Origin of the sequence: Corallococcus sp. AS-1-6 (genome assembly GCF_020037015.1) — a bacterium.
In the GTDB taxonomy this organism is placed as follows: domain Bacteria; phylum Myxococcota; class Myxococcia; order Myxococcales; family Myxococcaceae; genus Corallococcus.
In genome coordinates this window covers 1-54,668 of record NZ_JAIQDE010000045.1, presented here as the reverse complement: position 1 = coordinate 54,668, position 54,668 = coordinate 1, and the positions used below count along the sequence as shown (strand labels likewise).

The following is a 54,668-nucleotide window of genomic DNA, read 5'->3' as shown; positions in this document are numbered from 1 at the left end:
GGTGAGGCCGGGGTGACGCCCGCGCGCTTCGTGAACTGGGTGGTGCTGAAGAACCTCGCGACGGGCGAGAAGCTGGCGTTCATCAACACGCACTACATCTCCGGCGCCTGGAACGGCGAACACCCGGAGCGCCAGGAGCGCTGGCGCACGCACAACGCCGTGGTGCGCGAGGTCGTCGCGGAGCTGCTCGGCCGGGGGCTGCGCGTCGTCCTGGTGGGCGACTTCAACCGCGCGCTGTCCCAGGACATCCCCGGGATGAACCACCTGAGCACGGCGGGCGTCAGCGGCGTGCCGATTGATCAGATCTACGTCACCCGTGGCATCGGCACCGGCCCCGCCCGCGCTACCAGCAGGTGAACTGGAGGTTGTCGTAGCGGACCGACGCGGTGCGGAAGACCAGGGTGCGCAGGTCGCCCTGGGCGAAGCCGCTCTCACCGCAGGCGCAGGTCGCCCCGGTGCCCGTGCACGTCGTCCAGGCGGTGGTGTCCCCGCCGGAGTCCACGCGGTACTCGGCGTTGAAGACCGCCTTGTTCTTGTCCGTGAACCCCGTCTTGTAGGCGCCGCACTCGTTGTACTTCTGGCACTCCTCGTTGATGGCGAAGTCGAAGGAGTCCGCGAGCGCGGGGACCTGGTCCACGTCGTTCTTGAGCGCGATGCCCAGGCACAGGGAGTGGGCGGTGGTGGCCAGCCAGCGGTTGTAGTCGAGCTGGTTCGCCGCCGTGAGACCCCAGCAGGCCTGGTCGGTGCAGGAAATCTCGTCGTCGTGCGAATAGCCGTCGATGTTGTCCGGCTCCACCGCGTCGCAGCCCTTGTCCTTCGCCAACTGCATGCGCGTCGCCATCACCGTGCGCACCGCCGGCTTGCGGTGGTCCAGCCACCACTCACAGCCGCCGCCGCTCGTGCACCAGTCGCCCATGATGTGCACGGACTGCGCGCAGTCCTCCCCGGGGGTGCAGTACGTGTCCTGCGGGAACTGGTTCGCGTCGTCCCGCCAGTCCTCATAGGAGCCCGCGCTGAAGTAGCAGACCACCTTCTTGCCGGCGGCCTTGTACTCCTGGATCTTCGCGGGGGTCGTGTTGAAGAGGTCGACGACGTAGACCTGGGCGTTGAGGTTGGTGGGAATGGACGCATGCTCCAGGTCCCACATCCAGGTGGTGCCCTTGGGGAAGGCTGGCAGCGTGCAGGCCGGGCCCTCGCCTCCTGTGTCCCACGACACCTGGAGCCGGAGGCTGTCGAGCTGCGCCGCGTCCGTCCCCGCCCCCTTGATGAGGCGCGCCCGGATTTCGCCGGTGCTCGACACGAAGTTCGAAGCGACCTCGGTGGTGGGGAGCGTGAGCGTCAGGGCCGGCGTCCACACCCAGTCACCGCGCCCCTGCGAGTTGGCGATGCTGACCCAACTGGAGGTGGAGAACCGGTAGAGCTGCCACTGGTAGTAGGACGTGGCGACCCCGGGCCCCTGGTACTTCGTCAGCAGGCTGAGCTGGGTGACTTGAGCCGGGGTGGGCGCGGCCTGGGTGAGGCTGGAGAGGTTGAAGGACAGATAGCCCGTGTAGCTGGGGCTGAACTCGATGTACTGCGCATAGCAGTCCGCGTACGCGCCGACCGTGCAGTTCGAGCTGTTCGTCTTGAGCACGGTCATGCCGCCGCTCTTCCCCGACGCGTCCGTGTTCGCCAGCGTGCTCGCGGAAGCGAAGTCGATGACCTCCGAGGCAGGCAGGGCCTGCTGCTGGTCCACCGGCGCCAGCGCGGACTCCCCTTCCGATGACAGACATGCGGACAGCAGCAAGGACAGACAGGCACTCCATTTTGACATTGCGCCTCCTGGGTTTGCCCCCGGCTATCACAAATGGCCTGTCATTCACGCGGCCAGGACCGCGCGCCGGACCAGTTCACGGAAATACCGCGCCGCCGGGTCGGCATGGGTGCGGTCATGCCAGCACAGGGCCAGCTTGACGGTGTGCGCGGGAATCTGCGCGTTGACGACACGCACCCCCAGGCGCGCGCCCTGCGCGGCGACGAGTGACTCCGGCAACGTGGCGACAAGGTCGGTCGCGGCCACGATCGCCGCGGCGGTCAGGAAGGAGGGCACCGTCATGGCGACCTCCCGGCGGATGCCCGCGCGCGAGTACGCGGCGCCAACGAGATCCCGGAAGCCCTTGCCCGGCACCATCTCCACGCCCACGTGGCGGAGCGCGCCGAGCGCACGCGGGGACAGGCGCTTCGCGAGCGCGGGGTGGCCTTCGCGGGCCACGAGGACGGTGCGCTCGTCCAGCAGCGGTTCGACGTGCAGGCCCGCGCCCCGCCCGGCGAGTCCGATGTGCAGGTCGACCTGGGACGAGGTCAGGTCCCCGAGCGCCACGAGCGAGGCGATCCCGACCACGGAGAGGCGCGCGTTCGGCAGCTCCTCGGCCATCCGGGCGGCGATTCGCGGGCCCCACGTCACCTGCCCCGCATCGGCGACGGCGAGCGTGAAGGTGCGCGTGCAGCGGGCCGGCTCGAAGGGGGCCTCGTGAAGTCCGGACTCCAGCTCGCGCAGGCCTCGGGCGATGGCGGGGGCCAGCGCGAGCGCTCGGGGCGTGGGGACGATGCCACGGCCCTTGCGCGTGACCAGCGGGTCACCCAACACGGACCTGAGGCGCGCCAGGCTGTTGCTGATGGCGGAGGGCGTGACGTGGAGCCGCTCGGCCGCGCGCACCACGCTGCGCTCGGTGAGGACGGTGTGGAGCACCAGGAGGAGATTGAGGTCGAGCGCCGCGATCGAAATGCTCACGGCTGGTGAGCCTAGACCTCACGAACCATCACTACCAGCGAGGTGTCTCCTTCCCCATCATGGGTGCATGCACGGATTTCCACCCATGGTTCGGCGGGTCCACGTCCTGGACTCTTTCATCTCCTACCGCGAGGCCGGGACGGGCTCGCCCATCGTGTTCCTGCACGGCAACCCCACGTCCTCATACGTGTGGCGCAACGTCATTCCGCGGCTCGCCGACCGGGGACGCTGCCTCGCGCCCGACCTCATTGGCATGGGGGATTCGGGCAAGCCGGACCTCCCGTACCGGTTCGCGGACCACGCGAGGTACCTCGACGCGTGGTTCGACACGCTCGGACTGCGGGACGTCGTGCTCGTCGGCTACGACTGGGGCGGAGTGCTGGCCCTGGATTGGGCACGGCGGCATCCGGACCGCGTGCGCGGCGTGGCCGTGTTCGAGACGTTCCTCCGTCCCATGCACTGGAGCGACTGGCCTCCCCAGGGCGAGCAACTGTTCCGCGCCCTGCGCACCCCGGGGGTCGGTGAGGGGCTCGTGCTCGAACAGAACGCGTTCCTGGAGAGGTCCTTCGCGAACGGCGTCCACCGTGGCCTCACGGAGGAGGAGCGGGCCATCTACCAGGCCCCGTATCCAGACGCGGCGTCGCGACGCCCGGTGCTCCAGTGGCCCCGGGAGATCCCAATCGATGGCGAGCCCGCGGACGTCGCCGCGGCGATCGAACGCTACGACGCGTGGCTCGCGCAGCCGTCCGCGAAGCCGGCGCTCCTGCTGACGTTCGGCGACACCGGGCTCAACGCGCCGCGCATCATCGAGTGGGCGCGAGCCAACCTCCCGGCCCTCGAAATCGTGCCGTTGGGACGCGCGGGGCACCATGCGCCGGAAGACGCGCCGGAGGACATCGCCCGCGCCCTCCGGGGATGGCTGGATCGCCATTCGGGGTGAACCCACGGCCCAGGGGCCCTCCTCCGAGCGTCGGCGCCCGCCGCCTCAGCGCCGCCGCCTGCCTCCTCGCGGTCCTCCGTTCCTGGGCGGCTTGCCGTGGTGGCCCCGGTGGCCCCCAGGCCTGGGGGCGCCGCGTTCGCGCTCCTGCACCGGGGGCGGACGCTCGCGGGTGGCCTCGGCGATCTCGTCCGGCATCCAGGGCTGGTCGAGCCGGTCCTGGAGCTCGAGGAGCGACCGGGCCTGGAGCACTCCCCGCCGGCCCCGGGCCACGCTGAAGCGCTGGGGGCGATCCAACAGCGGCAGCTCCTCCTCCACCAACGTGCGGGCGAGCTTCTCCGGCAGGTGCAAGCGCACCACGCCCCGCGGAGCCCCGTCCGACAGCTCCTCCACGTCGTATTCGAGCGGCACCGCCTGGTCGCGGACCTCCACCGTGTCCGGGAGCGCCAGGAGGGCCCGCCGCGTCGCGGGCGGAACGAGTGCGTCCAGGTCCAGCCGCAGCGGGCGCGCCCGGAAGTCGTCGAGGCTGTCCACCCCCTCGAGCTGCGCCTCGTAGAGCGCGGTGAGCTCCGGTTCTCCCAGCGGCGCGGTGATGCCGCCCGAGCGCCGCCACAGCTCGCGGACCTCGGCGATGGCGACCCGGTGCCGGTCCACCGCGGGATGCGGCGCTTCGCCCCGCGCCAGCGCCTCCGCGAGCGCGTGCCGTGCCGCCCTGGCGAGCTCCGGTCCCCAGGCGCGCAGGACTTCCACTTCCTGCTCCAGCGCGAAGCCGAAGAACTCCAGCCGCGTGACGAGCACGACCGAGCGGAAGCGCGCGTCGTACGCGGGCGCCGCCGAGTGACGCCGGGCATGGCGGCGCAGCAGCGCCTGGGGCAGTTGCGTACCTTCGATGGCGGCCTGTGACTCACCGTTGCGGTCGGCGAAGTAGCGCAGCGAGCCCACCACCGCGCCCAGGTTGCCGCAGACGCTCGTCTTCGACACGCGCGCGAGCTCGCCCCAGGCCGTGCGCTCGTCGATGACCAGGTCGAAGGGCATGAGGCGCGCGAGCAGGTCGCAGAAGCGCTGGTAGACGCCGGAGTTCGCGAAGGGCATGCGCGAGGGCAGCGCCAGCCCCACGCTCCGGTACACGCTCGCCATCGCGAGCGCCGCGTCCTCCAGGGCCTTCACCAGCACCCCGCGCGCCTCGGCCCACGCCGCGAGCTTCTCCGGGTCGAAGACGTGGCGCGGCAGCCCCTGCACCTCCCCCACCGTGCCCGCCACGCGGAAGGCCTCGGCGTACAGGTTGTACGCGGTCAGGTGGTCGCTGCCGGGGACGAGCGCCTCCTCCAGGTTCCGCTCCTCGCGCGTCATCCGGTGCAGGGACTCCACCGCGCTGCACACCGCGAGGAACGGCAGGAGCGCGTCCTCCGCGTTGACGATGAGCTCCGCCCACGGGCGCTCCACGGGCAGGGCCTCCACCGCGCGGCCGTAGTCGGACAGCCGCCCGTCCGCGTCCACGATGCCGCGCGCCTCCAGCTTCGCGAGCGCCCGGCGGTAGGCGACGCGGTCCAACGGCACGGGCAGGTCCAGCTCATCCGCCCGCACGCCCAGCGCCGCCGCGGTGAGCGCCACCCGCTCCGGTTCGCCCGCGAGCTGGAACTCCGGCTCGGTGGGCCGCAGCGAGGCGAAGTGGATGGGCCGGTCGCTGAGGATGAAGACGCGCCCGCCCGCCACCCGCCCGTGCACGCGCCCCGCCATCTGCAAGAGCTCGTTGTTGCCCAGGTGCACGCGCGTGAGCACGTTGCGGCCGCCCTCCACCACGTTGGAGAAGCGCAGGTCGTCGATGACGACGGTGTCCAGTCCGGGCACGTTGAGCGCGCTCTGCCCCGCCGCCGTCATCGCGAGCACGAAGGGCCGGGGCGCCGTGCCGTCCAGGAAGGGGCGGATGGCGCGCAGCGGCTCGCCGCCGTGGTAGTGCGCCGCGTGCACCTCCGGCGCGTTCGCGCGCACGCGGGCCGCGACCTCCTCCACGCCCGCGCGCGTGGCCAGGAACACGCCCACGCCTCGCCCCCGCCGCTGCACGTCCCGCAGGAAGGCGTCGTCGAGGAAGGACAGCGGCTGCCGGCGCTCCACCTCCACCGTCGCCGCCTTGCCCGGGTCGAAGGTGGACACCTGGAGCACGTCCGCGCTGTCCAGGTAGCGCGCGTAGAAGGCCGGGTCCACCGTGGCGGACAGCCAGATGAAGCGGCAGCCCACGCGCTTGCCCAGCGCCAGGCACAGCTCCAGCTCCGCGGAGGTCTGGTGGATTTCATCCACGATGAGCGTGTCCTCGCGCCGGATGACGCCGCCCTGGAACCAGCGCCGCGCGATGCCGGTGGTGACGATGGCCACGTCCGCGAGCGGCGTCTCCGCGGTGGCCTCCCGCTCCCGGTTGACCACCGCCACCCGCAGGGGCCGCTGGCCCGTGAGCACCTCCGCGATGGGGCGGATGGCCAGCGTCTTGCCCGTGCCGGTGCCCGCGACGATGCCGAACCCCTGCCCGCTCCGCGCCAGCGCATGGAGCCGCTCGCCGTGGTGCTCCTCCAGGTGCGTGCGCAGCTCCAGCCCGAGCGCCAGCTCGATGGTCTCGCACGCGGCCCGCGTGGGCGCGATGACCACCACCCGCCCGCGCTGGGGCGCCGTGGAGGGGGAAGCGTCGGTGCGGGGCGGCAGGAAGCGGTCGGTGGGCGTGCGCACGAAGGCCAGTGATACGCACGAGGGACGGCCAGTGGAAGCAATTCAAACCGGCGAGCCCGGAAGGACGCGGGCCGGACTAGAATGCGTCCGGCTGTTCAACCCGGGAGGTCGTACATGCGCAAGGGAATCGCGAAGTTCGTGTTCATGCTGGGCGTCGTGGCCGGTGGCGCCGTCGGGGCGCTGATGCCCACCAACTCGGAGGCCATTGGCCTCTGCTCCAACCTCTGCATGAACGAAGACTGCTCGTGCTTCCGCCAGTGTGCCGGCGTGGGCGGTGGGCAGTGCGTGTGTTCGCCCGAGACCATCTGCCAGTAGGCGGCGGGTGAATCGCGGCCGGGCCCCCGTCGTGGGCCCGGCCGTTCCAGTCACGCCGGGGCCTGCTCAGAGCCGGCCTAGGATCTCCGCCCGCTTCCTCGCGAACTCCTCCTCCGAGACGAGGCCCGCGTCGGCCATCCGCTGGAGGTCCGCCAGGGCCTTCACGGGGTCACCCTGCGCCGGCGGTCCCTTCGTCATCGCGCCCATTCCCTGGAGGAGGAACCCGGTCAGGTCCTGCTCGACGACCGGCCCCAGGACGACGACGCGCTGTGGATCCTTCGGGTCGACCTTGACCTTGAGCCGCAGCCCCACGTCCATCACCTGCACGTTCCAGTCTTGTATCGTGCTGCTCAACGACACCGGGTACGGCGCCTGACCGGGCAGCCGCACCTCGAGCACGAACTCGAAGATCTGCCTGCGGTTGATGTACATCCGCGTGGGCGTGAACCTCCGCACCGTGGCCTCGCCCGGCAGCCCGTGTTGACGGACCTGGGACTGCTTCCATACCCGGCGGGCAAAGTACGCGACGAGCGCGCCAATCCCGAGCAGCGTCAGGGCCCAGCTCGCCGCCACCAACGCCATGATCATCGCATCCTTGCTCATCACCCCACCTCGAAGCGCCCCTCGCGACCTTTAAGCGGCCGGGGACCCGTATGAAAACAGCAGCGGCCGTGCACCGCCACGCCTTGTCGCGAGGGCTCCCCGGAAAACTCCTCGCGCTTCCTCCGGCGCGGCGCGTGGGTAGCATGCGCGCCCATGATCCTGTCCCAGAATGAATTCGTCCCGCGCGCGGTGGCCGTGCGCGCCCGGCTCGAAGGCGCCGTCCTCGAAGCGCTCTCCCATCACGGTGAGCCTTCGGTCCCGGACCTCGCCGGTGTCTTCCGCAAGAGCGCGCAGCGGTCGCCAGCGCAGGTCGCGAAGGCGCTGTGTCCCGGCCCCCTGTCGCCCATCGGCTTCGCGGCCCTGGTCATGCGTGAGCTGCTGGCGCCCGAGGACGCGGTGCTCGAAGGGACCGTCTCCGAGGCCCGGGTCATCACGGGCAACGCGAGGGCCGCCGGCTCGCTGCGGGTCACCGCGCCCCTCGTCGTCCTCGGGGACCTGGAGGTGGCGGGCGTGCTGGAGGACTGCGGGCCGGACTCGACGGTCGTGGTCGTGGGCCGTTGCTCGGCGTGGGGACTCCAGACGTCGGGGAACTTCCTGGTGCTCGGCGACCTCGTGGTCCGGGACGTCATCCAGGGCATCTACAACGACGACAGCCTCGTCGTGGCCGGCGACCTCACCACGCGCTTCCTCGACGAGAATGATCACGACGTCGCCTGCTACGGCGAGGTCCACGCCGAGCACCATCTGAAGAACGGCCGCTCCGGCGACAAGGCCGCCTCGCTCGCGTCCACCTTCCTCCTCCCGGAGCTGTGGGACGTCGACCTGGGTGAGCTGCACCACGACGCCCTGTTCGAGCGCATCCAGAAGGGCCAGCCCGTCTTCACCGACACGCTCCAGCCCCCGCGGGTCCGCGAGCCGGATGCGCCCACGGCCGAGGAGCTCCAGGGCCTGGACATCGAAGGCATCGCGGCCCGGGCGTCGGAGAACGCGCGCGCGAAGGACGTCGTCTACGCGCAGCGCAAGACAGGCGAGGTGTGGCTGATGCGCCCGGGGAGCCTGCCGCTGCAGATCTTCGACGGGGAGCAGTTCCTCGGGAAGGAGCCGCCCCCGGAGCTCGACGTGAAGCAGCGGGCCTCCGAGCGCGTCACGTTCTGGCGCAAGCGGGGCGACCTGTTCCTGGAGATTGAACGCTTCGGCGCCGTCGTGCAGTTGCACGCGGGCTACAACAACGGGTCGATGCGCACGTTCCGCTTCGCCTTCGAGACGCCCGACGCCGCCGCACGGGAGGTGAGGCGGCTGGAGGCCCGCTACGAGGGAGACTTCCTGCGCGTCACGTCCGGGGTCCCCGGCCGGGGTCCGCTCGAGCGCGAGCTCGCGAACTACGGAGGTCCCAAGACGGAGTACACGTCAGCCATCGTGGACGGCACCACGCTGGTCACCCGCGACGGCGAGCGCCAGCGCTTCGATGACGAGGCCTCCGCGCTGAGCGCCCTCGAGGATTGGATCGCCGGGAAACGACAGGCGGGGTTCGACCTGAAGATCCTGGAGTGGAAGCCCTTCGGCCTCCTGGGCGGACGGTAGGCGGACTCAGGCGATCTCGCGGTCGCCACGGCCCTCGTCGTAATGCGTGGCGAACTGCTGCCGGAGCACGAACTTCTGGGCCTTGCCGGTGCTGGTCTGCGGCATGGCCTGGAGCAGGACGATGGCCTTGGGCACCTCGAACCCACCCAGGTGCTGGCGGCAGTGGGCGTTGATCTCCGCCTCCGTCGCGGAGGCGCCGGGCTTGAGCACGACGAAGCCTGTCACCGCCTCCGTCCAGCGCGCGTGCGGCAGGCCCACCACCGCGACCTGGAGCACGGCCGGGTGACGCAGGAGGACCTCCTCGACCTTGATGGACGGGACGTTCTCTCCGCCCGTCTTGATCATGTCCTTCTTGCGGTCCACGAAGAGGAGCTGGCCGTCCGCGTCGAACATGCCCAGGTCGCCGGTGTGGTGCCAGCCGAAGGCGCTCGCCTTCGCGGTGGCCTCCGGGTCCTTGTAGTAGCCGAGCATCACGTTCGGTCCGCGGTGGACGATCTCCCCCACCTCGCCGCGTCCGAGCAGCCGGCCCTCGTCGTCCATGATGGCCGTCTCGTTCGTCACCACCGAGTCGCCCCAGTACGAGCCGAACCGCTTGAGCTGCTGCTCCGGCTTGAACATCGTCGTCGCCGGGTACATCTCCGTCTGCCCTGACGCGAGCGCGAAGCCGCCCGGGCAGAAGTGCTCGATGAGCTCCACGAGCATCGTGCGCGCCATGGGCGCCATCACGTAGAGGCACAGGCGCAGACTGGACAGCTTCGTGGCCGGCCGCGCCGGGTGCGCCAGCATCGCGCCGTACATCACCGGCAGGCCCATCAGGAACGTGATGCCGCGCTGCTCGACGGTCGCGAGCATCGCGCCCGGGTCGAACGCCCGCCGCACGACGATGGTCGCCCCGGCCAGCAGGAACGTCATCACGATGGCGTGCTGCGCGCAGTGGAACATCGGGAGCACGCAGATGGTGGAGTCCGACGGGCGCATGCCCAGCTCGAACAGGTTCCCGCTCAGCGCCGCCTGCACCGACGCATGCGAGTGCATGACGCCCTTCTGCTGGCCGGTGGTGCCGCTGGTGTACATGATCTGCGCCAACTGGCCGCTCTGGATGTCCACGTCCGGCAGCGTGCCGTGCTGCCCCTTGAGCGTGTCCAGGAAGGCGACCGTGTCCCCGCCCGGCGCCGCCTGTCCCTCCGGCACGCAGACGATGACGCGGGTGCCCAGCGCGTCGAGCATCGCCCGCAGGCCGGGCTTCGCGAGGAGCTCGGCGTCGACGACGGCGTGCGTCGCCTCGGCGTGTTCGAGGATGTACCGGACCGCCTCCACGGAGAGGCCGGTGTTGATGGGCACCCAGACGAACCCCGACTTGTAGATGCCCACGAACGCGGTAAGCATCTGCGCCGAGTTGCCGCAGAGCATCGCGATGCGCGCGCCCTGGGGCAGCCCCTGCGCGAGCAGGTAATGCGCGAACGCGTTCGAGCGCCGGTCGAGCTCCGCGTAGGAGAACTCGAGGTCCCCATCGACGAGCGCCGTCCGCTCCGGCCAGCGCAACGCCGACCGGTGGACGATGTCTCCCAGCGAGACGCGGCTGATGCGCGGGGACCGGGGTGCCTGGATCGCGGTCATCATGTGCTCCATTCCGCCCGTTCGGGCGTCGGGTCGAACCAGCTACCCCCGCAGCCTATTTCGGCGCGGCCCACGCGGGAGGCCGGCGCTCCAGGAAGGCGAGCATCCCCTCCTGGGCCTCCTCGGAAGCGAACAGCCGGCCGGAGAGCGCGACCATCTCGGCGCCCCCGGAGTCGATGCGCGCGCGCAGCCCGGCGGACACCAGTTGCTTCGTCTCACGCAGGCCCTGCGGAGACGACACCCGGAACGTCTCCAGGACCTGCTCGACGGCGCCCTCCAGCGACGCGTCCGGCACCGCGGAGGTGATGAGCCCGATGCGCGCGGCCTCGGTCGCGTCGAAGGCCTCACCGGTGAGGAAGTAGCGGCTCGCCGCCCGGCTGGTCAGGTGCGGCAGCGTGGTGAGGGAGATGACCGCGGGCGTCACGCCGATGCGCGCCTCCGTGAAGGCGAACTTCACGGACTCCGCGACGACCGCCACGTCGCACGCGCCCACGATGCCGATGCCGCCCGCCCTCACCTGCCCGGCGACCTTCGCCACGACAGGCTGGGGCAGCGTCACGATCGTGCGCAGCACGTCGAGCAGCACGGCCGGCGCCTTCGCGGCGCCTCCGTCCGCCATCTCCGACAGGTCCGCCCCCGCGCAGAACGCCGGCCCCGTGGCCGCGAGCACGACCGCGCGCACGCCCGGGTCGGAGCCCACGGCGTTCAGCCGCTCCATCAACTGCGTGACGAGCGCCCGCGACAGCGCGTTGCGGTTGCGCGGCGAGTCGAGCGTCAGGGTCGCGACGCCACGAGAGACTTCGTACCGGACGAGCGGTGCTTCACTCATGCTGCCTCCTTCGCTGCGGGGGAGACGACCGCGACGACGTGCCGCGCGGGCACCTGCGCCCCGACCGTGACGTTCACCGCCGTGACCACGCCATCCGTGGGCGCGATGAGGGACGACTCCATCTTCATCGCTTCGAGCACCACCAGCACGTCGCCCTTCTTCACGGTCGCGCCGGCCTCGGTGCTCACCCGGATGATGCGGCCATCCATGGGCGCGCGCAGGCGGCCGTCGCTGGCGCGCTCGCGTTCGGAGGGCAGCCGGAAGGACACGTCGCGAAGCTGGCGCGTGACGCCGTCGAGCGTGCACCACAGCATGCCACCCGCCCGGCGGTAGCGGACCGCGCGGCGGCGCCCCGCCACCTCCACCTCCACCTCGGCGCGTTCGGCGGAGAGGGCGCGCAAGGACAGCGGGACCCGGGTGTCGCCCACGTGGACTTCATAGGCCTCCGGCGCGACCGGACGCACCGAAGCGCGGAACTCCGAGGCACCGTCATGCAGGCTGACCGGCACCGCCAGGGCGTAGGAGCTGCTCCAGCCCGTGAGCGTCGCGTCGAAGCCGCCCTTCCGGGCCAGCGCCTGCGCGTCGTCGTGGAAGAGCAAAGCGGCCAGGATGGCCTGGTCCTCCGGGGACGCCTTCCCCAGCGCTTGCAGCGTCTCCGGCGGCGTGTGCGCGCCGACGAAGCCCGTGTCGTACCGGCCGGAGCGGAACGCCTCGTGCCCGAGGACGTGCTGGATGAACACGCTGTTCGTCGTGACGCCGAACACCGTCAGCTCGCGCAGCGCCGCGGCCAGCCGCTCGCGCGCCGTCTCGCGGTCCGGCCCGTACGCGATGAGCTTCGCCTGCATGGAGTCATAGAAGGGCGTGATGTCCTGCCCCTCCCGCACGCCATGGTCCACGCGGATGCCCTCCCCCGCCGGAGGCTCCCACGCGAGGAGCCGGCCCGTCTGCGGGAGGAAGCCCCTGGCCGGGTCCTCCGCGCACAGGCGCGCCTCGATGGCGTGCCCGCGCCAGGCAATCTCCGGCTGCGTCAGCGGGAGCCGCTCGCCGTCCGCGACGCGAAGCTGCCACTCGACCAGGTCGAGCCCGGTGATGAGCTCCGTCACCGGGTGCTCCACCTGAAGCCGCGTGTTCATCTCCATGAAGAAGAAGTCGCCGTTGGGCGCCAGGAGGAACTCGATGGTGCCCGCGCCGCGATACCCGATGGCGCGGATGGCCTGCACCGCCACGGCCCCCATGCGCTCGCGCAGCTCGGGCGTCACGGCCGGTGACGGGCTCTCTTCAATCACCTTCTGGTGCCGGCGCTGCACGGAGCAGTCGCGCTCGCCCAGGTGCACGGCGTTCCCATGTTCGTCCGCGAAGACCTGCACCTCCACGTGACGCGCGCCTTCGATGGCCCGCTCCAGGATGAGCTCGCCGCTGCCAAAGGCGTTCGTCGCCTCCGAGCGCGCCGAGCGGATGGCGTCGAGCAGCGCGCCCGGCTCGCGGACGAGCCGCATGCCGCGCCCGCCACCGCCCGCCGCCGCCTTCACCATGAGGGGGAACCCGACGCGCTGGCCCTCGCGGACCAGGGCCTCGTCCTCCAGGGACTCACCCGGGCGCGCCGCCTCGTAGCCGGGGATGCAGGGCACGTCCGCGGCCTGCATGCGCAGCTTCGCCTGCCGCTTGTTCCCCATCAGCTCGATGGCCTCCGCCGGAGGCCCCACGAACACGAAGCCCGCGTCCGCGCACGCGCGCGCGAAGTCCTCGTTCTCCGACAGGAAGCCGTAGCCCGGATGGATGGCGTCCGCGCCGGACGCCTTCGCCGCGGCGAGCACCCGCTCGATGGACAGGTAGGACTCCCGAGCGGGCGGCGGCCCCAGGTGAATGGCCTCGTCCGCGAGCCGCACGTGCGGGGCGTCCCGGTCCGCGTCGGAGAAGACCGCGACCGTGCGCAGGCCCAGCCGGCGGCACGTGCGCAGCACGCGCACGGCGATCTCACCCCGGTTCGCCACCAGCACCTTGTGGATGCGTTTCATGATTCCCCTCGCTACAGCCGGGCGACGCCAAAGGAGTTGGGCGACAGCGTGCGGCGCGAAGCCTCGTCGCACGTGGCCAGGATGAACCCGAGCACCCGCCGCGTGTCCCGGGGGTCGATGACGCCGTCGTCGAACAGCCGCGCGCTGCACTGGAAGGCATCCGACTCGCGGTCGAACTGCTCGATGAGCGGCTTCGCCATGCCGTCCAGGAACTCCTGGTCGGGCGGCAGCCCCGCGCGCCGGGCCTTCTCCGTGGCGACGATGGTGAGCACCTTCGCCGCCTGCTCACCGCCCATCACCGCCGTGCGAGCGTTGGGCCAGGCGAAGATGAAGCGCGGGTGGAACGCACGGCCGCACATGCCGTAGTTGCCCGCGCCGAACGCACCGCCCAGCAGGAGGGTCATCTGCGGCACGGTCGCGTTGGCCACCGCCTGGAGCATCTTCGCGCCGTGCTTCACGATGCCGCCCTGCTCCGACTGCGTGCCCACCATGTAGCCCGTGGTGTTCTGCAGGTAGACGATGGGCGTGCGCGCCTGGCAGCAGAGCTGGATGAACTGCCCCGCCTTCGTCGCGCCCTTCGCGGTGATGGGCCCGTTGTTGCCGATGAGCCCCACCGCCCGGCCCTCGATGCGCGCCCAGCCGCACACGGTGAGCGCGTCGTAGTCGTCCTTGAACGGCGAGAAGTCCGAGCCGTCCACGATACGCGCAATCACCTCCCGGCAGTCATAGGGCTTGCGGTGGTCCATGGGCACGACGCCGCACAGCTCCTCCACCGGGTAGCGCGGCGGCTCGAAGGCGGGACGCGCGGACGCCGGCAGGGCGTCATTCCACCCGAGCGACGCGACGATCTCCCGCGCGATGCGGATGCCGTCGGCGTCGTCCTCGGCGAGGTGGTCCGAGGTGCCGGCCACGGTGGTGTGCATCTCCGCGCCGCCCAGGTCCTCGTCCGTGGCGACCTCGCCCGTGGCCGCGAGCAACAGCGGCGGGCCGGCGAGGAACACCTTCGCTTTGCCGCGCACCATGACGACGTGGTCGGACAGGCCCGGGATGTACGCGCCGCCCGCCGTGCTGGAGCCGTGGACGACGGTGACCTGGGGGATGCCGGCCGCGGACAGCTTCGCCTGGTTGTAGAAGGTCTCCCCGCCCGGGATGAAGATCTCCTGCTGATAGAGCAGGTTCGCCCCGCCGCTCTCCACGAGCGACACCACGGGCAGCCGGTTCTGGAGGGCGATCTCCTGCGCGCGCAGCGCCTTCTGGACGCCCCAGGGCGTCGCGGTGCCGCCCTTCACGGCGGAGTTGCTCACGAACACCAGGCAGCGCACACCGGACACGAAGCCGATGCCGATGAGGGTGTTCCCGCCCGCCAGCGAGCCGTCGGTGTCGTCGTGGTGCTTGTAGCCACAGAGCGTGGAGAGCTCCAGGAAGGGCGAGCCCCGGTCGAGCAGCAACGCCAGCCGCTCCCGCGGCAGCAACTGCCCGCGCTGCTTGAACTTGTCCCGGGCCAGTTGCTCGGTGTCGCGCGACTTCTGCTCGATGGCGCGCAGCTCCGCGACGCGCGCGAGCATCTCCTGGCGCTGCGTGGTGAAGGTGGCGGAGGCGGGTTCGACCTGGGAGACGAGCGTGGGCACGTCACTTCTCCTTCGGGCCGTCGAGGATGGCGGGCCCCTTGGCCAGGTGGAACCCGTCGTAGGGCTTCGAGTTGGAGTGCTCCGACAGCGGGAAGGCCTTGGTGTTGCAGGACGCGCCGCCGTCGATGCGGATGACCTCGCCGGTGATGAACGCCGCCACGTCGGAGAGCAGGAACACGATGGCGCCGCTCACCTCCGCCTCGGTGGCCAGCCGGTGCAGGGGCACCTGCTTGCGCAGGAAGGGGATCATCTCCCGCACGAAGGGGTCCTCGTAGGTGTCCAGGCCGCTGGAGGCGACCCACCCGGGCGCGACGGCGTTGACGCGGACCCCGGAGGCCGCCCACTCGACGGCGGCCGTCTGCGTCAGGTTGAACATGCCGGCGCGCGCCGCGCCCGAGTGCCCCATGCCCGGCATGCCGTTCCAGGCGTCCGCGAGCATGTTCACGATGGCGCCGCCGTGCTCGCTCATGGACTGGGTGAACACCTCGCGCGCGACCAGGAAGCCGCCGGTGAGGTTCGTGGAGACGACCGCCTCGAAGCCCTTCTTGGAGATCTGCGACAGCGGCGACGGGAACTGCCCGCCCGCGTTGTTCACGAGCCCGTGGATGCGGCCGTGCGCCTGGACGACGGCGGCGACCATGTCGCGCACCGCGGCCTCGTCCCGGATGTCCACGGCGTGCTGCGTGGACGCGTAGCCCTCGGCGGCAAGCTCCCCGGCCACCTTCGCCAGCTTCTCCGGCTTGCGGCCCACGAGGACGATGTGCGCGCCGAGCGACGCGAGCTCGTGCGCGGTGCACCGGCCAATGCCGCTGCCGGCGCCGGTGACGATGATGGTGCGGCCCGCGAAGGAGTTCGGGGCGAAGACTGAACGGTATCCCATCGTGTTGCTCCTCAGCCGCGCGCCTTGCGGGGCAGCGTTCCCATGGCCTTGCTGATGATTCCGAGCATCACCTCGTCGGCGCCGCCGCCAATGGACCCCAGGCGCAGGTCCCGGTAGGCGCGGGCGACGGGGTTGTCCCAGGTGAAGCCCATGCCGCCCCAGTACTGGAGGCAGCCGTCAACGAGCTCGCGGGCCAGCCGGCCCGACTTGAGCTTGCACATCGAGGCGAGCTTCACGACCTCCGGGTCGTCCTTGTTCTCGATGTACAGGCCCACCGTCCGGTAGATGAGCGCCCGGAGCGCCTCCACCTCCGTCTGCAGCTCCGCGAGCCGGAAGTGCACGCTCTGATTGTCGAGGATGGACTGGCCAAAGGCCTTGCGCTGCCGCGTGTACTCCGCCGTCTGCGCGATGAGCCGGTCGAAGGTGACCAGCGTGCTCGCCGACACGAACAGCCGCTCCTCCTGGAACTGCTGCATCTGCATCGCGAAGCCGCGCCCCTCGTCGCCGATGCGGAAGCGCGCCGGGACGCGCACGCCGTCGAAGAAGAGCTGCGCCGTGTCGGACGCCCACATGCCGAGCTTGCGGATCTTCGAGCGCGTGATGCCGGGGCGGTCCATGGGCACGAGGATGAGCGACTTGTTCGCGTGCGCGGGCCCGTCCCCCGTGTTCGCGAGCAGGCAGACCCAGTCCGCCTGCATGCCGTTGGTGATCCACATCTTGCTGCCGTCGATGACGTAGTCGTCGCCGTCGCGGCGCGCGGTGGTCGTCACGCTCGCCACGTCGGAGCCGGCGCCCGGCTCGCTCACCGCGATGGAGCAGACGCGCTCGCCCGTGAGCGTGGGCGCCAGGAACTCCCGCCGCAGCTCGTCGCTGCCGAAGCGCGCCAGCGCGGGCGTGGCCATGTCCGTCACGACGCCGATGGCCATGGGCAGCGCGCCGCAGGTGCAGTGGCCCAGCTCCTCCGCGAAGGCGACGGAGAACGACGCGTCCAGCCCCAGCCCGCCGAACTCGGTGGGCTTGGTGATGCCCAGCAGCCCGAGCCCGCCCAGCTTCTGGAAGACCTCCCGGGCCGGGAAGATCTCCGCGGCCTCCCAGGCGTCGATGTGCGGGTTCAGCTCCTGCTCCACGAACTTGCGGACGGTCTGGCGGATGGCGCGGTGTTCCTGGGTCTGCTGCATGGGCTTCCTCGGTGGACTCGGGCGCGTGCGAAGGCGCTACAGAAGCGATTCAGGGACGTCGACGTGGCGCGAGCGCAGCCACTCGCCAAGCGCCTTGGCCTGTTGATCGAAGCGGGTGGACGACGAGACGCCCTCGCCCAGCAGGCCCTCGATGACGAAGTTCAGGGCGCGCAGGTTCGGGAGCACGTGCCGCTGGACCTTGAGCTCGCGCGCCTCCGGCAGCAGCGCGCGCAGCCGCTCCTCCGTGAGCGTGTGCACCAGCCAGCGCCATGCCTCGTCAGTGCGGACCCAGACGCCGATGTTCGCGTCCCCGCCCTTGTCTCCGCTGCGGGCCAGGGCCACCTGCCCGAGCGGCACGCGCCGGGTGGGGCCCGCCAGCAGCATCGCGGGCAGCGGCGGCACGGGGACCGCTTCGAGCCGCCGCGTCTGCTCCGTGGGATGCACGTCGATCTGCCGGCCATCCGGGAGCACCGCGACGTGCGGCACCTTGCGCGCATCCACATAGCCCGGGGTGTAGACGCCGAAGGGCGAAGCGTCGCCGGGCAGCGCGGGCAGGAAGAAGCCGGGGTAGCTGGACAGGGCCAGCTCCACCACGGCGCCGCTGAAGGACCGGCCCGCGACCTTCGGGTCGGAGTCCTTCACGGCGACCCGCAGCGTCGCCGACGCCTGCTCCTCGCTCGGAGCGTCGGCGTGGTCGGTGCGCGCGAGCGTGTAGAGGACCTCCGCGGGCCGGGGCTTGAGCGTCGCGTCGAGCTGCGCCCGCACGAGCGCGGCCTTCTCCTCGATGTCCAGGCCGACCAGCATGAACGAGGCCTCGTTGCGGAAGCCGCCCAGGCGGTTGAGGCACACCTTCACGTCCGGAGGAGGCGGCTCGCCGCGCACGCCCGACAGGCGCACCCGGTCCGTGCCGTCGGCCTCCACCACGATGGTGTCGAAGCGCGCCGTCGCGTCCGGGCCGGCGTAGCGGGCCCCGCCAATCTCATAGACGAGCTGGGCCTTCACGGTGTCGACGGTGACGGCGCCGCCGGTGTGCGGATGCTTGGTGATGATGCTGGAGCCGTCCGCGAAGATCTCCGCGAGCGGGAAGCCGGGCCGGCGCACGTCGATTTCACCGAAGCGCGCGAAGTTGCCGCCGGTCGCCTGCGCGCCGCACTCCAGGACGTGGCCCGCGACCATGGCGCCCGCGAGGCGGTCCCAGTCGTCGCGCTTCCAGCCGAAGTGGGCCGCCGCGGGGCCGACCACGAGCGAGGCGTCCGTCACGCGCCCGGTGACGACGATGTCCGCGCCCGCGTCCAGGCACGCGGCGATGCCCCAGCCGCCCAGGTACGCGTTCGCCGTGAGAGGCTGGTCGAAGCCCAGCTCATCCGCGCGCCCCACCAGGTCATCGCCTTCGACGTGCGCGATGTGGACGGTCAGCCCCAGCTTCGTGGCGAGCGCGCGCAGGTCGTGCGCGAGCCCCGCGGGGTTGAGGCCCCCGGCGTTCGCGACGATGCGCACCTTGCGCTCCACCGCGATGCCGAGCGTCTCCTCCAACTGGCGCAGGAACGTCTTCGCGTACCCGCCCGCCGGGTTCTTCATCCGATCCCGGCCGAGGATGAGCAGCGTCAGCTCCGCCAGGTAGTCGCCGGTGAGGACGTCCAGGGGACCGCCCTCCAGCATCTCCCGGAACGCGGAGAAGCGGTCGCCGTAGAAGCCGGATGCATTGCCGATACGCAGCGAACGCGCGTCCATCGCACCTCCTGAGCCAGGGAGCCGCGAGTCTGTCCCCCATGTCCAAATAAAGCAATCACGATTGCTTTTTTCTTCCCGCCGCAACAGTGTGCTCGCATGAGCGGCACGGCGAGCGGAACGACACGGCAGGAGCAGGAGCGCAGCCGGGTGACGCGGCAGAAGCTGATGACGGCCGCCATCGAGGTGCTGGTGGAGAGGGGCTGGGCGGGGGCGACCATGGGCGCCATCGCGGAGCGCGCGGGGGTGTCACGCGGCGCCTGCCAGCACCACTTCCCCACCCGCGCGGCCCTGGTCGCGGCCGCCGTCGAGCACGTCTTCCGCCAGCAGGTCGAGGAGCTGGTGCGGCGCGCGAAGGGCCTGCCGGAGAGCCGGCGGCGCGTCGAGCCGCTGTTGAACCTGCTCCATGACGTCTACGCCGGCCCGCTCTTCACCGCCGCGACCCACCTGTGGGTGGCGGCCGTGGCGGACGAGGAACTGAAGGCGCTCCTGCTGCCACTGGAGACGCAGGTCGGCCGCGAGGTGCACCGGCTCACCGTCGAGCTGCTGGGGCTCGATGAGCGCGACCGCGACGTGCGCGACGCCGTGCGCGCGACGCTGGACCTGCTCCGCGGCCTGGCGCTGGCGAACTTCCTCCACGACGACACGGCCCGGCGCCGCAAGGTGCTGGCCCACTGGGCGCGGACGCTCGAAGCGCAGCTCACGCCCAAGCGCGCGACGCCGCCGGACTCGAGCCCTCAGCAGCGGTAGAGGTACGTCAGCGCGGTGACGTCCGTGCTGGTGAACTCTCTCCTCGGTCTGGCTTCAGCGCGCGACGATGTCGGCGTCCACCAGGTACGGCGACGCCGCGACAATCGCTTCCGTCGTCCAACCCCGGTTGGCGCCGCGGCCGGTCGTGTCGCAATCGCCGTCGGTGTGGACGCCGACCAGGTGGCCCTGGCGGTTGAGCACGCCCGCGCCGGAGCTCCCGACCAGGGTGTCCAGGTCCACGTAGTAGATCAGCGAGTCGCAGGCATCCAGGTAGTCGCCCACGGCGATGGACTTGGGCTTGCCCCGGGGGTGCTGGATGATGGCCAGCCGCTCGCCAGGCACGGCCGACAGCAGGACCGGCGTGACCTGGGGGAGCACGTCCAGTTGGATGAGGGCGTAGTCGGGCTCGAGCGATTGCTCGATGACGGTGCCCTCGGTGATGAGCGGGTCCCCGTCCGACTCTGCCTCGAAGTTGAAGACGAGCAGCGGCCGGTCACCGAGCGCGACACAGTGCCCCGCCGTCACCACCACGGGACCCGCGCTCGCTTCAATCAGTGTTCCGGTGCAGCGCCCGTCAATCAGGACGACCGCGTCCTCGGCCGTCTGCGCGACGTCCGCGAACTCGCCCTGGTAGCTGTTGATGGGGGTGAAGTCCTCGGTCGGGCCACACTGCGTCTGGCCGCGAACCTCCGGAGGCGGGCGCACCCGCGACGCCGCGGGGCTTTCACACACCAACGGATGGGAAACAGCGGGCACCTCCTCCTTTCCACAGGCCACAAGGCCCAGGAGGATGAAGGTGCCCGCGAGGATGCGACCCCTCGGACTCATGAAGGACTCAAGGGGTCGCGACGCCATCGCTTAGTAGAGGGCGTTCAGCGCGGTGATGTCCGTGCTGGTGAACTCACCGGACTCCGTCGAGCGGAAGCAGGAGTTCATGATGGAGCCGCCCACCGTCGCGGTGCTCGGCGTGCCGCTGATGAGGATGGCGCCCACGCCCGCGGTGCCCTCGTTGGTGGCGGAGCCGCCGCAGCTGATGGAGCGGTTGTAGTAGTCCGAGTGACGGAAGCCGATGCAGTGGCCGAGCTCGTGCGTGATGACGTGCTCGTTCACGTCCACGCTGTAGCTCTGCAGGCCGGTGCCGATGTTGATGGTGCCGTAGGGGTTGCCGCCCGACGGGAAGCCCGCGGAGCCGCCGGCGCCGGACATGACCGTCGCGGTGATGTTCGCGCTGCAGCCCGTGGTGGGGCCACGCGCCATCGTGAAGCTCAGACCGCGCTGGTTGTAGTTCTGGATCGCCAGATCCAGACCCTGGCTCAGGCGGCTGTAGCTGTTGAACGTCGACGTGGGGTTGATGCAGATCTTCGTCTTGGTGGAGCTGACGAGGTTCGTCGTGCGGTACTGCTCCTGGGTGTCCTTCGTCGCCGGCTGGAGCATCTCGCGCGAGGCCTCCAGGCTCACGTGCGCGTCACGGCCCACGTACACCTGGCCGTCAGCGACCATGATGTCGTCCGCAGGGAAGCCGGCCTCGATCAGGTTCGAGACGATCTCCTGGTTCTCGGCCTCGACGTCGTTACCGCAGCCAGACAGCAACGCACCACAGCTCGCCACGAGGACTGCCGCCTTCTTGAACATTCGTCGTTCCTCTGGTTCGGGGGAGATCCGCCGCCGCCTGACCTTCCCGTCAGCCGCGGACAGCTTGCCCAGCCACTGAGCAACTGCCGGGCCAGCCGCGCTCCAGAGGGAATAACCGGGTTTTGTTGATTTGCTTGGAGCACCAGCACTCCAGCTTCCAAGAATGTAAGCGTAACAAAACGTAACGGTTTGTGCCGCAAGTGCCTGTTGTGACGTGGTTTTTACCCGGCACCCCGCGACCCACTGATTTTCGGACAGGGGTGTCTTCTCATCAGTCACCCTCCCCAGGGTCGGATTTACTCCCACAATCCTGGAAATACACGGAGAGCGCGCGATAACTGCGAATTGAATCCACTCTCGGTATTTCCCGTCCCCATGTCCATGCGCCCTTCCCTTCCCCTTGCCGCGCTGTTGGGTGCGGCCCTGTCGTTCCTCCCCGGCTGCGAGAGCACGAAGTCGAGCGGCCCGTCTGCTTCCGACACGCGCTCCCAGGACGCGGCGTCCGTGAAGGCCTCCGAAGCCTGGGCGCGGGCCCGGGTGGGAGACCGCGTCACCTACTCCTTCAACGCGACGCGGGGCCCCGAGCCTCGCGGTGGCGGCACCGCGCGCACGCTCCAGGGACAACTGACGCTGGAGGTGGTGGCCGTGCAGCAACCCTGGGTCTGGGTGCGCGCGGCCTACAGTGATGAAAGCGGCAAGCCGCTGTCACAGGCGCGGCTGGCGCGGGATCTGATCATCCCCGTGCGCGCGGACACGTCGCGCCCGCTCGACGTGCCGCACGGAGGCACGGCCACCGCCGAGGTCGCGTCCAGCGCGGGCCGCACCTGGGAGGCCATGCGCTACGTCAGCGATCAGCGCTCCTTCGACGGCCCCCTGCGCACGCGCGTGTACGCCAACGCGCCGGGCCCGCTGTACCTCGCCCGTGGCCTGATTGAAGCGAGCACGGAGTCCGCCGGCTTCCGCGTGCCGGGCGGATACCAACTGAAGCTGCGAGAGGTCCGGGAGGGCTCGGCCGAGGCCAGCGCTCCGGTGCCCGCGCTGGAGCGGCCGCTGGGCCCGGGGGCGTACTACGAGCGCTTCGTGGACGTCGGCCCCTCGCCCGGCGTGCAGCGCGTGTGCTTCACCGCCGAGCGCGGCTACCTCCTGCGCGCCGAGGGCCCCGTCGACGCCAACGCGGCCCCCTGCTCCGACTTCTCCCAGGCCGAGCCGGAGCCCCTGGAGGAGCTGCTGATGGGGCTGCCCTCGGAGGTGGTGTTCACGGAGGACTGGCCGCCCGCCGCGGCGGCCAACGGCACCCGGGGCACGTTCAGCGCGGAGGGCCGCGACGTGCCGGCCCTCATCACCCAGAGCAACGAGGACGTCGAAGGCACCCAGCGCGTCTTCTCCGATACCTACGCGGCCGACCCGTGGGCGCCGGGGCTCGCGGGCCTGCCGTATGAAGCGCGCTTCCAGCCGCTCGCCAACAGCACCGAGCGCGTGGTGACGGGAGGCAAGCGCGAGCCCGAGGGCGGCACGCGGCTCGTGCGCTGGGGCTCGTGGCTCGCGGGAGCGAAGTAACGCGCGAGGCTTCACGAAACGGGTGCGTCGTCCCGTGCGTGGTCATCGCCACGCGCTCAGTCGATCTGGAGCACCGCGCCAGGAGGGCGGTGCGTCCACTCCTGGAAGGACGCGCGGAACGCCTCCACGGCCGCGAACAGGGGACCCGAGGGCCGCCATGACAACGCGGCCATGTCCCGCGCCTCGCGCACCTCCAGGCCGATGAGCAGCGCACCTCCCGCCCGTGGAGGTTGGAGCGGACGCACGGAGAGCCGCCGGTCCCCTTCCAGCCGGTACACCAGCGCCGTGACGTGACCGAGGATCCACCCCTCGACGACCTCGCGCGCCTCGGCGGTGGGAGCATCGGCGGACAGGCGCAGCGAGAGCGTTGGAACCTCGTTGGCGGTCAGGGGCTGGAAGAGCTCCGCCCACGCGCCGGGCGTGCGTGAAGCACGGGCCCTGGCCACGAGCTCGCGGGCACGGAGGAGCTCCTCGCGGATGATGCGGAACGTGGAGCGCGACACGTTGCGCGCGGTGTTGCGAGCCGGGAGCGCGGGGGCAATGACGGGCAGGAGGTCGCGCTTGCCTTCAGGCCGATAGCGCGCGGTCTCGGCCGTGAGCGTCACGGGCTGGGGCCACGGCCACGAGGCGAAGGTGCCGAAGAAGTGCACGAGCAGTGACGCCTCGGACCGCAGGGCGTCCGAGGGTGCTCGCGTGCAGGCCCAGGCCGCGAGCAGCGTCCACGACAGCCCACCCAGGTATCCCAGCGCGTGCGAGTAGATGCCCCGGGCCCGGGCCCAGGCCTTCACCGCGTGCAGCAGGGTCCGGAACCTCGCGGCCCGTTCGGCGTCACGGGTGACGGCGTCCATCAGGCCCAACGTGTCCGCCAGCCCCAACACGGCGCGGAGGCCCGCGGGGTCGAGCCGCTCGCCGTGCCGCGCGAGCAGCGTCAGCGGTTCCTCCGGAGGCACGCCCTCCGGGCGGCTCGCATAGGCCAGGTCGAAGCTCACGCCTCCGAGGGACAGCTTCACCAGCGGGATGGCGGCGTCCGCCACATAGCGGGCCGTGCCCGGTGCCAACTCCTGGAGGAGCGCTCGCGCGAAGTCATCGCGGGACAGGTTCGCCGGTCCGATGGCGACCGCGTCCACGTCACTGCCCGCACCATCCGTGCCCAGGAGATAGGAGCCATACGGGTGCAGCGTGGTGCCGATCCGTTCGCAATGCTGGCGCAGTTGCTCCACCGCCGCGGTCCTGGCTGCGTGTCCTTCGTGTGACGCGATGGCGCCGATGGAGGCCAGAGCCTCGCGAAGCGGAGCATCCTCGTGCTCCGGGGTCGCCCGGGGAGCCTGTGCCAGGGGGATGCGCCGGATGACTTCGAAGGGCGTGTCCCCCTTCCTCCGGATGAGACAGAGCTCGCCCACGTGGAACTTCAGGGGCCGCCATGCGCGCTGCCACTCGGCGAGCGTGCGGGCGATGTCCGCGGAGAGCGGGAGCTGTCCCACGGAGAGGTGGGGCGTGAGGCCGCCGTGCGCGGACGAGGCACACTCCGGAAGGGCCGCCACGAGCTTCGCGTGCAGGGCCGACAGCGCGCCGGAGGGCTGATCATCGGGGCGGAGCCACGCTGTCGCGTTGGCGCGGTGCTCGAAGTGGCCGAACGCGGAGAGCGTCACGTCGAAGGGTTCAACGCCCTGGAGGGCATCCACGAGGATGGCCTCCGCCGTCTCGAAGTCCTCCTCCGGAACGAACGGATACAGCAGCGTGATGTGAGGCATCCACCGCTGGAACTTCGCGTCGTGTTTCTTGCGAAGTGCCTGGATGGGCCCCCAGACGTCATCCGGAGGGATGAGCACCAGGGCCGTGTGGTGGACCAGCGCCGTGGAGGCGCGCGCGGAGGGCGCCTCGCGAGACGCGACGGCCTCACGGCGCAGGACGCAGCGCAGGCCGAAGTGATCCGAAGCGAAGAGGGCCTGTCCGGTGGGCCCGGGCGGTCCCGACAGGGGCGCTTCGCCGAAGAGCTCCACGGCCTCGGGAGCGAGCCGGCCTGAAGGAGACGCCACCAGCACCCGGTCCAACCGCCGGAGCGCGCCCGAGACGGTGGTGACCGCCGCCAGGCTGTTCAACCGGGGGTTGAACGTCTCCCCTGCTTCCGAAGGTCTCAGCGTGGGCCACGCATCCACGAAGCCGGCGCGCGCGAAGGACTCGGCTTCCGGCGCACCGTCGCCGAAGTTGAAGTCACCGGCCAGCACCAGGTCCGGCGCCTCGGCATCGCGCTCGGAACCAAGCACGCGAGCCCATTCGAGGAGGGCCTCGACCTGCACGGCGCGCGCGGAGGCGCCGGACGCGTCCCGGTCGCTCGTCAGGTGCGGAGTGGCCACCCACAGCGTGCCGCCCGGGAGGTGCAGCTCGGCTGTGATGATGCGCTTGTCGCGGGAGAAGACGCGCTGCCACACAGAGGCGAGCGGCACACGCGACAGGAGCACCTGCCCATAGGGCGTCACCGTCCGTGAGCTGGGGCCATCCGAGAGCCAGCACTGCTCACGCACCCAGGGCTCCGCGAGCAGGGCCTTGAGAAACGACGGGGTGACTTCCTGAAGAGCGATGACGTCCGCGTGGGTTTCACGGAGCAGCGCGAGGGCCGCGGGCGTCCTCCGCTCCGTCGCCAGCAAGTGCGCGTCGTACAGGTCGAAGAGGACGTTGAAGGTGGCGACGGTGAGCGCCGTCGCGGCGGGAAGCGGGCGCTCCGGCTCCAGGGAGGCCTGGGTCCACGAGCCCAAGCCCGCGTCATACCGCCACGCGGGCAAGGGGGTGAAGCCCGGCACCGCGACAGGCGGAGCTGGCGCGGGCTCCTCCGAGGGCCGGGTGTTGCTCAGCAGGTCGATGCGCGCCTTGCGGTCCCACACCACCTGGGGTCCGCGCTTGAAGTACCAGACGCGGTGCCACGGAATCTCGCCGTCGGGGATGAACGCCTCGAAGGGCATCTCCTCCAGCGCGCCACGGTGCGCGTCGTAGCCGACGACGAACTCGCGGGCGTCATGCCGCGAGTCCCACCGGATCCGGTGATACACCTCGCGGCTGGTCGTGAAGCGTTCCTGGGACATGGCGGGGCTCGTGGCGAAGGGAACGGGAAGGCACGCCAGGATGGGCCGCGCACGCGCCGCGTTGACGCAAGGGATTGAACGAGCCTGACGCGAAACCCGCTGGCCCGTGTCTTGCCATGAAGCCCTCATGGAGGAAGACACGGAATGGGTATTCGCGCAGGCGTGGTGGGGACGGGGTTGGTGGTCATCTCTTTGTTGTCGGCGGGTTGCAGCGACCAGTCTCCGACAGTCGATCAGCAGGACGGGCCCATCACGGATCCGTCCGATGGAAACGAAGTTCCCTCGCTTCCCCCTCCGGGTTCCATTCCGGACGCCGGCACGCCCCCTCCGGGTGAAGATGGCGGGACACCCGATGCCGGCGACACCCCGGACGCGGGGACGCCACCGGACTCCGATGCCGGCACGGGTCAGACGCCCGACGCAGGGCCCTGGCCCACGGACGCGGTGCTCGACTACACGCGCGTGTTCGGCGTCGACAAACCCCAGAGCGTCGGGCTCGATGAAGGACTCAACCTCTGGCTCCTCGACGGCCGCCGCATCGGCGTGCTGCGCCCGGGCGACACCCAGCCCACGTGGAGCACCAACGTCGGGCAGGCGGCCGAGCCGTTCGGCCCGGACGCGCTCGCGACCGGCTCCACGGTCATCTGCGGCGGTGAGGCCGGACGCGCGTACGTGGGCTACTCCGCCAACGAGATGAAGCGCGCGGAGGGCATCGAGCAGCGCACGTACATCCCCTGGCGGGGAGAGGCGGGCTACTCCCCCGAGCGCTTCGCCGAGTACCGGAAGGGAGACCTGGACGCGGTCCGCCTCCAGCCGGACGGCAGCGTCAAACTCGAGGAGCACCTCTGGCGCACCACCGGCGCGTCGAACGCGGGCCGCCAGGCGGGCATCCACAACACCAATGACTTCCACTACGAGGAGGACCGCACCGTCCTCAACTGCGCCCGCGTGACGCGCGGCCGCGACCGCGGCGACCTCTACATCACCACCAACCACGGCGTGACGCGCATCCAGGGGCTCACCTACAACAGCCACCGCCACCCGGGCTGGTACCTCTACGAGGACGGCTCGGAGTGGGGCTCGCTGCAGTGCCCGTACATGCACGGCCTGGGCATCGGGCAGAACGGAGACGTCCTCGTCGCCAACGAGCAGATGGTCGGCGTGCTCGTGCCCAGCCCCAAGCTGGAGGAGTGGGACCGCGAGTTCACCTGGGAGGGCCCCACGCCCTGGTCGTTCAAGAGCTACAACGACGCGCTCAACGGCCAGGCCACCGACGACTACTGGCGTGCCTTCGAGCAGGTCCGCTCGGGCCGCTACTACCTGGGCAGCGAGCGCTACGGCGTCTGGGCGCTGACGCCGAAGAACCGCTCCACGGGGAACTGGTCGAAGCTCGCGGGGCTGCCGTCCAGCCGCATCCTCTCGCTCAAGGCGACCGACGACGGGGCGCTCTACATCGGCACGGACGGCGCCGGCCTCTGGCGGCTGGAAGCGGACGGCACCACGCTGGCCCAGGTGCGTGAGGTGTCCGGCCAGCAGGTGAAGCAGCTCGTCTACGAGCCCACCGTGACGCCGAGCATGCTGCTCGTCCTCACCGACAAGGGGCTCACGGTCCTCCGGGGACCGTAGGCCCGGCCCTCAGACGAGCTTCGCCAGGGTGGGCAGCACCTGCCCGCTCATCCCCTGGACGAAGTGGTGGAAACGCTCCGTGTTCGCGGCGGACTCGTAGTTCACGAGCCACGTGTCCCCGCGCACGGAGCGCACCTCGTCCACGATGCCCGCCGCGGGCCACACCGCTCCGGACGTGCCCGCGGCCAGGAACACCAGCCGCGTGCCGTCCTTGCGCGTGATGAACTCGCCAATGCGCGCCAGGTCGTTGGGGTCCAGCATCTCCCCGAACCAGACGATGTCCGGCCGCAGCCGGCCTCCGCAAGCGTCGCACTTCGGCACCGTGCCCGACGGGTGCACGGTGGTGTCGGCGAAGGGCGCGCGCTGGCAGTCCGCGCACTTCGTGCGGAAGAGGTTGCCGTGCATGTCCACCACGCGCTGGCTGCCCGCCTTCGTGTGCAGGCCGTCCACGTTCTGCGTGGCCAGGAGGAAGCGGTCCCCCAGGTGCTGCTCCCAGCGCACCAGCGCGTCGTGGCCCGGGTTGGGCCTCACGTCCGCCGCTCCCGTCCGCCGCTGCGAATAGAAGCGCCAGACGAGCGCGGGGTCCGCCTCGAAGCCCTGCGGGGACGCCACCGCCTCCACGGGGTGGTTCTCCCACAGCCCGTTCATGCCCCGGAAGGTGGGCACCCCGCTCTCCGCGGAGACTCCGGCGCCGGTGAGCACGAGCAGGCGGGTTTTCGAATCCAGGACGAGCGGTTCCACACGACCTCCCGAGTGCCAGCCGGCACGAGGGTTGTTAGAAGGGGCGGGACTGAATTCCTGACAGAGGACCCCATCATGGCCGAAGTCACCCTGGATCTGCGCGGTCAGCCCAAGACCGAGGCATACGCCGAGCTGAAGACGCACGCGCTCGCCATCCTCGAAGGCGTGGATGACGACATCTGCGCGATGGCGACGATGAGCTGCCTGCTGCACCACGCATTCGGCCACCTGTGGACCGGCTTCTACCGGGTGGTGACGCCCGGGAAGCTGCTGCGCGTGGGCCCCTACCAGGGGACGCTCGGGTGCCTGGAGATCACCTTCGGCAAGGGCGTGTGCGGCACCTCCGCGGCCAAGGGCGAGACGGTGGTGGTGCCGGACGTGCACGCGTTCCCGGGCCACATCACCTGCGACGGGCGCTCCGCGTCTGAAATCGTGGTGCCGGTGTACGGGCGCGACCGCGAGCTCATCGCGGTGCTCGACATCGACTCCGAGCACAAGAACACCTTCGACGACGTGGACCGCGCGGCGCTGGAGGACCTGATGTCCTGGTTCCAGCACCGCACGGCCTGAGCGCCGTCCTCGTCGCTCAGCGCTTCGCGAGGCGGGCGTAGGCCACGGCCAGCGCCCCCGCGAAGCGCGCGTTGTTCTCCAGGAGCGCCAGGTTCGTCTTGAGGGTCTTGCCCCCGGTGCGCTTCGCCATCTCGCCCAGGAGGAACGGCGTCACGGCCTTGCCGCGCACGCCCTGCCGGTCCGCGTCCGCCAGCGCCGACGCGATGTGCAGCTCCACGTCGTTGCGAGCCAGCGCGGCCTCCACCGGAGGCGGCACCGTGTAGAGCACGCCGCCCTGCCCCAGCAGCTCGAAGCGGGCGTGGGCGATGCGCGCGGCGGTCTCCGCGTCGTCCGCGCGGTGCTCCAGGGAGAGGCCGGACTCGCGGCTGTAGAAGGACGGCAGCTCGTTCGTGCCCACGCCGATGACGGGCACGCCCGCGGTCTCCAGCAGCTCCATCGTCTTGGGCAGGTCCAGCACGGACTTGGCGCCCGCGCACACCACGGCGACCGGGTAGCGCGACAGGGCCGCGATGTCCTGCGAGATGTCCCAGTGCTCGGAGGCGCCCCGGTGCACGCCGCCGATGCCGCCGGTGGAGAAGACGCGGATGCCCGCCGCAGCGGCCAGCTCACACGTGGCGCTCACGGTGGTGCCGCCGCTGGCCCGGGTGGCCACCGCCACGGCCAGGTCGCGCGAGCCCACCTTGAGGAGCTTCTCCTTGCCCTCGGCCAGGCGGCGCAGCGTGGCGTCCTCCAGGCCAATCCACACCTCGCCGTCCACGAGCGCGATGGGCGCGGGCACGGCGCCGGCGCGGCGCACGGCCTCCTCGCACGCGCGAGCGGCGGCCAGGTTGTCAGGGTACGGCAGGCCCTGCGCGACCACGCTCGTCTCCAGCGCCACCAGCGGCTGCCCGGAGTCCTTCGCGCGCCGCACCTCGTCCGAATAGCGGAAGTCCATGGGCGGGCATTTACGCCATGGCCGGGGCGGCCGGACAAGCACGGGCGTGGGGAAACGTCGGCCCGGTGCCGCCGCCCCCTGGGAGAGCACCGCGCGTGCGTGTCGCCTGCCAGGGAAGCGGCGCGGGCCCGCGTGTTCGTTGCAGCCCCGTCGGTTGCATCCGGACCCGCGCCGCCCTATGCCCCGCCGCCGTGAGCACCTCGTCGCCCGCGGTCGCAGCGCCTGCCCGTCTCCTCTCCGCCTCCGACCTGGCGATGATCGCCGTCGTCGTGGTCTGGGGGACGAACTACACCCTGGTGAAGGACGCGCTGGAGGGCATGCCGGCGCGGGCCTTCATGTCGCTGCGCTTCGGGCTCGCGGCGCTCGCGATGGGGCTCGTGTTGCTCGCGGTGGAAGGCCGCAAGCCGATGCCGTGGAAGACGTTCCTGCGGCTCACCGCGCTGGGGTTCGTGGGCAACACGCTGTACCAGTTGTGCTTCATCGAAGGCCTCGCGCGCACCACGGCCGCCAACAGCGGCATGCTCACGGCGGTGAGCCCTGTGGTGACGGCGGCGCTGGGCGCGGCGCTGGGCATCGAGAAGCTGCGGCGCCCGGTCGTCGCGGGGCTCTCGCTCGCGGTGGTGGGCACGCTGCTGGTCGTGGGTGCGCGAAGCCCGGACCTGGGCGCGGCGACGTGGACGGGCGACGCGCTGATTGTCGGCAGCTCGCTGTGCTGGTCCATCTACACGGTGGGCACGCGCGCGGTGGGAGAAGGCGTGTCCGCGCTGCGCGTCACCGCCATCACCATGCTCACGGGCGCCCCGGGCGTCGTGCTGGCCGGCGCGTCCCAGGTCATCGAAATGGACGCGTCGCGCGTGGGCGCCGCGGGCTGGGTGGCGCTCGTGTACTCGGCGCTGGTGCCGCTGGTGCTCGCCTACTTCGTCTGGTTCCGCAGCGTGCAGCAGGTGGGCACCAACCGCACGACGCTCTATGGCACCGGCATCCCCGTGGTCGCCGCCCTCACCGCCTGGGCCGTCCGCGGCGAGCGCCCCACCCTCTTCCAGACGCTCGGCGCGGCGCTCATCCTCACGGGCGTGTTGATCAGCCGCCGCAAGGACAGCGCCATCACGAAGGCCTGAGCGCGCTCAGCCGCGAGTCCCCCGCTCCAGCGTCAGCCCGTACTCCTCCATCTTCCGGTCGAGCGTGGGCCGGCTGATGCCCAGCAGCTCCGCCGCGCGGACCTTCTTCCAGCCGGACTCGCGGAGCGCCTCCGCGATGGCGTCGCGCTCCAGCCGGGCCACCTGCTCCTGCAACGTGCGAGGCGCGTGCCCCACCGCGCCCTCGCGCACCTCGGGAGGCAACTGCGGGATGCCCACGTGGCCCGCCGCGTACACGCGCCCCAGCCGCTCCGCGACCAGCTCCAGCTCGCGCACGTTCTGCGGCCACGGATACTCGGCCAGGAGGCGCCGGGCCTCCGGTCCCAGCACCGGAGCCTCCCGCCCGCCGTGCCGGGCGCCGCGCAGCACGAAGTGCTCCAGCAGCACCGGCACGTCCCCCCGCCGCTCGCGCAGGGGAGGGACCTCCAGCTCGAAGCCCGTGAGCCCCCGGGCCAGCGCCGCGTCGAACTCGCCCCGGGACGCGAGCCGCGACACCGGCGAAGCACAGGTGGCGACGATGCGCACGTCCACGGGCTCCTCGCCGCCCTGCCGGGCCGGAGCCGCGCGCCGGGCCAGCATCCGCGCCAGCCGCTCCGCCGCCGGCCGGGGCAGCGCCTCCACATGGCGAAGCAGCAGCGTGCCCGCGTCCGCGCGCAGCACCGCGGACGTCACCGGAGGCTGGCCGGGCGCGCCCGCACGGCCGAAGAGCGCCACCTCCACCGCCTCCAGGGACTGACGGCACTCCACCGTCACCCACGGCCCCAGCGCGCGCGGGGACTTCCCATGAAGGAAGTGCGCGAGCAGCGCCTTGCCCGTGCCCGGCTCGCCGAACAGCACCACCGGAGCGGCGCTGCCCGCCGCACGCCGCGCCTCCTCCACCACGCCCCGGAACGCCCGCGACGTCCCCAGCGGCGTCACCCACGGCGTCTCCGCGGCCTCCGCCTCGCCGCGCGAGCGCACCGCCGTATAGGCCTCGCCGCCCAGCCGCCCCAGCGACGCGAGCAGTTGGCCCTCGCCCTCGGTGAACGGCGACTCCTCGCGCTCCACGTACAGCACGCCGAAGGGCATCCCGCCCGAAGCCACCAGCGGCGAGCACAGCGCCGTGTCCGTCCGCCCCAACTCCTTGCGCTCCAGCGCCGCCTGCACCAGCGCGCGAGGCACCTCCACGGACGCCGCGCCAGACACCGCCGCCGTGCGAAGCCCCTCTGGCCCGCTGAGGAGCGCCGCGGCGCGGTCCGCGTTGAGGGCGTGCGCCGTCTCCTCCGACAGCCGCCGCAGCACCATGGCCTCGCTGGTGGCCCCCAAGAGCGCCGTCCCCGCCGAGTACATCGCCGCGGCCGCGCCCACGTGCGGCAGCACCTCCTCGATGGGCACGTGCTCCGGCTCCGGCGCCACGACGCCCGAGGGCTCGTCGACGATGGACACCGGCGGCGGCTCGTACACCGCGATGGTGGCGCCCACGCGCATCCGGTCGCCAGGCCGCAGCACCGCCTCTTCCTGGAGCGCCAGGCGCTGCCCGTTGAGCAGCGTGCCGTTGGTGGAGCCCAGGTCGCGCAGCCGCACCTGTCCCGCGACGGTGTCCAGGAAGAGCTGCGCGTGGCGGCGCGACACCTGGTCGTCTTCCAGCGGGATGTCGCAGGAGGGGCTGCGGCCGAGGGTGAGCTGGGAGACGACCTCGTACCGGCGCCCCGCCGAGGGGCCCGTGAGCAGCAGCAATGCCGGCATGCGGACGGGCAGCCTAGCAGTGCCCCTCGGGGCGCTCGCAAGACGCGTCGGGTTGGACGCGCGGCGCTACATGGGGCGTTCGGCGTTCAAGAGCGCGCGCAGCTCGGACTCGTTGAGCGCGCGGCCCTCCCGGGCGATGGCCAGGGCGTTGATCTGCTTCTCCTCCACCTCCACATGGGCCCCCTTGCGCCACTCCGTGGTGTGCACCGCGCCATCCACCAGCCGGCCCACGACGGAGCCCTCGTCCCGGGCCACCGCCTCCAGCCACAGGTTCTCCACCACCACCTCGCCCTCCGGGTGCGTCTCGAAGGGGGCCCGCACCAGGAACGTGAGGGGCTCCATCAACCCCTTGCGCTGGAAGCGCGCCAGGAACGCCGGCAGCAGCGCCTGCGCCTCCTCGTGCATGGCCTGGGTCTGCTCGGCCGGCTCCTTGGCGAAGCGCTCCCGGTACGTCGCCAGCAGCTCCGCCGTGTTGTGCCGGCCCAGGGGCGACACCACCGTGAGGAACAGCCCCTCGTGGCCCTCGAAGGCGTCCAGCGGCACCCCCAGCAGGTTCGCGCGGGCCTCCTCCGACGGCACCAGGGTGAAGCTCTGGCCCTCGCTGGTGGCTACCTCCGAGCGCAGCGCGGGCCCCTGCGCGAACGCCAGGTCCGTGCACAGCTCGTGGAGGAAGCTCTCCGCGGCCAGCAGGTCGCCCTCGCCCAGGTGGAAGATTTCCACGTCGCGCGCGCCGAACTTCTCCATCCCGTGCGAGTGCACCCACAGCGGCGTGTCCCCTTCCGCCAGCTCGATGGCGTGCAGGTGCACGTGGTCGCGGATGTCGAAGTCCAGCTCGGTGATCTCGACCACGTCCTCGGGCTCGTGCAGCTTGAACGCCGTCAGGTCCACGAGCACGCCCGGCGCCTGCTCCATCAGCGTGCGCACGGTCCACAGCGCCTCGAAGACGGGCAGCGTGGGCTGCGCGCCGCCCGGCTCCAGGAGGAATGCGTAGCAGGCCTGCGACTTCTCCACGCGCGCGAAGGCCTCCGGGCTGCCGCTGAACAGCTCCTGGGGGACGCGGGGACGGCCGTCGCTCAGGGGCTTGAGCACCACCTTCACCTCCGAGCCGTCCGCGCGCACGGTGAAGCCCCAGTCGCCCTCGTGCGGCACGAACTCCACCTCGTCCGTGGCGAACGCCGCGCGCAGCGCGTCAAGAGAGGGCGGCACGGACTGCTCGGTGGCCAGGACGTAGACCTCCTTCACAGGTGCTTCTCAATCTGTCGGAAGAGGTCCACGCGGTCCACCAGGTTGGTGAGGTAGTCCAGCTTGTCCGTCCCCAGCACCAGCACCGGTGACAGCGAGTAGCCCTCGAACCACTCCTCGTAGAGGGCGTTGAGGCGCTTCAGGTAGGCGGTCGGGATGTCCTTCTCCATGGCCCGCCCGCGCAGGCGGATGCGCTCCTTCAGCGTCACCACCGGGCAGCGCAGGTAGATCATCAGGTCGGGCGGCCGGAGCGACTGGGAGATGGTCTGGTACAGCTCCCAGTAGGTGGACCAGTCGCGCTTGTCGATGAGCCGCTGCCGGTGGAGGTTCTTGGCGAAGATTTCCGCGTCTTCGTAGAGGGTCCGGTCCTGGAGCACGGTGCCCGGCGTGCGCTCCAGCTCCCGGTGCAGACGGAACTTGTGCGTGAGGAAGAAGAGCTGCGAGCGGAACGCCCACGTCTTCATGTCCTTGTAGAAATCCGCGAGGTAGGGGTTCTGGTCATTGGGCTCGAAGGACGGCGTGAGGCCGTACTTCCGGCACAGGAAGGACGTGAGCTCCGTCTTTCCGGCTCCGATGTTGCCCGCGATGGCGATGAACTTTTTCCTGGCCACGCCACCCTTGCTTGTAACCCCAGCGAGCGGCATTCACCAGAAACAATGGCGAGGGGAGCCATGGTAGATAAAGTGCATGCCCCCGCCCCGTTCCGCACGTCCAGGAGCCCGAGCCGGCGCCCATGCCGCGCCGCCTGCCTGCACGACGGGGGAGCGGCACCCCCGGGGTCCTTCCGGCACTCAGGTCCCCCGGTAGGAGGAAAGGCGACGCATGCTGCGCAAGCTGTGGTGCATCTTCGTGGTCACGGTCTGGTCCATGGTCTGCTTCCCGGTGGCCTGCCTCGCCATGCTGGTGACGCTCAACCCGTCGCGTTCGGTCGCCGTCGCCCGCAGGCTCTGGTCGCCCGTGCTCCTCTGGGCCGGGGGCGCGAAGCTGGAGGTCCTTGGCGGGGAGAACGTGGACCCGAAGCGGCCCACCATCTACGTCGGCAACCACCTGTCCACGCTCGACATCCCGGCCCACTTCCTCGCCGTGCCGGTGGACTTCCGTTTCGTCGCCAAGTCGCAGTTGCGCTTCGTGCCGTTCATCGGCTGGTACCTCTGGCTCGCGGGCCACATCTTCATCGACCGCGGGGACCGCGCGTCCGCCATCGCGTCATTGGAGAAGGCCGCCCGGAAGATCCGCGCGGGCACCAGCATCTTCCTGTACCCGGAGGGCACCCGCTCCCCGGACGGCCGCGTGCTGCCCTTCAAGAAGGGCCCCTTCGCGCTCGCGCTGAAGGCCCGCGTGCCCATCTGCCCCGTCACCATCGAGGGCACCGACAACGTGATGCCCAAGAACTCGTGGAACATCACCCCGGGTGTGGTGCGCGTGAAGGTCGGCCGCCCCATCGACACCACCGGCTTCGCGGACAACGACCGCGAGGGCCTGGCCCGCGCGGTGCGCGCGCAGATCATCGCCGACAGCCTCTCCCTGGGTGGCAAGGGCGGTGACCCCGACACGGCCGTCGCCCCGCCGAACCGCGAGGGCGTCGCGCAGCGTGCCGCCTCCGTCACCTCCAAGGCCTCCTGAGCTCCCCGTGCCCCTGACGCTTCCCTCGAACCGCCTCCGCACGCTCCGCTGGCCCGCCGCCCTCCTGGGGTTGGGGCTCCTCGCCACCGGCTGCGGCCACGGCCAGGCCCAGGCCCCCGCGCTGTCCCCCAAAGCCCAGGCGCGCGCGTACCTGGACGGCAACCAGCCGGATGAGGCGGTGAAGCTCCTGAGGGAGCTGCACACGCGCACGCCGGACGACGTGGACGTGGCCCGCGCCCTCACGGAGGCCCAGGTGAAGGCGGGCCGCGCGGACGCCTGGGCGGAGGAGCTGCGCCAGGCCATCGCGAAGAACGAGCGCGCCGTGGACCAGTACATGCTGGGCCTGACGCTCTTCTCGCGGGCCCGGGACGCGGGCGCCCCCACCGTGGCCGCCTTCGAGCGCGCCATCACGCTGTCCCCCACGACCGCGGAGTTCCATTACCGCCTGGGCGTGGCGCGCCTGGAGTCGGAGCAGTACACCGCCGCGCTGGGCCCGCTGCGCAAGGCCGTGGAGCTGGCCCCGGAGCGCGCGGGCTGGAAGCTGCCCCTGGCCAAGGCCCTGGCTCGCACGGGCGACACGGCGGGCGCCGTGGCGGCCCTGGGCACCGTCGTGCGCGGCAACCCCACGCCGGCGGAGGTCGCCACCGCGCGGGCGCTGATGAACCCGCTGGCGGACCCGTTCCAGAACTTCCCCAAGGCGGCGGAGGCGAAGCTCGAGGAGGGCATGCGCTACCTGCACGAGCTGGACGCGCCCCAGCACGCCCTCATCGCCTTCGAGGAGATCCTCCACGACTACCCGGACCTGGCCGTGGTGCACGCCCTGCTGGGGCTGGCCTACCAGCGCCTGGATGACGCCGGCCGCGCCGTGGACGAGTTCAAGCAGGCCATCGAGCGCGCCCCCCAGGACGGCAAGAACCAGCTCTACCTGGGGGAGCTGTACCTGACGCGCCAGCGCACGGACGCGGCGCGCACCGCCTTCGAGAAGGCCGTGGCGCTCAACCCGCTGCTGGACCTGGCCTGGTTCCGCCTGGGCGACCTGCGCCTGGAGGCCAGGGACCTGGACACCGCGAAGGAGGCCTTCCAGGTGGCGGTGACGCTGGCGCCGGACTCGGCGGCCGCGCGCGGCAAGCTGTCGCTCGTGTACCAGTTGCAGGGGGACTACGCGGCCGCGCAGCGCGAGCTGAAGGTCGTGGCGGACAAGGACCCGGAGAACACCGAGTTCGCCCTGCGCCTGGGCCTGCTCTACACCGAGGAGGCCCAGAAGGCCCGCCGCCCCGAGGACCGCCAGAAGGCCGCGAGCGAAGCGGAGCGCTGGCTGGGGAAGGTACTGGAGACCCAGCCCGACAACGCGGTGGCCAGCAAGGCCCTGCAGGTGCTCAAGGGCCAGTAGCCACCGGCGCACCGCGCCCTCTACACTCGACCTTCGATGAGCGACGCGCGCAAACCCGCCCCTCCCAGCCCCCCTCCGCCCCGGACGCCGTCCAACCCCGGCACCCAGCCCCGGGCGGCCACCAGCTCCGGCATGCGCGCCGTGAGCGCCGCCCGCGCGGCCCCCCTGGAGAAGGCGAAGCCGGAAGGCCCCCTGGGCAAGCGCGTCGCCGCGGAGACGTCCAACGTCGTCCTCAACGCCTTCTCCATCCTGAAGGAGCAGTTCGCGGACTTCCGCGCGAGCGACCGCTTCTTCAAGTACAAGGCCGGCATCGTCGCGGGCTGGCTCGTGCTGTCCATCGCCAGCCTCGGCATCGCGTGCCCGGGCCGCTCGATGGACACGGGTGACATGGACGCGCGCCTGGTGCTCAGCGACAAGCTGGACCGGCCCTCCGTCACCATCTGGAACGAGAGCAAGGACGTCTGGCGCGACGTCATCATCACCGTGAACAACGAGTACAAGGCGGTGGTGGCGGAGGTGCAGCCCGGCAACTTCATCACCATCACGCCCAAGCAACTCCTGGGGAAGACCGGCGGCGCCGCGCCCGCGGACCTGCGCTTCCAGGCGCTGACGATGAAGAGCGCGGACGACAAGGCCGACCTCACGCCCTCGCTCCAGGAGGAGTGGCAGCGCCTCCTCGCGCCGAAGAAGTAGCCCGGCCGCGAGGCAGGGCCCCGCCAGACGCCGGAAACACGAAGGGCGCCCTCCTGAAGCAGGAAGGCGCCCTTTGTGCTGCTTCAGCCCGTCCGGGCCTCACTCACGTGAGACCCGGGCACGGGGAACGGCTCAACCCTCGGTCTTCGCCTCGGCGGGAGCCTCGGTCGTCTCGGCGGCGGCCGGGGCCTTCGCGGGACGATCCACCAGCTCGATGAGGGCCATCTCCGCGGCGTCGCCCCGGCGGAAGCCCAGGCGCACGATGCGGGTGTAGCCACCCGGACGGGAGGCGTAACGCTCCTTGTACTCGCTGAACACCTTCTGGAGGACCGCGCGGTCCTTCACGGTGCGGGCAGCAAGGCGCACGTTGGACAGGCCACCGCGCTTGGCGAGCGTGATGATGCGCTCGGCCAGCGGACGGACTTCCTTCGCCTTGGGAACGGTGGTGCGGATGGCCCCGTGCTCCAGCAGGGACGTGACCATGTTGTTCAGCATCGCGAGACGGTGGCTCGTGGTGCGGTGCAGCTTCCTCTGTCCGACCTTATGGCGCATGCGCGTGCTCCGGGGCCTCTTCTGGAGTGCCCCACCACTCCGGCCGTATCAGGTACCGGGTGGGAAGGACGGCCCCGACACCGGGGGCCGCCATTGAATCGGGCCCTGTGTACCAGGGCCCCCTGCCTTCGCGCCACCGTGAAGCCGTGTCGGCGGGGAGCCAAGGCAGGTGCTTCAGGAAACGACGGCGCTTCAGGCCTTGGGGGCCGCGGGAGCCGGCGCGTTCTTCGGCGGCCAGTTCTCCAGCTTCATGCCCAGCGACAGGCCCATCTCCGCGAGGATCTCCTTGATCTCCTTCAAGGACTTGCGGCCGAAGTTCTTCGTCTTGAGCATCTCCGCCTCGGTGCGCTGGACCAGGTCACCGATGGACTTGATGTTCGCCTGCTGCAGGCAGTTGGCCGAGCGCACCGACAGCTCCAGCTCATCCACCGAGCGGAACAGGTTCTCGTTGAGCTTGGCCTCTTCCTTCGGCGCCTCGGCGACGACCGGCTCCTCGGTCTCGTCGAAGTTCACGAAGACCGTGAGCTGCTCCTTGATGATCTTCGCCGCGTACGCCACCGCGTCCTGCGGCACCACGGAGCCGTCCGTCCAGACCTCGAGCGACAGCTTGTCGTAGTCCGTGACCTGACCGACGCGCGCGTTGGTGACCTGGTAGTTCACCTTGCGGATGGGCGAGAAGAGCGAGTCGATGGGGATGGTCCCGATGGGCGCGCCCGGCACCTTGTTGGTGGACGCCGGCACGTAGCCCCGGCCCCGGCGGCACGTCAGCTCCATGCGCACCTTGCCACCCTCGGACACGGTGCAGATGTGGTGACCCGGGTTCAGGATCTCCACGTCCTGGTCCGCGATGAGGTCGCCCGCCTTCACTTCCTTGGGGCCCTCCACCTCGATGCGCAGCGTCTTCGTCTCGTTCGTGTGCATCCGGAGGAGGACCTCCTTCAGGTTCAACACGACGTCCGTGACGTCCTCGGCCACCTCGGGGATGGTCGTGAACTCGTGGTCCACGCCTTCAATCTTCACGGAGGTGATGGCCGCGCCCTGCAGAGACGACAGCAGCACCCGCCGCAGCGAGTTGCCCAGCGTCGTCCCGAAGCCGCGCTCCAGCGGCTCCGCCACGAACTTGCCGTACGTGGGGCTCAGCGAGTCCTGGTCCACTTCCATGCGGCGCGGCTTGATGAGGTCGCGCCAGTTCTTCGCAACAAACGTGTCGGCCATGGGGACTGCTCCTCTGGTCGTGCGCCATCACCCACTTCCCCGTCAGGGTGACGGGAGGACGGGCACGCGGGGGGACTGCTAACAACCTCGCCTGGCGCACGCAGGACGCGCCCTCCAGGCGGAGAAACGACAGGCGACAAAGCCCCGGCCTCGTCGGCCAGGGCGTCCACCGCGGGAGGGGCCCACCGGAAGGCGGGCCCGGCACCCCTGCTTACTTCGAGTACAGTTCGACGATGAGCTGCTCCTGGATGGGCATCGTCAGGTCCTCGCGGTTCGGGACCGTCTTGACGGTGCCCTTGAACGCCTTCTTGTCCAGGTCGATCCACTGCGGAACGCCACGGCGGTCCACCGTCTCCAGCGCCTCGGAGATGCGGAGCACCTTGCGGCTCTTCTCCGCCACTTCCACCGCGCTGCCCGGCTTCACGGCGAACGACGGGATGTTCACCCGGCGGCCGTTGACCTGGAAGTGACCGTGACGCACCAACTGGCGCGCCTCGTTGCGCGTGTCCGCGAAGCCCATGCGGAACACCACGTTGTCCAGGCGGAGCTCAAGCTGCTGCAGCAGGTTCTCACCCGTCTTGCCCTTGGCCGCGGACGCGCGGTGGTAGTACCCGCGGAACTGGTTCTCGAGCAGGCCGTACATGCGCTTGACCTTCTGCTTCTCGCGCAGCTGCACGCCGTAGCCGGAGAACTTCACGCGGCCCTGGCCGTGCTGACCGGGGGGATAGGGGCGGCGCTCGATGGCGCACTTGTCCGTGTAGCAACGGTCGCCCTTGAGGTACATCTTCAGGTTCTCGCGCCGGCAGATACGGCAGGCGCTCGCGGTATAACGAGCCACGGAAACTCTCCTTGCAGATGGTCTGGAGCCGGGCCCGCCGCGAGGCGGGTCCCCGGCCCGAAGCGGTGATTAGACGCGGCGGCGCTTGGGCTGACGGCAGCCGTTGTGCGGGATGGGCGTCACGTCGCGGATGAGGCTGATCTTCAGGCCGGCGGCGGCCAGCGCGCGCAGCGCCGACTCACGGCCCGCGCCCGGGCCCTTCACGAACACCGTCACGGTCTTCAGGCCGTGCTCCATCGCCTTCGCCGCGGCGTCGCCAGCGGCCACCTGCGCCGCGAACGGCGTGGACTTGCGGCTGCCCTTGAAGCCGCGCGCTCCGGCGGACGACCAGGAGATCACGTTCCCGGACACGTCCGTAATCGTGATGATGGTGTTGTTGAACGTGGACTGGATGTGGACCACGCCGTTGAGGATGTTCTTCTTGCCCTTGCGCTTGCTCTTCTTCGCCGCAGGGGTCTCGCCACCCTCGGCACCGGCCGGCGCGGCGGCGGTATTGATCTCGTCAGCCATGTGAATCGCTGCTCCTGGGAGTAGGTGATCAACGCCCGCGCCTCACACGAAGCGAGGCAGCGGGCGCCAGAGGGTTTAGCGGGCCGGAGCGGCCGGCTTCGCGCGAACGATGCCGCGCTTGGGGCCCTTGCGGGTGCGCGCGTTGGTGTGGGTGCGCTGGCCGCGGACCGGAAGACCCTTGCGGTGACGCAGACCCCGGTAGCAACCCAGGTCCATCAGCCGCTTGATGTTCATGGTCACCTCGCGCCGGAGGTCACCCTCGACCTTGTAGTTGGCCTCGATGATCTCGCGGATCTTTCGAGCCTGGTCCTCGGTGAGGTCCTTGGTCCGGGTGGTGAGATCGATGCCCGCCGCCTCGATGATGTCGTGCGCGGTCTTGTTACCGATCCCGTAGATGTACTGAAGCGAGATCACCGCACGCTTGTTGGGCGGCAGATCGATGCCGGCGATACGAGCCATCTTCGGTCTTCCTTCGTTGTGGAGTTGGTCTGAGGCAAGAGTCCCTGGGGACTCTTAGCCCTGGCGCTGCTTGTGCCGGGGGTTGGAGGCGCAGATGACGCGCACGATGCCCTTGCGGCGAACGACCTTGCACTTGTCGCAGATCTTCTTGACGGACGCCCGAACCTTCATGGAGCGAACTTCCTTCCTTCAGCGGTGAAAAGCACAACAGCCGGTCCGCACAGGCGGCCGGCGCGAATTACTTGGCCCGGTACGTGATCCGTCCACGGGTCAGGTCATACGGCGACAACTCGACCTTCACCTTGTCGCCCGGGAGGATACGGATGAAGTGCATCCGCATCTTGCCCGAGATGTGCGCGAGCACCTTGTGGCCGTTGTCCAGCACCACGCGGAACATCGCGTTCGGTAGGGGTTCCATAACGGTCCCCTCGACTTCGATGGAATCATCCTTCGGCAAGCGTCAACCTTCTTCCCGGACCACGAACCTTCTGGAAGCGCGGCGGGATAACACTTTGGTCCGTAAGTAGCAAGCGCCGCGCGATCTGAAATCTGGACCTCTATCAACACCTTCTGACATCACCCTATTTCACCCGGGGTCCGGGGGCCCTCATCGACGCCGGGTCAGCACTTCCGGCCCCCGCTCCGAGATCAGGATGGTGTGCTCGAAGTGGGCGGACAACTTGCCGTCCACGGTGACGGCCGTCCACTCGTCCCCCAGGACCTCCACGTCGGGCGTCCCCTGGTTCACCATCGGTTCCACCGCCAGGACCATGCCTGGCCGCAGCTTCATCCCGGACCCCGCCTGCCCGTAGTTGGGCACCTGCGGTGGCTCGTGTAGCTTCCTGCCAATCCCGTGTCCCGTGAAATCCCGGACCACGGAGAACCCCCGCGCCTCCACGTGACTCTGCACCGCGTGGCCAATGTCGCCAATCCGGTTGCCCGGCTGCATCACCTGGATGGCCTTCTCCAGGGACTGCCGGGTGGTGTCCACCAGGGCCTGGGCTTCTGGCGTCACCTTCCCCACCGCCACCGTGCGCGCCGAGTCCCCGAAGAAGCCCCGGTAGACCACCCCGAAGTCCAGCTTCATCAGGTCCCCGGCCTCCAACCGCCGCTTGCGGCTTGGGATGCCGTGGACGACCTCCTGATTCACGGAGGCGCAGAGGACGCCCGGAAAGCCGTGGTAGCCCTTGAACGCCGACCGGGCGCCCTTCTTGGCGATGAGCTGCTCCGCCAGGGCGTCCAGGTCCCAGGTGGAGACACCGGGAGCCACGGCCTTCTCCAACTCGTCCAGGATCTCACAGACGATCCGCCCCGCCTCCCGCATCAGGGCGATCTCATCCGGGCTCTTGAGCTCCACCGGGTTCATGCGCCCCTTTCCCTACCGGCCTGCGGCTCTGTCGGGAACCCGGGACCGGTGGGGCGGCAGTCCAGACCGGCCCTGCCCTCGACCTGCTGGCTGCCCCACGCTCAGGCGGGACGGCCCGCGGCCTTCTTGATCTCCTCGTAGATGCCCTCTGGGGAGCCGACCCCGTCCACGCTCTTGAGCAGCCCCTTCTTCGCGTAGAAGTCCTTCAGGGGGGACGTCTCCGCGTCGTACTTCTGCAGGCGCTTCTCGATGACCTCCGGCGTGTCATCCGGACGCTGCACGAGCTCCGTGCCGCACTTGTCGCACAGGCCCGCCCGCTTCGGCGGGCTCTGGGTGACGTGGTAGACGGCTCCGTCATTGGGGCACACGCGCCGGCCGGAGCCACGCTCGACCAGGGTCGAGTGCGGGACCTCGAGCGACACAACGGCGTTCAACTGCTTGCCCAGCCGCTCCAGCATCCGGTCCAGCGCGTCCGCCTGTCCCGGGGTGCGGGGGAAGCCGTCGAGCACGAAGCCCTTGGCCACGTCCGGCTCCTTCAGCCGCTCCTCGACGATGCCGATGACGACATCGTCCGGGACGTACTGCCCCGCGGCCATCAGCGGCCCAGCCACCTGGCCCAGCGGCGTGCCATCCTTGACGGCCTTGCGCAGGATGTCGCCGGTGGAGATCTGCGGGATCTGGAAGTCCGCGTAGAGCTTCTTCGCCTGGGTTCCCTTCCCGGCGTTCGGCGGCCCCAAGAGGATGAGGTTCATGTCGCTCCTTTGCACCAGCGTCCACCCTTGAACGACGAGGCGCCCCTCCCCACCATTGGGGAGAGGCGCCCGGAACACAACGGACCGCTGTCAGGCCGCCACGCGGACCCGACCACGGATGCGCGGACCGCGCGGACCCGCGAAGCCTTCGTAGTTGCGGCTGATGAGGTGACCCTCGATCTGCTGCACCGTGTCCAGCGCCACGCCCACCACGATGAGGAGCGCCGTGCCGCCGAAGGTGAAGCGCACCCCGAGCACGCTGCTGATGACGGACGGAATCACGCAGATGATGGCCAGGTAGATGGCGCCACCGAACGTGAGGCGGTTGAGCGTGCGCTCGATGAACTCCGCCGTCTGACGGCCCGGGCGGATGCCGGGGATGTAGCCGCCCTGCTTCTTGATGTTGTCCGCCACGTCATCCGGCCGGAACGTGAGCGCCGTGTAGAAGTAGGAGAAGAACACCACCAGCAGCACGAACAGGCCGTTGTAGACCCAGAGGTTGCCCTCGATGCTGCGCTGGAAGCCCTGCAGGAAGGGGAACCACGCACCCAGCGTCGCGGGGAAGGACAGCACCGCGCCGGCGAAGATGGGGGGAATCACGCCCGAGGCGTTCACCTTCATGGGGAAGTACGTGGCCTGGCCCGCGAACATGCGCCGGCCCGCCATGCGCTTGGCGTACTGGATGGGCACGCGCCGCATGCCCCGCTCCACGTAGACCACCACGCCGATGATGAGGAGCATGAAGAAGAGCAGGCCCAGCACCGCGGCCACGTTCACCACTTCCTGCGTCGTCAGGTCCAGCAGCGTCTTCGCGCCGGGCAGCACGCGCGCCACGATGCCCGCGAAGATGATGAGCGAGATGCCGTTGCCGATTCCGCGCTCGGTGATGCGCTCGCCCAGCCACATGATGAAGGCCGTGCCCGCCGTGAGGCTCACCACCGTCATGAAGGTGAACCAGAGGTTGTCGTTGGGCACCACCACCTGGTTGAAGCCGCCCTGCCCCGCGTCGGAGCGGCCCAGCGAGGCCAGCCACCGCGAGATGCCCACGCCCTGCACGATGGACAGCGCGATGCTGCCGTAGCGCGTGTACTGGTTGATCTTCTGGCGGCCCGCGGCGCCTTCCTTCTGCAGGCGCTCCAGGCTGGGCACCACCACCGCCAGGAGCTGGATGATGATGGAGGCGCTCACGTACGGCATGATGCCCAGGCCGAAGATGGACATCTGCTCCAGCGCGCCGCCGGAGAAGAGGTTGAACAGCGACACCAGACCGCCCGATTGTTTCTGGGCGTCCATGAACGCGTTCATCGCGGAGCGGTCCACGCCCGGCGTGTTGATGAAGATGCCGATGCGGTAGACGGACAGCAGCACGAGCGTGTACGCAAGCCGGCTGCGCAGCTCCGCGATGCGGAAGACGTTGGCGAAGGCGTTCAGGGCCACGGTAATGCCATCCTCTTCAAGAGGTTCTGCCAGCAACAACAAACGCCCCTCTCCGGTTCCGGAAAGGGGCGCGGAAGCCTACACAAGGCTGGGGGCGCGCACCACATCACCGTGATGCGCGCCGGTCACGCCTACGCCCGGGGCTGGCGAGGAGCCTTGACGCCCTTGCCGGCGTGGGCCTTGGCGGCCGACTCCGGCTTGTGCGCCATCAGGGGGAGCTCCTCCACGGAGCCGCCCGCCTTCTCGATGTTCTCGCGAGCCGCCGCGGACACCTTGTTCACCTTCACGGTGAGCTTCTTGGCGAGCTCGCCGTGCGCCAGGACCTTGATGCCGTCATAACGGCCCTTGACCAGGCCCGCCTGCTTCAGCGCGGCCTCGTCCACCGTGGCGCCCGCGTCGAACACGTGCTCCAGGTCACCCAGGTTCACGATGGCGTACGCGGTGCGGTTGGGCGGGTTGAAGCCGAACTTCGGCAGACGGCGCTGCAGCGGGCTCTGGCCGCCTTCGAAGCCCTCGAACCGCATGTTGCCGGAGCGGGCCTTCTGGCCCTTGCCGCCGCGGCCGGCCGTCTTGCCCAGGCCGCTACCCTGGCCACGGCCCACGCGCTTCTTGCGGTGCCAGGAGCCCTCAGGGCGCTTCAGATTGGTCAGGATGCTCATGTTGGGTCCTCAGTTCTCAGGCCTTGGCCGTGGCGGCCAGGCGCTCCAGGGCGCGGTCCCGGGCGACAATCTTCCGGGGCTTGCGGCGCTTGGGCGCCGGGGCCTCCTGGCTGACCGTCTCCAGGGAGACCAGGTGCTTCACCTTGAACACCATGCCGCGCACCGCCGGGGTGTCCTTCAACAGCCGCTCGTCGCCGAACTTCTTCAGACCGAGGCCCTTGATGGTGGCCAGCATGTCCTCGGAAGACCCCGAGAAGCTCTTCGTCAGCTTAACCTTGAGCGCCATGACTAGCCCCTCGCCTCGCCCGCGAGCTTCTGGGTCTCGACGTCCTTGCCACGCAGCCGCGCGACCTGCTCCGCGCTGCGCAGCAGCTTCAGGCCAGCGACCGTGGCCTTCAGCACGTTGTGCGGATTCCGCGAACCCTGGCTCTTGGTCAGGATGTTGCGGATGCCCGCCGCCTCCAGCACCGCGCGCACCGCGCCACCGGCGATGACGCCCGTACCTTCGGAGGCCGGCTTCAGGAGCACCCAGCCGGCACCGAAGTGCCCCAGGATCTCGTGAGGGATGGTGTGGCCCATGCGCGGAACGCGGAACAGGTTCTTCTTCGCGTTCTCGCCGCCCTTGCGGATGGCCTCGGGGACTTCGTTGGCCTTGCCCAGGCCCACGCCCACGTGCCCGTTGCCATCGCCCACCACGACGAGCGCGGCGAACGAGAAACGGCGGCCACCCTTCACCACCTTGGCCACGCGGTTGATATTCACCACGCGGTCGGTCAGGTCCAGATCGTTCGGATTGATCGGAGTTGCCACTTGAGGAATTCCTTTCTGGTACCTAGAACTTCAGGCCGGCCTCGCGCGCGGCGTCAGCCACGGCGGCGATGCGCCCATGGTAAGGGAAGCCGTTGCGGTCGAACACCACCGCATCGACGTTGGCGGCCTTGCACTTCTCCGCGATGAGGGAGCCCACGCGCTTCGCGTCGGCCTTCTTGTCGCCCTCGTCCTTGCCCTTCAGCTCCTTGGACAGGGACGACGCGAACGCCAGCGTGCGACCGGTGGAGTCGTCCACCACCTGCGCGTAGATGTGCTTGAGGCTCTTGTAGACCGACAGCCGCGGACGCTCCGTGGTTCCGGAGAGCTTCTTGCGGATGCGGTTCTTCCTCTTGAGGCGCTGATCGACAGTCTTGGACATGGCTGCTTCCTTTTCCGTCCGGCGGCGATGCGGCCTTCCGCCGCCGGATGATTCCGCCAGACCTCAAGGTCCGGCGGGGTTGAATGCTCGGCGAAGACGCGGCGACGACTAGGTCGTACCGGTCTTGCCCTCCTTGCGACGGATGCGCTCCTCGGCGTACTTGATGCCCTTGCCCTTGTAGGGCTCCGGCGGACGCAGCGAGCGGATGTTGACCGCCGTGGCGCCCAGGACTTCCTTGTCCGCCGAGCGGAGCGTGAGCCCCACCGTGGGAAGGCTGTCCTCGGTGCGGGAGGTCTTGTCGACTTCCGCCGTCACACCCTCCGGCAGGTTGAACACGACCGGGTGGGAGTAGCCGAGCGAGAAGTGGATGGCCTTGCCCTTCACTTCCGCGCGGAAACCGACGCCGCGGATGTCCAAACGCTTCTCGAAGCCCGTGGACACGCCCTTCGCCGCGTTGGCGAGGATGGTCCGCGTCAGGCCGTGCAGGCTGCGGGCCTCGCGCGAGTCATCCGCGCGCTGCACCGTCACCTGGCCGTCCTTCACCTCCACCTTCACCTTGGCGGGGAGCTTGACGGACAGCTTGCCCTTGGGGCCTTCGAAGTTGACCTGCTGGTTGGCGACGTTGACCTTCGTCTTGTCGCCGAGCTTGATCGCCAGTTTTCCAATCCGACTCATGATTGCCTCGTGCTGTCGTCGCCCGGGGCGCGCTCCTCGCGGGGCGCCTCACCCAGGCTCCTGGCTAGTAGACCGTGCAGAGCAGCTCGCCGCCGACCTTCTGCTTCCGGGCCTCGGTGTCCACCAGGATGCCGCGCGAGGTGGAGAGGATGGAGATGCCCATGCCGCCGAGCACCGGCTGGATGTCGCGCACCGCGACATAGCGGCGCAGGCCAGGCTTGGACACGCGGCGGATGCCGGTGATGACCGGGCTGCGATCCGGGCCGTACTTCAACTGGACGGTGATCTCGTTCTGCGGCGCGACCTCGTGGATGGTGAAATCCCCGATGTAGCCCTCGTCCTTGAGGACCTTGACGATCTCCACCTTGAGCTTCGAGTGGGGGATGACGACCTTGTCGTGCCGCGCACGCGAGGCGTTGCGCAGGCGGGTCAGCATGTCGCCGACGGGATCATTGACCGGCATGAAGCACCTTCAAGCAAAGCAGCGGTCCCCTGGGGACTCACCGCATTTGCGGCCACCGCGCCTGCCGGGCCCATCCCGGGGGTTCGCGACGACCGCCACTTCCCTTCTACTTCAACCGGGCACCGCCCTGCCCTCTTCAGGGCAGGGACGATGTTCCGGGTCCAGCGCCTACCAGGACGACTTGGTGACGCCGGTGATCTCACCGCGCAGGGCGCGGTGACGCAGGCAGATACGGCACATCTTGAACTTGCGCAGGAAGGCGCGAGGACGACCGCAGAGACCGCAGCGGTTGTACTGACGCACGGGGAACTTCAGCTTGCGCTTCGCCTGGGCAATCTTGGAGAGCTTGGCCATGATCGATGGGAGTCCTGGGCTCGGTTACTGACGGAACGGCATGCCGAAGTGACGCATCAGCGCGAGGCCCTGCTCGTCGTTCCGGGCGGTGGTGACGAAGCTGATGTTGAGCCCCTTCACCTTTTCGATCTGATCGTAGTTGATTTCCGGGAAGATGATCTGCTCGCGCACGCCGAGCGTGTAGTTGCCCTTCCCGTCGAAGGCCTTCGGGGACACGCCCTTGAAGTCACGCACGCGCGGCAGCGCGACGGTGATGAGGCGGTCCATGAACTCGAACATGCGGTCGCCGCGCAGCGTGACGGCGGCACCGATGGCCTGGCCCTGGCGCAGCTTGAAGTTCGCGATGGACTTGCGCGCGCGGGTCACGACCGGCTTCTGACCGGTGATGGCCGCCAACTGGTCCACCGCCGACTCCAGGATCTTGTTGTTGGCGAGCGCCTCGCCCAGACCCATGTTGACGACGATCTTCTCCAGCCGCGGCACTTCCATGGGGTTCTTGAGCCCCAGCTCCTTCATCAGCGAAGGAACGCCTTCCGCGCGGAAGCGGTCCTTGAGCCGCGCCGAGCGCGCCTTCAGGCCCTCCTCGATGTTCGCGGCGAAGCCGACCTTCTTGGCTTCTTCCTTGCCGCGCTTCTTGCTCTTCTTTTCCTTCGAGTCGGCCTTCTTCTCGTCAGCCATCTTTCAGTCCTCTGCTTCGGAACGCCGTCATGACCCAGCGCGCCCGATCAGTCCTGCGTCTAGAACGTGGAAACACCCAGAAGGCACAACGATTTCAGCCCTCTGGACGTGCACGCCCGCTTGCCTCACCACCGGGTGAGGCAAGGGGCGCGCATACATGCCCGAACAACGACCCCTAGTCAATCAGGGCGTCACACTGCTTGCAGAACCGCTTGGAGGTCTCCCCCTCCTTGCGGATGCCGACTCGGGTCGGCTTGTCGCACTTGGCGCAGACCACCTGGACGTTCGAGAGCGCGATGGTACCCGGCTTCTCGATGATGCCGCCCTCGGGGGACTGCGGCGTCTTGCGCAGGTGGCGCTTGACCAGGCGCAGGCCCTCGACCGTCACGCGGCCCGCCTCCCGGTCAACCTTCAGCACCTTGCCGCGCTTGGTCGCCGGCGTCTTCTCCGAGCGCTCGGACCCGGAGATGACCTGGATGGTGTCACCGACTTTCAGCTTCTGCATGGCTTCCTCACTCTGGCTGTTCGCCGTCAGGCCTGCGTCCTCTTAGAGGACCTCGGGCGCCAGCGAGATGATCTTCATGAACTTGCGGGCACGCAGCTCACGGGCGACCGGCCCAAAGATGCGCGTCCCGATGGGCTCCAGGTCCTTGTTGATGAGGACCGCCGAGTTGCCGTCGAACTTGATGTAGCTGCCATCCGCACGACCCACCTCGCGACGGGTGCGGACGATGACGGCCTTGGCCACGTCACCCTTCTTCACCTTGGAGTTGGGCAGGGCCTCGCGGATCGACACGACGATGACGTCGCCGATGGAGGCGTACTTGCGCTTGGAGCCGCCGAGAACCTTGATGCAAAACACCTTCTTGGCGCCCGAGTTGTCGGCCACATCGAGCACACTCTGCATCTGAATCATGTGAAGTCTCCTCTTGCTCGAACCCGTCCACGCGCTTCATGGCGCACGGACGTGGTGTGGCCTACCTAGACGTTCTTGCTCTTCTCCAACACCTCGACCACGCGCCAACGCTTGTCCTTCGAAGCGGGCTTGGTCTCGGCGATGCGCACCCGGTCACCCTCGTTGATGGTGACCTTCTTCGGGTAGTCGTGATCCTCGACGTGCGCCTTGTACTTCTCGCGCAGGCTCATGATCTTCCCGTACTTCGGGTGGGGAGCACGACGCTGGACGGTGACGACCACCGTCTTCTGCATCTTGTTGGAGGTGACGATGCCCACGCGGGTCTTGGGACGACCCCGGGTGGAGGTCTCGGCAGCGGGCGTTTCGGTCGCTTCAGCCATGTTGGTTCTCACTGTCTGTCATGCACCCGGGCCCTCTGCCCGGATGGCCACGGACACCCGGGTGAGCCCGGATGCCCGCGGATGCACTGCTACTACTACCCCGCCTTCGCGGCCCGGGCCTTCTGGCCCAGGACGGTGAGGATGCGGGCCAGATCACGGCGGTGCTGCACGCCCTCAGCGGGGCTGTCCAGCGAGCCGGTCCGACGCTTGAGCCGATCCTGGACCAGCGTGTCGCGCAGTTCCTTCGCGCGGTTCTGCAGGTCGTCCGTCGACAGGTCCTTCAGTTCCTTCGCAGTCGCCATCTTGGTCTCCTCGGCGCGGGATGCGGGCGCCCTCCCCTGTCACCAGGTTGAGCGCCCGTCCCGGCGGTGCGTGACTACAGCGAGAGCTCGCTGCGGCGCACGATCTTGGTGAGCACCGGCAGCTTCGCCTGCGCCAGCTTCAGCGCACCGGTGGCGATCTCCTGCGTCATGCCCTCCATCTCGTAGAGGACGCGTCCCGGCTTGACGACCGCGACGTAGTACTCCACGCCACCCTTACCGGTACCCATACGGGTTTCGGCGGGCTTCTTCGTGATGGGCTTGTCCGGGAAGATCCGGATCCAGATCTTGCCGCCGCGCTTCACGTGGCGGGTCATCGCGATACGGGCCGCCTCGATCTGGCGCGAGGTGATCCATCCCGGCTGGAGGCTCACCAGGCCGAACTCACCGTAGGTGAGGTCGCTGCCGCGGTGGGCCGAGCCGAACATGCGGCCCTTCTGCATCTTGCGGTACTTGGTTCGAGCAGGCTGAAGCATGGTCGATGTCCTTCGTGCCTCGCGTGCAGGGCGGGCTTCTTAGGGCCCGCCCCACAGGGGCGTCTTACCGGTTGGTGGCCTGGGGGGCCTGGCCACCCTTGCCGGGGAGGACCTCGCCCTTGCAGATCCAGACCTTGCAGCCAATCTTGCCGTAGGTCGTCTTGGCCTCGGCGAAGCCGAAGTCGATGTCCGCACGGAGGGTGTGCAGGGGCACGCGGCCCTCGCGGTACCACTCGTAGCGGGCCATCTCGGCGCCACCCAGGCGGCCCGAGCAGGCCACGCGGATGCCCTTGGCCCCGAACTTCATCGCGGTCTGCAGCGCCTTCTTCATGGCGCGGCGGAAGGCGATGCGGCGCTCGAGCTGCGTGGCGATGTTCTCCGCCACGAGCTGCGCGTCGGTCTCGGCCTTGCGGACCTCGACGATGTTCAGGAAGACCTCGTTCTTGGTGAACTGCTGGAGGTCCTTCTTGACGGTCTCGATGCCAGCGCCGCGCTTGCCGATGACGATGCCCGGACGCGCGGTGTGGACGTTGACCTTCACCTTGTTGGCGGCGCGCTCAATCTCCACCTTGGACACGCCCGCGTGGTTCAGCGACTTCTTCACGAACTCGCGGATGCGGATGTCCTCGTGGAGCCACTGGGCGTAGTTCTTGTGCTCGAACCACTTGGAGTCCCAGGTCTTGATGACGCCGAGCCGGAACCCGATCGGATGTACTTTCTGTCCCAAACTGAATCTCCTTGGTGCGTCCGGGCGGGGCCCGACGGGTCCTACTTCTTGGCCTCGGCCAGCACGACGTGGACGTGGGCAGACTTCTTCTGGATGGGCGTCGCGCGACCCATGGCGCGCGGCATGAAGCGGCGCTGGGTGGCGGCCTGGTCCACGGAGATGGTCTTGACGTAGAGGGTATCCACGTCGACCTGACCCTTGGACAGGTCCGTCGCGTTCGCGACGGCGCTCTTGATGAGCTTCTCCACCGGCCGCGCGGCGGCGCGCGGGGTGAACTTCAGGATGTTCAGGGCGGCCTCGACAGGCTTGCCCCGGACGAGCGCCGCGACGAGGGACAGCTTGCGCGGGCTCATGCGCAGGTGACGCAGATGTGCAGTCGACTCCATGGTCATCTCCTCAGGCTCTCAGGCGTAGGTACGGGCTACTTGCCCGGGGCCTTGGCGACCTTCTTCTCCGCCGAGTGCCCGCCGAAGGTGCGCGTGGGAGCGAACTCGCCGAGCTTGTGGCCCACCATGTTCTCCGTCACGAACACCGGAATGAACTTCTTGCCGTTGTGCACGGCGAAGGTGTGACCCACGAACTCAGGGAGAATCGTGGAGCGCCGGGACCAGGTCTTGACGACCGCCTTCTTGTTCGCGGCAATCATCCCCTCGATCTTCTTGAGGAGGTGATCGTCGACGAACGGACCCTTCTTGATCGAACGAGCCATGTTTCAAATCCTCTTACTGGCTGCGCGCGCCCTGGCGGCGGCCGCTCACGATGAACTTGTCGGTGCGCTTGTTGGTGCGCGTGGTGAGGCCCTTGGTCTTCTTGCCCCACGGAGACACCGGGTGCGGATTACCCTGGCCGGACTTACCCTCACCACCACCGTGCGGGTGGTCGACAGGGTTCATGGCCAGACCGCGGACGGTGGGCCGGATGCCCAGCCAACGGCTCTTACCCGCCTTACCGATGCGAATGATTTCGTGCTCGATGTTGCCCACCTGGCCGACGGTGGCGCGGCACTCGATGAGCACCTTGCGCACGGCGCCGGAAGGCATGCGGACCTGGGCGTAACGGTCTTCCTTGGCCATGAGCTGGCCAGAGGTCCCCGCGGAGCGGATGACCTGGGCGCCACGGCCCGGCTTCAGCTCCACGTTGTGGATGATGGTGCCCACCGGGATGTTCTGCAGCGGCAGGCTGTTGCCCGGCCGGATGTCGGCGGTGGAGCCGGCGAACACGGTGTCGCCCACGCTCAGGCCCACGGGGGCCAGGATGTAGCGCTTGTCACCGTCCGCGTAGTGCAGGAGGGCGATGTTGGCGGTGCGGTTCGGGTCGTACTCGACCGCGACGACCTTGGCCGGCACGCCGTCCTTGTCCCGACGCTTGAAGTCGATGACGCGGTAGCGGCGCTTGTGACCGCCACCCTGGTGGCGGCGGGTGATGTGCCCGTGGACGTTGCGGCCACCGGAGCGCTTGATGGGCTCGGTGAGCGACTTCTCCGGGGAGTCCTTGGTGATGTCCGCGAAGTCGGACACCGTCATCAGACGGCGGGCGGCGCTGGTCGGCTTGTACTTCTTGATGCCCATGGTGTGTTCCTCTCAGGCGGATCCGGACGCCAGTGGCGTCAGACCGCTCCCCCTTCGAAGAGTTCGATCTTGTCACCCTCCTTGAGGGTGACGACCGCCTTCTTGAAGTTGGGGCGCTGGCCGATGCTCTTGCCCACCCGCTTCGTCTTGCCACGCACGATGTTGGTGCGAACACCCTCCACCGTGACCTTGAACAGGGACTGGACCGCGCGGGACACGTCGTGCTTCGTGGCCTTGCGGTCCACGATGAACGAGTACTGGCGGAACTTCTCCCGGGCCTTGTCCAGCTTCTCCGTGATGAGCGGGCCCTTGATGACGTCGTTCAGGTTCATGACAGGGACCCCTCGAGCGCCTTCGCGGCGGCGGAAGTCAGGACGATGTGCGAGTGCTTGAGCACGGACTCGAGGTTGAGACCCTCGGGCGGCAGCACGTCGAACTTCGCCAGGTTGCGCACGCTGCGGTGCAGGTTGGTGTTGCCACGCTCGTCGATGACCAGCGCGTTCTGGAGCTTCATCCGGCGCGTGAGCACCTCGAAGGCCTGCTTGGACTTCGGGGCGTCCAGCTTGAAGCCGTCCAGGATGATGAGCTGCTTCTCCCGGGCGCGCAGGGACAGCACGGCGCGCAGGGCACCGCGGCGGACCTTGCGGGGAGGCCGGTAGAAGTAGTCACGGGCCTTGGGGGCCATCGCCTTGCCGCCGCCCACCCAGTGGGAGGCGCGGATCGAGCCCTGGCGGGCGCGGCCGGTGCCCTTCTGCTTCCAGGGCTTCTTGCCGCCGCCGCTGACGAGCGAGGTGTTCTTCACCCCGACCGTGCCGCGGCGCCGGTTGATCTGCTGCATCTTCGCCACCTCGTAGAACAGGTGGGTGTTCGGCTCGGCGCCGAAGATCTCGTCGGAGAGCTCGATCTCCGACACCTTCTTCAAATCCAGGTCGACTACGTCAAACTTCGCCATGGCACTTTCCTCGGGGGTCAGAGTGAAACCACTCCGACGCCATCCCGCTTCCTAGGACTTGATCTCGACGTCAACGCCGGCAGACAGATCCAGCTTCATCAGCGCGTCCAGCGTCTGCTGGGTCGGCTCGAGGATATCGAGCAGGCGCTTGTGCGTGCGGATCTCGAACTGCTCGCGGCTCTTCTTGTCCACGTGCGGCGAACGCAACACGGTGAACTTGTTGATGCGCGTCGGCAGGGGGATCGGACCGGCCACCTTGGCGCCCGTGCGCTTGGCCGTCTCGACGATCTCCCCAGCACTCTGGTCCAGGAGCTTCGAGTCGTACGCCTTCAGCCGGATGCGGATCTTCTGTGTCGCCATTCGCAAGAACCTCTTTGAACGACCTCTGGGAACCGTGAGGCGGTACGCCCGTCAACGCCTGGATTTCAGAGAACCGTTTCTTCGGAACGAAGGGGCGCGGTGTGTACCACCACACCCCATGGGTTGCAACTGGATTTCCACCGGCTCCCCGGAACGGCCCACCAGGGGCGTACCGGAGAGCTGGTGGCGTGGGAACTACGCGATGATTTCCGCCACGACGCCCGCGCCCACCGTACGACCGCCTTCACGAACCGCGAACCGGAGCTCCTTCTCCATCGCGACCGGGGTGATGAGCTCCACCTCGATGGCGATGTTGTCGCCCGGCATGAC

61 protein-coding genes and 1 pseudogene (1 of these 62 running past the window's edge) are annotated in these 54,668 nt (G+C 69.6%); 12 read left to right on the top strand and 50 right to left on the bottom strand.

What is annotated here, in order from left to right; genetic code table 11:
• Nucleotides 1–357 carry the 3' portion of an endonuclease/exonuclease/phosphatase family protein gene (locus tag K8612_RS37175; RefSeq protein ID WP_223765705.1) on the top strand. The gene continues 123 nt to the left of window position 1, outside the view, so 357 of the gene's 480 nt are visible here — the last part of the coding sequence; its start codon lies off the left edge, out of view; it ends in the stop codon at nt 355–357.
• On the opposite strand, the gene K8612_RS37170 is transcribed toward K8612_RS37175, so the two are convergent.
• Both K8612_RS37170 and K8612_RS37165 read right to left on the bottom strand, forming a co-directional pair.
• Nucleotides 344–1,786 carry an endo alpha-1,4 polygalactosaminidase gene (locus K8612_RS37170; RefSeq protein WP_223765704.1) on the bottom strand — a complete coding sequence of 481 codons (1,443 nt, stop codon included), beginning with the start codon at nt 1,784–1,786 and terminating at the stop codon, nt 344–346. The genes K8612_RS37175 and K8612_RS37170 overlap by 14 nt on opposite strands.
• A gap of 72 nt (nt 1,787–1,858) precedes the next feature.
• Nucleotides 1,859–2,770, bottom strand: a complete 912-nt coding sequence (locus tag K8612_RS37165) for a LysR family transcriptional regulator (RefSeq protein WP_223765703.1) — start codon at nt 2,768–2,770, stop codon at nt 1,859–1,861.
• 85 nt (nt 2,771–2,855) lie between these two features.
• Between K8612_RS37165 and K8612_RS37160 the strand changes: the two genes are divergently transcribed.
• Nucleotides 2,856–3,710: a haloalkane dehalogenase gene (locus K8612_RS37160; RefSeq protein ID WP_223765702.1), complete on the top strand. Its 855-nt coding sequence runs from the start codon at nt 2,856–2,858 to the stop codon at nt 3,708–3,710.
• Nucleotides 3,711–3,755: 45 nt separating this feature from the next.
• Here the strand turns inward: K8612_RS37160 and K8612_RS37155 are convergent, their stop codons facing one another.
• Complete coding sequence (locus tag K8612_RS37155; RefSeq protein ID WP_223765701.1) at nt 3,756–6,422, bottom strand: DEAD/DEAH box helicase; 2,667 nt, start codon at nt 6,420–6,422, stop codon at nt 3,756–3,758.
• 114 nt (nt 6,423–6,536) lie between these two features.
• On the opposite strand from K8612_RS37155, the gene K8612_RS37150 reads away from it, so the two are divergent.
• The gene (locus K8612_RS37150) at nt 6,537–6,737 is read left to right on the top strand and encodes a hypothetical protein (protein ID WP_223743492.1); all 201 of its coding nucleotides are present in this window, start codon (nt 6,537–6,539) and stop codon (nt 6,735–6,737) included.
• 66 nt (nt 6,738–6,803) lie between these two features.
• On the opposite strand, the gene K8612_RS37145 is transcribed toward K8612_RS37150, so the two are convergent.
• Nucleotides 6,804–7,340 (bottom strand): DUF3592 domain-containing protein, encoded by a 537-nt coding sequence (locus K8612_RS37145; RefSeq protein WP_223765700.1) that lies wholly within the window; start codon nt 7,338–7,340, stop codon nt 6,804–6,806.
• A gap of 153 nt (nt 7,341–7,493) precedes the next feature.
• On the opposite strand from K8612_RS37145, the gene K8612_RS37140 reads away from it, so the two are divergent.
• Nucleotides 7,494–8,921: a hypothetical protein gene (locus K8612_RS37140; RefSeq protein ID WP_223765699.1), complete on the top strand. Its 1,428-nt coding sequence runs from the start codon at nt 7,494–7,496 to the stop codon at nt 8,919–8,921.
• Between the two features lie 6 nt (nt 8,922–8,927).
• On the opposite strand, the gene K8612_RS37135 is transcribed toward K8612_RS37140, so the two are convergent.
• Genes K8612_RS37135 through K8612_RS37105 form a run of 7 tightly spaced genes read right to left on the bottom strand, consistent with a single transcriptional unit; the run spans nt 8,928 to nt 18,799 of the window.
• Nucleotides 8,928–10,541: an AMP-binding protein gene (locus K8612_RS37135; RefSeq protein WP_223765698.1), complete on the bottom strand. Its 1,614-nt coding sequence runs from the start codon at nt 10,539–10,541 to the stop codon at nt 8,928–8,930.
• A gap of 52 nt (nt 10,542–10,593) precedes the next feature.
• Nucleotides 10,594–11,367 (bottom strand): enoyl-CoA hydratase family protein, encoded by a 774-nt coding sequence (locus K8612_RS37130; protein WP_223765697.1) that lies wholly within the window; start codon nt 11,365–11,367, stop codon nt 10,594–10,596.
• Nucleotides 11,364–13,382 (bottom strand): acetyl-CoA carboxylase biotin carboxylase subunit, encoded by a 2,019-nt coding sequence (locus K8612_RS37125; RefSeq protein WP_223765696.1) that lies wholly within the window; start codon nt 13,380–13,382, stop codon nt 11,364–11,366. Before K8612_RS37125 ends, K8612_RS37130 begins: the two co-directional genes overlap by 4 nt.
• Nucleotides 13,383–13,393: 11 nt before the next feature.
• Entirely contained in the window at nt 13,394–15,010 is a 1,617-nt protein-coding gene (locus K8612_RS37120) for an acyl-CoA carboxylase subunit beta (RefSeq protein WP_223765695.1), read from the bottom strand.
• Nucleotide 15,011: 1 nt separating this feature from the next.
• A complete protein-coding gene (locus tag K8612_RS37115) occupies nt 15,012–15,890 on the bottom strand; it encodes an SDR family oxidoreductase (protein ID WP_223765694.1) in 879 nt (292 codons plus the stop codon).
• Nucleotides 15,891–15,901: 11 nt separating this feature from the next.
• Entirely contained in the window at nt 15,902–17,068 is a 1,167-nt protein-coding gene (locus tag K8612_RS37110; protein ID WP_223765693.1) for an acyl-CoA dehydrogenase family protein, read from the bottom strand.
• A gap of 36 nt (nt 17,069–17,104) precedes the next feature.
• A complete protein-coding gene (locus K8612_RS37105) occupies nt 17,105–18,799 on the bottom strand; it encodes an acyclic terpene utilization AtuA family protein (RefSeq protein ID WP_223765692.1) in 1,695 nt (564 codons plus the stop codon).
• A gap of 96 nt (nt 18,800–18,895) precedes the next feature.
• Here K8612_RS37105 and K8612_RS37100 point away from each other — a divergent pair, with 96 nt between their 5' ends.
• Nucleotides 18,896–19,546, top strand: a complete 651-nt coding sequence (locus K8612_RS37100; RefSeq protein ID WP_223743482.1) for a TetR/AcrR family transcriptional regulator — start codon at nt 18,896–18,898, stop codon at nt 19,544–19,546.
• Between the two features lie 54 nt (nt 19,547–19,600).
• On the opposite strand, the gene K8612_RS37095 is transcribed toward K8612_RS37100, so the two are convergent.
• Nucleotides 19,601–20,401, bottom strand: coding sequence for a serine protease (locus K8612_RS37095; protein WP_223743481.1), 801 nt, complete (start codon nt 20,399–20,401; stop codon nt 19,601–19,603).
• A gap of 3 nt (nt 20,402–20,404) precedes the next feature.
• Entirely contained in the window at nt 20,405–21,178 is a 774-nt protein-coding gene (locus tag K8612_RS37090) for a zinc-dependent metalloprotease (protein WP_223743480.1), read from the bottom strand.
• A gap of 375 nt (nt 21,179–21,553) precedes the next feature.
• Between K8612_RS37090 and K8612_RS37085 the strand changes: the two genes are divergently transcribed.
• Nucleotides 21,554–22,735: a DUF6068 family protein gene (locus K8612_RS37085; protein WP_223765691.1), complete on the top strand. Its 1,182-nt coding sequence runs from the start codon at nt 21,554–21,556 to the stop codon at nt 22,733–22,735.
• 56 nt (nt 22,736–22,791) lie between these two features.
• On the opposite strand, the gene K8612_RS37080 is transcribed toward K8612_RS37085, so the two are convergent.
• Nucleotides 22,792–25,812, bottom strand: a complete 3,021-nt coding sequence (locus K8612_RS37080) for a poly(A) polymerase (protein ID WP_223765690.1) — start codon at nt 25,810–25,812, stop codon at nt 22,792–22,794.
• A 144-nt stretch (nt 25,813–25,956) separates the two neighbouring features.
• On the opposite strand from K8612_RS37080, the gene K8612_RS37075 reads away from it, so the two are divergent.
• Nucleotides 25,957–27,438 carry a hypothetical protein gene (locus K8612_RS37075; protein ID WP_223765689.1) on the top strand — a complete coding sequence of 494 codons (1,482 nt, stop codon included), beginning with the start codon at nt 25,957–25,959 and terminating at the stop codon, nt 27,436–27,438.
• A gap of 9 nt (nt 27,439–27,447) precedes the next feature.
• Here K8612_RS37075 and K8612_RS37070 read toward each other — a convergent pair whose 3' ends face one another.
• Entirely contained in the window at nt 27,448–28,179 is a 732-nt protein-coding gene (locus tag K8612_RS37070; RefSeq protein WP_223765688.1) for an NAD-dependent deacylase, read from the bottom strand.
• 75 nt (nt 28,180–28,254) lie between these two features.
• Between K8612_RS37070 and K8612_RS37065 the strand changes: the two genes are divergently transcribed.
• A complete protein-coding gene (locus tag K8612_RS37065; RefSeq protein ID WP_223765687.1) occupies nt 28,255–28,749 on the top strand; it encodes a GAF domain-containing protein in 495 nt (164 codons plus the stop codon).
• A gap of 16 nt (nt 28,750–28,765) precedes the next feature.
• Here K8612_RS37065 and K8612_RS37060 read toward each other — a convergent pair whose 3' ends face one another.
• A complete protein-coding gene (locus tag K8612_RS37060; protein ID WP_223743474.1) occupies nt 28,766–29,683 on the bottom strand; it encodes a pseudouridine-5'-phosphate glycosidase in 918 nt (305 codons plus the stop codon).
• Between the two features lie 191 nt (nt 29,684–29,874).
• Here K8612_RS37060 and K8612_RS37055 point away from each other — a divergent pair, with 191 nt between their 5' ends.
• Nucleotides 29,875–30,801 carry an EamA family transporter gene (locus K8612_RS37055; protein WP_223765686.1) on the top strand — a complete coding sequence of 309 codons (927 nt, stop codon included), beginning with the start codon at nt 29,875–29,877 and terminating at the stop codon, nt 30,799–30,801.
• Between the two features lie 6 nt (nt 30,802–30,807).
• Here the strand turns inward: K8612_RS37055 and K8612_RS37050 are convergent, their stop codons facing one another.
• From K8612_RS37050 to K8612_RS37040, 3 genes are all read right to left on the bottom strand, one after another.
• Nucleotides 30,808–32,544, bottom strand: a complete 1,737-nt coding sequence (locus K8612_RS37050) for an FHA domain-containing protein (protein WP_223743472.1) — start codon at nt 32,542–32,544, stop codon at nt 30,808–30,810.
• Between the two features lie 66 nt (nt 32,545–32,610).
• Nucleotides 32,611–33,786, bottom strand: a complete 1,176-nt coding sequence (locus K8612_RS37045) for a DUF2314 domain-containing protein (RefSeq protein ID WP_223743471.1) — start codon at nt 33,784–33,786, stop codon at nt 32,611–32,613.
• Nucleotides 33,783–34,397, bottom strand: a complete 615-nt coding sequence (locus tag K8612_RS37040; RefSeq protein WP_223743470.1) for a deoxynucleoside kinase — start codon at nt 34,395–34,397, stop codon at nt 33,783–33,785. Before K8612_RS37040 ends, K8612_RS37045 begins: the two co-directional genes overlap by 4 nt.
• 211 nt (nt 34,398–34,608) lie before the next feature.
• Between K8612_RS37040 and K8612_RS37035 the strand changes: the two genes are divergently transcribed.
• Genes K8612_RS37035 through K8612_RS37025 form a run of 3 tightly spaced genes read left to right on the top strand, consistent with a single transcriptional unit; the run spans nt 34,609 to nt 37,492 of the window.
• Complete coding sequence (locus tag K8612_RS37035; protein ID WP_223743469.1) at nt 34,609–35,409, top strand: 1-acyl-sn-glycerol-3-phosphate acyltransferase; 801 nt, start codon at nt 34,609–34,611, stop codon at nt 35,407–35,409.
• A 7-nt stretch (nt 35,410–35,416) separates the two neighbouring features.
• The gene (locus K8612_RS37030; RefSeq protein ID WP_223765685.1) at nt 35,417–36,799 is read left to right on the top strand and encodes a tetratricopeptide repeat protein; all 1,383 of its coding nucleotides are present in this window, start codon (nt 35,417–35,419) and stop codon (nt 36,797–36,799) included.
• Nucleotides 36,800–36,835: 36 nt separating this feature from the next.
• Entirely contained in the window at nt 36,836–37,492 is a 657-nt protein-coding gene (locus tag K8612_RS37025) for a hypothetical protein (protein ID WP_223765684.1), read from the top strand.
• A 132-nt stretch (nt 37,493–37,624) separates the two neighbouring features.
• Here the strand turns inward: K8612_RS37025 and rplQ are convergent, their stop codons facing one another.
• The 31 genes and pseudogenes from rplQ to tuf form a co-directional block, all read right to left on the bottom strand.
• Entirely contained in the window at nt 37,625–38,044 is a 420-nt protein-coding gene (gene rplQ, locus K8612_RS37020; protein WP_223743466.1) for a 50S ribosomal protein L17, read from the bottom strand.
• 192 nt (nt 38,045–38,236) lie between these two features.
• Nucleotides 38,237–39,259, bottom strand: a complete 1,023-nt coding sequence (locus K8612_RS37015) for a DNA-directed RNA polymerase subunit alpha (RefSeq protein ID WP_014395886.1) — start codon at nt 39,257–39,259, stop codon at nt 38,237–38,239.
• Between the two features lie 211 nt (nt 39,260–39,470).
• Complete coding sequence (gene rpsD, locus K8612_RS37010; RefSeq protein WP_014395885.1) at nt 39,471–40,097, bottom strand: 30S ribosomal protein S4; 627 nt, start codon at nt 40,095–40,097, stop codon at nt 39,471–39,473.
• Nucleotides 40,098–40,166: 69 nt separating this feature from the next.
• Nucleotides 40,167–40,607 (bottom strand): 30S ribosomal protein S11, encoded by a 441-nt coding sequence (rpsK, locus tag K8612_RS37005; RefSeq protein ID WP_014395884.1) that lies wholly within the window; start codon nt 40,605–40,607, stop codon nt 40,167–40,169.
• 75 nt (nt 40,608–40,682) lie between these two features.
• Nucleotides 40,683–41,066: a 30S ribosomal protein S13 gene (gene rpsM, locus K8612_RS37000; protein WP_014395883.1), complete on the bottom strand. Its 384-nt coding sequence runs from the start codon at nt 41,064–41,066 to the stop codon at nt 40,683–40,685.
• Between the two features lie 54 nt (nt 41,067–41,120).
• Nucleotides 41,121–41,237, bottom strand: coding sequence for a 50S ribosomal protein L36 (gene rpmJ / locus K8612_RS36995; protein WP_002633586.1), 117 nt, complete (start codon nt 41,235–41,237; stop codon nt 41,121–41,123).
• A 67-nt stretch (nt 41,238–41,304) separates the two neighbouring features.
• Nucleotides 41,305–41,523, bottom strand: a complete 219-nt coding sequence (gene infA, locus K8612_RS36990; protein WP_002614803.1) for a translation initiation factor IF-1 — start codon at nt 41,521–41,523, stop codon at nt 41,305–41,307.
• Nucleotides 41,524–41,673: 150 nt separating this feature from the next.
• Complete coding sequence (gene map, locus K8612_RS36985) at nt 41,674–42,432, bottom strand: type I methionyl aminopeptidase (RefSeq protein ID WP_223765683.1); 759 nt, start codon at nt 42,430–42,432, stop codon at nt 41,674–41,676.
• A gap of 101 nt (nt 42,433–42,533) precedes the next feature.
• Nucleotides 42,534–43,184, bottom strand: a complete 651-nt coding sequence (locus tag K8612_RS36980; RefSeq protein WP_223765682.1) for an adenylate kinase — start codon at nt 43,182–43,184, stop codon at nt 42,534–42,536.
• Nucleotides 43,185–43,274: 90 nt separating this feature from the next.
• On the bottom strand, nt 43,275–44,621 hold the full coding sequence (gene secY, locus K8612_RS36975) for a preprotein translocase subunit SecY (protein ID WP_121778770.1): 1,347 nt from the start codon (nt 44,619–44,621) through the stop codon (nt 43,275–43,277).
• A 131-nt stretch (nt 44,622–44,752) separates the two neighbouring features.
• On the bottom strand, nt 44,753–45,280 hold the full coding sequence (gene rplO, locus K8612_RS36970; protein WP_223743463.1) for a 50S ribosomal protein L15: 528 nt from the start codon (nt 45,278–45,280) through the stop codon (nt 44,753–44,755).
• Between the two features lie 16 nt (nt 45,281–45,296).
• Nucleotides 45,297–45,566 (bottom strand): 50S ribosomal protein L30, encoded by a 270-nt coding sequence (gene rpmD, locus K8612_RS36965; RefSeq protein ID WP_120586475.1) that lies wholly within the window; start codon nt 45,564–45,566, stop codon nt 45,297–45,299.
• Nucleotides 45,567–45,568: 2 nt separating this feature from the next.
• Nucleotides 45,569–46,090, bottom strand: a complete 522-nt coding sequence (rpsE, locus tag K8612_RS36960; protein ID WP_014395877.1) for a 30S ribosomal protein S5 — start codon at nt 46,088–46,090, stop codon at nt 45,569–45,571.
• A 22-nt stretch (nt 46,091–46,112) separates the two neighbouring features.
• On the bottom strand, nt 46,113–46,469 hold the full coding sequence (rplR, locus tag K8612_RS36955) for a 50S ribosomal protein L18 (RefSeq protein WP_014395876.1): 357 nt from the start codon (nt 46,467–46,469) through the stop codon (nt 46,113–46,115).
• Between the two features lie 108 nt (nt 46,470–46,577).
• Nucleotides 46,578–47,144 carry a 50S ribosomal protein L6 gene (gene rplF, locus K8612_RS36950; RefSeq protein ID WP_223743462.1) on the bottom strand — a complete coding sequence of 189 codons (567 nt, stop codon included), beginning with the start codon at nt 47,142–47,144 and terminating at the stop codon, nt 46,578–46,580.
• 64 nt (nt 47,145–47,208) lie between these two features.
• Nucleotides 47,209–47,607 (bottom strand): 30S ribosomal protein S8, encoded by a 399-nt coding sequence (gene rpsH, locus K8612_RS36945; protein ID WP_223765681.1) that lies wholly within the window; start codon nt 47,605–47,607, stop codon nt 47,209–47,211.
• A gap of 168 nt (nt 47,608–47,775) precedes the next feature.
• Nucleotides 47,776–47,961, bottom strand: coding sequence for a type Z 30S ribosomal protein S14 (locus K8612_RS36940; RefSeq protein WP_014395873.1), 186 nt, complete (start codon nt 47,959–47,961; stop codon nt 47,776–47,778).
• A gap of 24 nt (nt 47,962–47,985) precedes the next feature.
• A complete protein-coding gene (gene rplE, locus K8612_RS36935) occupies nt 47,986–48,639 on the bottom strand; it encodes a 50S ribosomal protein L5 (protein WP_120552132.1) in 654 nt (217 codons plus the stop codon).
• 175 nt (nt 48,640–48,814) lie between these two features.
• Nucleotides 48,815–49,144: a 50S ribosomal protein L24 gene (gene rplX / locus K8612_RS36930; RefSeq protein ID WP_223743461.1), complete on the bottom strand. Its 330-nt coding sequence runs from the start codon at nt 49,142–49,144 to the stop codon at nt 48,815–48,817.
• Nucleotides 49,145–49,186: 42 nt separating this feature from the next.
• Nucleotides 49,187–49,555: a 50S ribosomal protein L14 gene (gene rplN, locus K8612_RS36925; RefSeq protein WP_014395870.1), complete on the bottom strand. Its 369-nt coding sequence runs from the start codon at nt 49,553–49,555 to the stop codon at nt 49,187–49,189.
• Nucleotides 49,556–49,620: 65 nt separating this feature from the next.
• Nucleotides 49,621–49,947, bottom strand: a complete 327-nt coding sequence (gene rpsQ, locus K8612_RS36920) for a 30S ribosomal protein S17 (protein ID WP_169821648.1) — start codon at nt 49,945–49,947, stop codon at nt 49,621–49,623.
• A gap of 83 nt (nt 49,948–50,030) precedes the next feature.
• Nucleotides 50,031–50,237, bottom strand: coding sequence for a 50S ribosomal protein L29 (gene rpmC, locus K8612_RS36915; protein WP_120523545.1), 207 nt, complete (start codon nt 50,235–50,237; stop codon nt 50,031–50,033).
• Between the two features lie 74 nt (nt 50,238–50,311).
• Nucleotides 50,312–50,731 (bottom strand): 50S ribosomal protein L16, encoded by a 420-nt coding sequence (gene rplP, locus K8612_RS36910; RefSeq protein ID WP_014395867.1) that lies wholly within the window; start codon nt 50,729–50,731, stop codon nt 50,312–50,314.
• A 64-nt stretch (nt 50,732–50,795) separates the two neighbouring features.
• Nucleotides 50,796–51,458: a 30S ribosomal protein S3 gene (gene rpsC, locus K8612_RS36905; protein WP_014395866.1), complete on the bottom strand. Its 663-nt coding sequence runs from the start codon at nt 51,456–51,458 to the stop codon at nt 50,796–50,798.
• Nucleotides 51,459–51,499: 41 nt separating this feature from the next.
• Nucleotides 51,500–51,844: a 50S ribosomal protein L22 gene (gene rplV / locus K8612_RS36900; RefSeq protein WP_223645251.1), complete on the bottom strand. Its 345-nt coding sequence runs from the start codon at nt 51,842–51,844 to the stop codon at nt 51,500–51,502.
• Nucleotides 51,845–51,879: 35 nt separating this feature from the next.
• The gene (gene rpsS, locus K8612_RS36895; protein WP_014395864.1) at nt 51,880–52,167 is read right to left on the bottom strand and encodes a 30S ribosomal protein S19; all 288 of its coding nucleotides are present in this window, start codon (nt 52,165–52,167) and stop codon (nt 51,880–51,882) included.
• A 13-nt stretch (nt 52,168–52,180) separates the two neighbouring features.
• Nucleotides 52,181–53,026, bottom strand: a complete 846-nt coding sequence (gene rplB / locus K8612_RS36890; RefSeq protein ID WP_120621648.1) for a 50S ribosomal protein L2 — start codon at nt 53,024–53,026, stop codon at nt 52,181–52,183.
• Nucleotides 53,027–53,064: 38 nt separating this feature from the next.
• Entirely contained in the window at nt 53,065–53,358 is a 294-nt protein-coding gene (locus K8612_RS36885; RefSeq protein WP_120523548.1) for a 50S ribosomal protein L23, read from the bottom strand.
• The gene (rplD, locus tag K8612_RS36880) at nt 53,355–53,978 is read right to left on the bottom strand and encodes a 50S ribosomal protein L4 (protein WP_120523549.1); all 624 of its coding nucleotides are present in this window, start codon (nt 53,976–53,978) and stop codon (nt 53,355–53,357) included. The genes K8612_RS36885 and rplD overlap by 4 nt, the downstream gene beginning before the upstream one ends.
• A 51-nt stretch (nt 53,979–54,029) precedes the next feature.
• The gene (gene rpsJ, locus K8612_RS36875; RefSeq protein WP_002633608.1) at nt 54,030–54,338 is read right to left on the bottom strand and encodes a 30S ribosomal protein S10; all 309 of its coding nucleotides are present in this window, start codon (nt 54,336–54,338) and stop codon (nt 54,030–54,032) included.
• Between the two features lie 195 nt (nt 54,339–54,533).
• Nucleotides 54,534–54,668: pseudogene (gene tuf, locus K8612_RS36870) on the bottom strand (elongation factor Tu); the annotation flags it as partial.

Coding starts and splice junctions, on each gene's coding strand:
- K8612_RS37160 (WP_223765702.1), top strand. CDS start 2,856: ATGGTTCGGCGGGTCCACGTCCTGGACTCTTTCATCTCCTACCGCGAG.
- K8612_RS37150 (WP_223743492.1), top strand. CDS start 6,537: ATGCGCAAGGGAATCGCGAAGTTCGTGTTCATGCTGGGCGTCGTGGCC.
- K8612_RS37145 (WP_223765700.1), bottom strand. CDS start 7,340: ATGAGCAAGGATGCGATGATCATGGCGTTGGTGGCGGCGAGCTGGGCC.
- K8612_RS37140 (WP_223765699.1), top strand. CDS start 7,494: ATGATCCTGTCCCAGAATGAATTCGTCCCGCGCGCGGTGGCCGTGCGC.
- K8612_RS37135 (WP_223765698.1), bottom strand. CDS start 10,541: ATGATGACCGCGATCCAGGCACCCCGGTCCCCGCGCATCAGCCGCGTC.
- K8612_RS37130 (WP_223765697.1), bottom strand. CDS start 11,367: ATGAGTGAAGCACCGCTCGTCCGGTACGAAGTCTCTCGTGGCGTCGCG.
- K8612_RS37125 (WP_223765696.1), bottom strand. CDS start 13,382: ATGAAACGCATCCACAAGGTGCTGGTGGCGAACCGGGGTGAGATCGCC.
- K8612_RS37115 (WP_223765694.1), bottom strand. CDS start 15,890: ATGGGATACCGTTCAGTCTTCGCCCCGAACTCCTTCGCGGGCCGCACC.
- K8612_RS37110 (WP_223765693.1), bottom strand. CDS start 17,068: ATGCAGCAGACCCAGGAACACCGCGCCATCCGCCAGACCGTCCGCAAG.
- K8612_RS37105 (WP_223765692.1), bottom strand. CDS start 18,799: ATGGACGCGCGTTCGCTGCGTATCGGCAATGCATCCGGCTTCTACGGC.
- K8612_RS37100 (WP_223743482.1), top strand. CDS start 18,896: ATGAGCGGCACGGCGAGCGGAACGACACGGCAGGAGCAGGAGCGCAGC.
- K8612_RS37095 (WP_223743481.1), bottom strand. CDS start 20,401: ATGGCGTCGCGACCCCTTGAGTCCTTCATGAGTCCGAGGGGTCGCATC.
- K8612_RS37090 (WP_223743480.1), bottom strand. CDS start 21,178: ATGTTCAAGAAGGCGGCAGTCCTCGTGGCGAGCTGTGGTGCGTTGCTG.
- K8612_RS37085 (WP_223765691.1), top strand. CDS start 21,554: ATGTCCATGCGCCCTTCCCTTCCCCTTGCCGCGCTGTTGGGTGCGGCC.
- K8612_RS37080 (WP_223765690.1), bottom strand. CDS start 25,812: ATGTCCCAGGAACGCTTCACGACCAGCCGCGAGGTGTATCACCGGATC.
- K8612_RS37075 (WP_223765689.1), top strand. CDS start 25,957: ATGGGTATTCGCGCAGGCGTGGTGGGGACGGGGTTGGTGGTCATCTCT.
- K8612_RS37065 (WP_223765687.1), top strand. CDS start 28,255: ATGGCCGAAGTCACCCTGGATCTGCGCGGTCAGCCCAAGACCGAGGCA.
- K8612_RS37060 (WP_223743474.1), bottom strand. CDS start 29,683: ATGGACTTCCGCTATTCGGACGAGGTGCGGCGCGCGAAGGACTCCGGG.
- K8612_RS37050 (WP_223743472.1), bottom strand. CDS start 32,544: ATGCCGGCATTGCTGCTGCTCACGGGCCCCTCGGCGGGGCGCCGGTAC.
- K8612_RS37035 (WP_223743469.1), top strand. CDS start 34,609: ATGCTGCGCAAGCTGTGGTGCATCTTCGTGGTCACGGTCTGGTCCATG.
- K8612_RS37025 (WP_223765684.1), top strand. CDS start 36,836: ATGAGCGACGCGCGCAAACCCGCCCCTCCCAGCCCCCCTCCGCCCCGG.
- rplQ (WP_223743466.1), bottom strand. CDS start 38,044: ATGCGCCATAAGGTCGGACAGAGGAAGCTGCACCGCACCACGAGCCAC.
- K8612_RS37015 (WP_014395886.1), bottom strand. CDS start 39,259: ATGGCCGACACGTTTGTTGCGAAGAACTGGCGCGACCTCATCAAGCCG.
- rpsK (WP_014395884.1), bottom strand. CDS start 40,607: ATGGCTGACGAGATCAATACCGCCGCCGCGCCGGCCGGTGCCGAGGGT.
- rpsM (WP_014395883.1), bottom strand. CDS start 41,066: ATGGCTCGTATCGCCGGCATCGATCTGCCGCCCAACAAGCGTGCGGTG.
- rpmJ (WP_002633586.1), bottom strand. CDS start 41,237: ATGAAGGTTCGGGCGTCCGTCAAGAAGATCTGCGACAAGTGCAAGGTC.
- map (WP_223765683.1), bottom strand. CDS start 42,432: ATGAACCCGGTGGAGCTCAAGAGCCCGGATGAGATCGCCCTGATGCGG.
- K8612_RS36980 (WP_223765682.1), bottom strand. CDS start 43,184: ATGAACCTCATCCTCTTGGGGCCGCCGAACGCCGGGAAGGGAACCCAG.
- rplO (WP_223743463.1), bottom strand. CDS start 45,280: ATGAGCATCCTGACCAATCTGAAGCGCCCTGAGGGCTCCTGGCACCGC.
- rpmD (WP_120586475.1), bottom strand. CDS start 45,566: ATGGCGCTCAAGGTTAAGCTGACGAAGAGCTTCTCGGGGTCTTCCGAG.
- rplR (WP_014395876.1), bottom strand. CDS start 46,469: ATGTCCAAGACTGTCGATCAGCGCCTCAAGAGGAAGAACCGCATCCGC.
- rplF (WP_223743462.1), bottom strand. CDS start 47,144: ATGAGTCGGATTGGAAAACTGGCGATCAAGCTCGGCGACAAGACGAAG.
- rpsH (WP_223765681.1), bottom strand. CDS start 47,607: ATGCCGGTCAATGATCCCGTCGGCGACATGCTGACCCGCCTGCGCAAC.
- K8612_RS36940 (WP_014395873.1), bottom strand. CDS start 47,961: ATGGCCAAGCTCTCCAAGATTGCCCAGGCGAAGCGCAAGCTGAAGTTC.
- rplE (WP_120552132.1), bottom strand. CDS start 48,639: ATGGCTGACGAGAAGAAGGCCGACTCGAAGGAAAAGAAGAGCAAGAAG.
- rplX (WP_223743461.1), bottom strand. CDS start 49,144: ATGCAGAAGCTGAAAGTCGGTGACACCATCCAGGTCATCTCCGGGTCC.
- rplN (WP_014395870.1), bottom strand. CDS start 49,555: ATGATTCAGATGCAGAGTGTGCTCGATGTGGCCGACAACTCGGGCGCC.
- rpmC (WP_120523545.1), bottom strand. CDS start 50,237: ATGGCGACTGCGAAGGAACTGAAGGACCTGTCGACGGACGACCTGCAG.
- rplP (WP_014395867.1), bottom strand. CDS start 50,731: ATGCTTCAGCCTGCTCGAACCAAGTACCGCAAGATGCAGAAGGGCCGC.
- rplV (WP_223645251.1), bottom strand. CDS start 51,844: ATGGAGTCGACTGCACATCTGCGTCACCTGCGCATGAGCCCGCGCAAG.
- rpsS (WP_014395864.1), bottom strand. CDS start 52,167: ATGGCTCGTTCGATCAAGAAGGGTCCGTTCGTCGACGATCACCTCCTC.
- rplB (WP_120621648.1), bottom strand. CDS start 53,026: ATGGGCATCAAGAAGTACAAGCCGACCAGCGCCGCCCGCCGTCTGATG.
- K8612_RS36885 (WP_120523548.1), bottom strand. CDS start 53,358: ATGAACCTGAACGACGTCATCAAGGGCCCGCTCATCACGGAGAAGCTG.
- rplD (WP_120523549.1), bottom strand. CDS start 53,978: ATGGCGAAGTTTGACGTAGTCGACCTGGATTTGAAGAAGGTGTCGGAG.
- rpsJ (WP_002633608.1), bottom strand. CDS start 54,338: ATGGCGACACAGAAGATCCGCATCCGGCTGAAGGCGTACGACTCGAAG.